The following is a 57,671-nucleotide window of genomic DNA, read 5'->3' on the forward strand; positions in this document are numbered from 1 at the left end:
CGGTACCGGGTCCGAGCCGGGGGCGCGAACGAAGTTGTTCTCGAAGAGCGTGGCGGCGTTGTCGGCGATCTTGATCACCGAGTAGTCGAGGCCATTGAGGACTGTCTTGTCGAAGTTGCCGTAGCGATCGTCGAAACGATCGCCGACGACCTTGAATGCGATCGAGGAGTAGAGGGTGCCTGCGGCAGGTGCGTCCGTGTCGCAGTGCCCGGCGGAGATGTTCACCGCGCGGCCGGATGCGTCGGTGCCGTTGAAACCGAACGAGCAGAAGCCCTTGCCCCCGTCCTCTTTCTCGGTGCCGTACATGTCGCCACCTAGGACGGCGTCCGCGGCCGGCGGCTTGGGCTTGGTGGTGGTGGGCTTAGTCGTGGTGGTGGCGTCGGCCTTGGCGACGGTGACCTGCGCGGTGGTGGTCGATCCGGTGACGCCGTCACGGCCGGAGAAGGTCGCCCTCATGGTCACCTTGCCTGCGGTCTCGGGCACCCACTCCATGGAGGCGGTGCCGTCGGCGCCGACCTGGACCTCTTCGTAGCTGTTCTTGTCGTCCTCGAACACGACGTTGCCGCCCGCCGCCGCGGGGTTGACCCTCGCGGTGACGGTCGTGACCTTGCCGACCTTCGCGCCGGTCACCGGGCTGAGGGTGATGGTGGAGGCGACGATGGGGCTGTCCGCCTTGGCGACGGTGACCTCTTGGGTGGTCATCGATCCGGTGACGCCGTCACGACCGGAGAAAGTGGCCTTGACGGTCACCGCGCCGGCAGTGTCGGGGTACCACTGCGTGGTGGCGGTGCCGTCGGCGCCGACCGATACGCCGGAGGCGATCGGTTCGGGGTTGGCGCCGTTGACAACCTCCTCGAACAGGACCTCGCCGCCCGCTGCTGCGGGGTTGACCGTCACAGTGAGCGTGATGGCCTTGCCGACCTTCGCGCCGGTAACCGGATTGAGCGCGATGGTGCTCGGTTCCGCGGGCTTGGTCGGTTCGGTTGTCTTGGTCGGCTCGGTTGTCTTGGTCGGCTCAGTGGGCCTGGTCGTTTCGGTGGGCTTGGTGGGCTTGACGGGGTCGGATGAGCCGAGCGAGCCGAGCCCCGGCAGTTCAGACGAGCCGCCCGGTCCCTTCGCCACACGCACGAAGCCCAGGAAGTCAGGCAGTTGCAGGCCCTGGCCCTCGGCGGTGTCCTTGACCTCCAGTGCGATGTCGTTGGCGGCGGGATCGATCGCTGTGCCGTTCACGAGGCCGGCCAGCGGTGCGGGGAGCTGCTGAATCCAGGCGCTGACCTGGCCGAGCAGATCGGACAGGACCTTCTCGCTGCGCGCCTGATCCTTGACCTGATAACCCGCGGCCTCCACCGCGGTGCGAGCGGCGGCCTTGTCGGGTCCGTCGGCCAGGCCGACCAACGGCGCGCCGGCCGCATCGAGCCAGACGCCGGCGAACGCGGTGGGGAACTTACCGCGGAGCGTGTCGGCGAACCTCAGCAGTTCCTGCCCGGTCTCGGCCTGCTCGAGGTACTGGGCCGGACTGAGACCGAGATCGCGCTGGATCGCGGCCACCATGTCCGCGGGCAACGCGGGCGTCGGGGCGGCGGGTTCCGCCTGGGCCAGGGCCACACAGGGCGCGACCAGAAGAACTGCCGCGGCGCCGATCATCACGGCACGGCGGACGCGTGTACTACGCATGGGGACCTTTCGGTATACGGGTAGACCAAGACGTTGGGCCGGGTCGGTCGCGGGAACTGTAGGGGCGATACACGCCGTTGGCTACCGAAAATTGGTGGGATGAATGCACGGGCTCGGCGGCATGCGTCGGCCGCCCGGGCCTTGCGGGTGGGGGCATCGCCCCGGGAACCAGAAAAGGGGCCTTAGGCTGAACCACTCCCTGGAAGTTGGAAAAGGACTCACGCTGGTCAGCTGCTGGGGGTTGTCATCAGCGGCGAGCAGCAGCAACGCCCTGGCTGCCCGGTCGACAGATCAAACACAAGGCATCGTGGTCAGTCGTGACAGTTGGCGCATCAGCTCAGGTTCGGGATAAAGCGTTGTAGCGCCCGACGCCGAGGATCCCCGCGATTTCGGTCTGACTCGTACTGTTATCGCACGAACTCACACCGCGCCGTGCAGATCAGTTCTGCACCGGCTGTTGGGTTTTCGCCTCGTGGATTCTGGCCTGCACCTCACGTGTGAGTTCGAATACCTGCTCAACAATCGAGGGAGGCCGCTGGGCGGCTTCGGCTTTGTGGGCGCGGTGCAGGATCGTGCCCACACCGCCGACCGTCATGCCGACCTGGTCCGCGATCTCCCGCAGTTTGAGGCCCTCGGCGCGCATTTCCAGTACCCGGCGGCGGCGCTCGGCGGCCCGTGCCTCGTACTCGGCCCGAGGCTCGGGCATTCTGTTGCGTACCCGGCGCGGTGAGACACCGGGCTGCTCCGCGGCTTCGCGGGCTGAGCGGGTCCGTCGTGCGGGGGTTTCAGCGCCCACCGGTGGGTTCCTTCCTCATAAGGTCGCGGTCGCTCGCGCGCCGCGTGTTGGTGGCCGCGATCTCTCTCGTGGCGCTGTGTCGGTCACCCGTCGGCCCCACCGGCTGATGCGCCAGCAGACGGGCCCGCTTCGTCGACGGCGAGGCCATCGGCACAGAACGCGGCGCTCCGGCCTACCGGAACAGGCCACTGCGTTCGGTCACCCTCCTCGTGCGCTGACCTCGCGACGGCCGCGCCGGACTACCCACGGGCGGAACGGTAGTACAAATCGGACGGAGCTGAACAGTAATCCCATATGTATTGACAAGGCACAGTTGTCAGTAGGGATCGCGCGTGGATACCGGCGATACCCGCACCGGAGAGTTGTGGCGGCCCGGGTGCGCCCCGCCCCATATTCATCCCACCAATTATCGGTGGCCAGCGGCGGGAATCACCCCTACAGTTCCCGCGACCGACCCGGCCCAACGCCTTGGTCTACCCGTATACCGAAAGGTCCCCATGCGTAGTACACGCGTCCGCCGTGCCGCGATGATCGGCACCGCGGCAGTCCTTCTGGTCGCGCCGTGCGTGGCCCTCGCCCAGGCGGAACCCACTGCCCCGACGCCGGCGTTGCCCGCGGACATGGTGGCCGCGATCCAACGCGACCTCGGTCTCAGCCCCGCCCAGTACCTCGAGCAGGCCGAGACCGGGCAGGAACTGCTGAGGTTCGCCGACACGCTCCGCGGCAAGTTCCCCACCGCGTTCGCCGGCGTGTGGCTCGACGCGGCCGGCGCCCCGTTGGTCGGTCTGGCCGACGGACCGGACAAGGCCGCTGCCCGCACCGCGGTGGAGGCCGCCGGCTATCAGGTCAAGGACCAGTCGCGCAGCGAGCAGACCCTGCACGATCTGCTCGGCCAGGTCAACGGCTGGATTCAGCAGCTCCCCGCACCGCTGGCCGGCCTCATCAACGGCACCAAGATCGATCCCGCCGCCAACGACATCGCACTGGAAGTCAAGGACACCGCAGAGGGACAGGGCCTGCAACTGCCCGACTTCCTGGGCTTCGTGCGTGTGGCGAAGGGACCGGGCGGCTCGTCCGACCTGCCGGGGCTCGGCTCGCTCGGCTCGTCTGACCCCACCAAGCCGACCACCACCAAGCCGACCGAACCGACCACCACCAAGCCGACCGAACCGACCACCACCAAGCCGACCGAGCCGACCACCACCAACCCCGGCGCCTCCACGATCACCCTCAACCCGGTCACCGGCGCGAAGGTCGGCAAGGCCATCACCCTCACCGTGAAGGTCAACCCCGCAGCGGAGGGCGGCGACGTCCTGTTCGAGGAGGTTGTAAACGGCGCCAACCCCGAACCGATCGCCTCCGGCGTAATGGTCGGCGCCGACGGTACCGCCACCACGGAGTGGATGCCCGAGACCGCCGGCAAGGTGACCGTCAAGGCGACCTTCTCCGGCCGCGACGGCGTCACCGGATCCACCACCACCCAAGAGGTCACCGTCGCCAAGGCCGACAGCAACACCGTCGCCTCCACCATCGCCCTCAGCCCGGTTACCGGCGCGAAGGTCGGCAAGCTCGCCACCGTCACTGCGAGGGTCACCCCCGCGGCGGCGGGCGGTAACGTCGTATTCGAGGATGACAAGAACAGCTATGAAGAGGTACCGGTCGGCGCCGACGGCACCGCCACCATGGAGTGGTTGCCCGAGACCGCAGGCAAGGTGACCATGAGGGCCATCTTCTCCGGCCGCAATGGCGTCACTGGATCGACCACCACCGCGCAGGTCACCGTCGCCAAGGCCGACGCCACCACCACGACCAAGCCCACCACCACCACGCCCAAGCCGCCGGCCGACGCCGTTATGGGTGGCCAGCATTACTTCACCGGCGAGACCCGCAACGTCAGCTGCTCGTTCGGTTTCAACGGCACCAACGGCGACGGCGAGGTGGTGAACATCTCCGCCGGACACTGTGACTTCCACCGCGAGAACGTGGGCGGGTTGAACGCCACGAAGGCGGCGATGGGGCAGAACTTCATCGGTGAATTCGATAAGGCAGTAGTCGATGGTGGCGACTACGCGGTGATCAAGATCTACGACGGCGTCGCCAAGCGTTTCCAGAACAACCTCGTTGACACCTACGGCGGGGACCCGCTACGCATCACCGGCACCGCAGATCCCGTGGTCGGGGCGCCGGCGTGCAAGTCCGGCAACACCACCGGCTTTACTTGCGGCAAGATCACCGGCGTCAACGAGTGGATAATCAACTCGATGGTCCGCGTGCCCAACGGCTTCGTCACGACCGCGTGCACGATACCGGGCGACAGCGGTGGAGCCATCGTGACCGGTACCAAAGCGCTGGGCATCACGAGCGCCACCAACGGGGACTGCGACGACAAATCCAAGGGGTTTGGGACGCCGATCAACTCGATCCTCGCGGCCACCCCCGGCCTGAAGGTCCGCACCAACTAGTGGGTTAGCAGATCACGCAGACGCTCGGCTGGGGTATCCCAGTCGAGCGTTTTGCGTGGACGGGTGTTGAGTTGGCGAGCGACGTGTTCGAGGTCTTCGGGACCATGAACACTCAGGTCAGTGCCCTTCGGGAAGTACTGACGCAGAAGACCATTGGTGTTTTCGTTGGTGCCGCGTTGCCAGGGTGAGGCGGGATTGCAGAAGTAGACCGGCATGGCGGTGGCCATCGTGAACTGCTTATGCCGCGCCATCTCGCAGCCCTGGTCCCAGGTCAACGACCCACGCAGGTGCGCGGGCAGCGTCGAGATCGTGGCGATGAGCCCGTCGCGGACGGTCTCGGCGTCGTGACCGGCTGGCAGGTGGACCAGCATCGTGTAGCGGGTCGAGCGTTCAACCAACGTCCCGATCGCGGACCTGTTGCCCGTCCCACAGATCAGGTCCCCTTCCCAATGCCCGGGAACCGCCCGGTCTTCGATCTCGGCGGGCCGGTCGATGATCATGATCATCGGGTCGGCGAAACGGTGAGAGCGCCGGTCCGGACGGCGACGTGGCGCCCGCCGGGTCCGTCCGGTGCACAGAGCCTGGGCGACCTCTCGTTTCAGGCCACCCCTGGCCTGGAGGTAGAGCGCTTGGTAGATCGTTTCGTGGCTCACCCGCATACTCTCGTCGTCGGGGAAGTCCTTGCGTAGTCGGTGTGAGATCTGTTCGGGAGACCGCTGACACGACAGTCCCTCGATCACCGCCGCCCGCAGGGCTCGGTTTGGCCACCAGTTTGGCGTGTTTGGGGCGCTGCCGTGCCGCCGAAGCGTCCCGATTGGCCCGATAGGGCAGATAGCAGCCGCCCACCCGGTGCGCCCGGACCTCCCGCGACACCGTCGATTTGTGCTTGCCGATCCGCGCAGCGATCACCGTCAGCGACTGCCCAGTCACCAGACCGTCGGCGATATCGAGCCGGTTCTGCAACGACAGATACCGATCGCCCGTCGATGCTGGTCCGTCGCTGTCGATCTTGGTCACCGCAGATTTGTATCGAGTGCCGCGTTCCACCACGGTGCCGTCCGAATGGATTCTGCCCGGTCCCGCCCGTCGGACTCCGTCGCGCCAATCCCTGGCAGTCCGCACATTCACACCGACCTCGGCCGCAGCGTCACCCATTGACCAACCATCGGCGACCAACTCCAGGAAACGCCGCCGGGCCTCGGGTTTACCGACCACGATCCGACCTGCCTCGAGCAAGCCCTCCTCGAGCAAGATCCGGCGGGCCACCGAAAAGCTGACCTCAGCAGCCTTGGCCGCATGCGCAACCACACCAGTCTCGGTGAACGTGGCTTTGATCAGTGCCCGGTCCTGAGGCCGAGACGGTCCTCTGGGCTTGCCGACCGGGCGCCCGGCCGCCCGCAGGATCGCATAACACCGATACCGCGAAATACCCAGCGCTACCGCAGCATCGGCCACCGATATCCCCGCCTCGATCAACGAGGCCAACCGGTCACCGAACTCCGCCACATCCCCAGAAAACGACACGGCCGTCGCAACTCCCAAATCGAGAGTGTTGCGACGACCGTGTGAACCCGCCCTCGATTCCCGGGGCCGCCTCGTGCTTCTAGATGGCTCGACTGTCAGGCGCAGGCCGGCGACAGTGAAGGTGCGGCGACGCTCGTCCGCCCTGACCGAACGCCACGTCGATTCACACTTAGGGGCTCAGCTCCGCCGCCGGCGATCGCCCGGAGCGCCTCGTCGTTGGTGGAAGTCCGGGCGCCGCGATCGCCACCTGTGTGATGAGCGCAGGCCCATGCCACGCGCAGATGCTCCGACCGAGCACATAGCCGCGCACGTCTGCCACAAAGCTGGAACGTATCCAAATTGCTGTGTGATTTACGGCCATCCCATCTCCACGGCCGGGGTTGGCCGCGAGGACCGACTTGATCGGCTGCCCCCACACAGTCGTGGAGTGGCCGCACTCCCCGTTGGGGATGTTCGCGGTGCCGTGTGAGATGCCCAGCGCCTTGGTGCCGGTCGCGATGGCTCCACCGCTGTCACCCGGCAGCGTGCACGCGGTCGCTATGAAGGCGTTGTCTACGCTGAGGTCCGGGCGGTATGACCACTGGTCGACGGCGGTGATCTTGCCGCAGGTAAAGCCGGTGGTGTTGCCGGACTTGCACGCCGGTGCCCCGACCACAGGATCTGCGGTGCCGGTGATCGGCAACGGGTCAACATAAGAACTTCCCAATCATTCTCCCGTAAAACTCCCGACATCCCACGCTTCTGCGAGATCGTTCCAAAGACTTGATTTTAGGCTTCGAATTCGTTCTTCTTCCATGTTCCGGGGTTTCAGTGCAGACTCAAGGCCGGCAAGGAAGCTCGAGCGACGAGATAATCCAAAAGTGATGAACAATTCATCGTCGCTGGCCCCACCGAACGGAGCCCATTTGATTGCGAATTCCACAAGAGCATTGCTGCAGTAGGGTAGCGATCTGGCTGCATTGAGGTAGCGGCAGATTCCGAGCGATCGGCGTACCCACTGCGCCTGCCTGTCGGCACTCCATGTGGCACGTAATCGGCCAGCTGCGCCAGTCGTCGGCTTCATTACTGGTGGATGTCATTCATCGGATGGGTAGCGGATCCTGCTTGATTCTGCTGCTTGCGGGCTCCAATCCATGGCTTCGATCCATCTCATATTTGCATGGGCAACTGCGATATCGGCCACCAATCGCCGCACCAGTCCCTCGCGTTGGGTTCTGATCAGACTAATGATGGCAATTAGAGCGTGGACGATGAGGAACAATGCGATCTCCTTGAGATTGACTCGGCGAGAAGAGAGTGAAATTCGTCCACAGGATCAAGCGCGATCCGTGATCGATTCCCATTCGGACGCCGTCGACGTTGTAGATCTCCCACAAGTATTAGGACCAGCGAGGTCAGGAGATGGATGCCCACAGGAGCGATGGCCGTCCCGCACGTCTGGTCCTGGTCACGCCAAGCCAGGCCAGGTCAGGCCAGAGACGACAACACAGGGTCCGCATCTGTCAATGCCGCAAACGGGGCCACCCTCGACAGGCGCCCTTGCGGTACAGGCTACCCAGTTCGCGACCTCCTTCCGCGTAGTTCGATACGTCGGGCGGCGCCCCCGAGAGTGGAGGCCGATGATCCGCGGCCAGACGCGGGACCCGGCAGAACAACCTCATTCCTCGAGTGCTAGTGCTGTTCTGCCGGACTCACGAATGTGCCCTCCTGAAATCAGGCGGAGGATCCGCAGACTTCGAGGACCTCGGTCGCCACGGCCATACCCTGGGTGTCGTGACCACCACTCAGGCCGATCGAGCCGATCGGTCGACCGTCCCGAGTTTGAGCGGCTCGTCGTCCTGAATGATGTCGTTGCCACTGATGTGTCAGGATGTCGAAGGCGATCGAGGCGTAGGACTTGTTCTGTGCAATGTCGATCGTCAACTCGGGTGCCCCGTCCTTCCGGGAGAACGCCAGCAGGTAACCGCCGGCGTCATGGATCGCCACCGAAACGTTGAGCGACTGAGTGGATGCGGTGTGGATTGCTGCATCCAGGACGGCCTGGGCGCTTGCTGTGTGATGGTCGTCAGGTCGCGTGTCATGGGACCGGTCGTCGTTTGGGTCATGTGTCTCTTCTCCATGTCGAGCAGGTGCAGATCCGGGATCAAAGCGATCAAGGATGTTCGGGATCAGTGATCATTCGACGAAAGCTATTGTGGTGAAATATGATTGGCGATTGACCGACATCAACATCGCCTGCATTGATGGCCTGAATGAATGAGCGAACGACCTCCTCCGGGGGGCCGTCATCGTGGGCGTGGTGACATGTTCGTGAGCGGTTTGGCGGCGGGAGTCGTTGCCTATCGGGACTCGTCCCGGGCCCGTCGCCAGAGGCGAACCAGACTGTCGGGACGACTTCTTGGAATCGAGTCCTTCGAGCTGGTCCGGTTGTCGCCCTTCACGCACACGCTGTCCTCCGGCCTCGCCACCGGGCCGAAGAACACCTCTTTGCACGGGACAGCGTTGTCAGGCGATGTCCGGCTGTCGACGTACGGCTCGACCAAGGTCTTCCAGTCGACCTTCACCCCTTCGTCACCGGGCCGGCACTTCACTGTCTGTCCGGATACCGCCACAACACGTTTGACGAGATACGGTCGATTCTGCGGCGCTACAGCAGCGATCTTGGTCCGGCGAAACATCGGCCAGGGACTCCGTCTTTCGGTTGGCGTCGACGCGATTCGATCTCTGTTCGAATCGCCCCGACGGCTACTGCGTTCCGGAGGCCGCATCAGACGACCAGGCTGAGCCCCAGGATGCAGGTGATCGACACGAGCGATGCAATCGTCTCGACGACGGACCAACTCTTGAGTGTCTGTCCGACGGTCATGCCGAAGTACTCTTTGACCATCCAGAATCCGGAGTTGTTGAGGTGCGAGACGAGCAGGGAACCGGAGCCGACGGCCAGGGCGACTAGGGCGAGGTTGACATCGTCCGCCTGGGCGGCGATCGGCACCATGATCCCTGCGGCCGTCACAGTCGCGACGGTGGCCGATCCGGTTGCGCATCGGATCGCCACAGCGATCAGCCACGCGAGAATGAGGGGTGAGATATCCCATGCGGAAGCGGATTTGGCGATGGCGTCGCCGACTCCGCTGTCGAGCAGGATGTCCTTGAATCCGCCGCCGGCGGCGATGATCATGACGATCCCGGCGATGGGTGCGAGTGCTCGGTTGATCAGATCGGAGAATCCGTCCTTCGCGAAGCTAAGGTGACGGCCGAAGGTGACCATCGCGACGAGGACCGCGATCAGCATCGCCACAGTGGGAGTTCCGACGAAGTTGGTGAAGCCGGTGACCGCGGTAGTCCCCGAACCGAGCCCTGTGAGCTCGACGATGGTCTTACTGAGCATCAGTATCAGGGGAAGGAGGAGCGTTCCGAGGGTGGCTGCGAAGCTGGGCCCGGCCTTGATCTCGGCGTCGGTCTTGTCCAGGTCCGGAATGAACTCGGGCGGCGGTGTCGGAGAGATCCGTCGTGCGATGAAGTTGCCGTAGACGGGACCGGCGATGATCGCGGTCGGGACCGCGACGATCAAGCCGTAGAGCAGGGTTTGACCGAGGTCCGCGTTGAGGGAAGCGACCGCAGCCAGGGGACCGGGATGTGGCGGTACCAATGCGTGCAGCACAGACAGTCCCGCGAGAACAGGGACGCCGGTGCGGAGTATCGATCCGCCAGACTTCCTCCACACAGCGAAGATGACCGGCATCATCATCACCAGTCCTACTTCGAAGAACAGCGGGATGCCGATGACGATCGCGACGAGTGTCATCGTCCAGGGGAGCATCCGGGTTCCAGAGGGACCGACCAACGTGGACACGATTCTGTTTGCGCCACCAGATTCAGACAAGAGCACACCGAGGATCGCGCCGAAGCCTATGAGAAGGCCAACATCGCCGAAGGTGGCGCCGGCGCCGTGGAGGAAAGACTTGACCGTCTGCGACGACCCCAGGCCGGCCACAAGTCCTAGCGTCAAGGAGACGATGGTCAATCCGAGCATCGGGTGCAGTTTGAACTTGCTGATCAAGAAGACCAGCAGTGCGATCGATAGCACAGAGTAAGTGATAAGCATGGTGTCGTGCCGAGTCCATGCCTCCACGGGCTCGGCGAGCAGTTCAATTGACATTGGGTCTCCGACTGACAGAGGAAGGACGCACTGCCCGGCATCCGGCAGGTCGCCGTCCTGAGAGGTTGGGTGGGACAAGAACTTCGGAAGCGGTCGGCGCAGCTCACTCAATTGACATGACGTCACCCAGGGCAACGTCACGCCATCAGCGCTCGTTGCGATCGGGCGAAGCGAGGGCTGTCGACCCGAGGTGTCCACTGAAAGCTGCTCCCGCCACGGGCTCGCGGGTCCGTCGGCCTCGCTGCATATTGATTGGAGTCAGAGTGCTCCGGCGTTGACTCCGGCGAGTTCGTCGGTCACAGCGCGGGCCGTTTCACGCACGGCCAGTCCGAGCGCGGTCAGTCTTGGTGCCATGCGGTAGGACGGGCCGGAGATGCTCACCGCGCCGATGGGCCGGCCGGCTGCGTCGACGATGGCACTTCCCGCGCAGGTGACCTCCGGACGGTTCTCTTCGTCTTCGGTTGCATATCCGAGCTCGGCGGCCCGATCGAGCAGGTCGAGCAGGTCCTTGCGCGACAGAGTCGACCTGCGCGCCCCGGTGTTCAGATCGGCCTCGATCACCAGTGCACGACGGTCCTCGGCCGGAACCCGGGAGAGGATGGCGCGTCCCAGGGCCGTTGTATAGATCGGCTCCTGATGTCCCAGTCGCGACTCGAGGCGAATCGACTGCGAGGACTCGACCTTGTCGATGTAGGTGATCTTTTCACCGTCGGTGACGCCGAGGTGCACGGTTTCGTCGACCAGGTCCCGAAGTCTCGTCAGGTGGGGGCGCGCGATCGACCGAAGATCGAGTTGGTCCCTGTAGGTCTCGGAGAACTTCAGCACCTTGCCGGTGAGTCGGTACAGGCGATCGGTGGGATCCTGCCTGATGTAGCCGGCTTCGCGCAGAGTGGCGAGGAGGCGCGAGGTCGTTCCTTTGTCGAGCCCGGTGGCCATCGACAGCGCTGTAACACTGCTGCCTTCGGTGTCCGTCGCGATGCACTCGAGCAGAGCCAGGCCACGCAGCAGCGTCCTCGCTCCTGCGGGCGCCTCGGCCATAGCCATCCTCCTCGATCGATCGTGGTCGGCCTAGCAGGCCGACGGTGGTGGTGCGCTGCAGAATAGTCGAACGTTGCGGACGCTGCAATCGAGTGCCGAATAGCGCAACAGAGCGGTGCAAGTTCAAATCGACTACACAGCAGCGTCTTACGGAATTTCCGATCCGATGTGCGTGACCAGATCGGAGCACGGTTGTCATCGTGAGCCTCCTTTCGCAAGTCGAACGCGTCGCGGCGGCCATGCGCTGCACTTACCTGCAATCCCAGGCGGAAGCGTTCCGGTGCGGGTTGTTTCGAACGTCGACCACGGTGGACGGCACCGTGCTCTGCGTCACAAGCTAACAGCAAAGTTGCAATAGACACAATGGGGTCTCAGATGATGCAACTTGGCAGGAAGGTCGCGTTGGCAGATGCATCACTCCCCACTCAAGGCGAGGAGCGGCGTGATCAGCGGACTGGGCGACGGTTGACATGGTCCGCACGTGCGCCCTACGGTTGCAACCGTGTTGCACATCATGCAACTCGGTTGTGGAATTGATTGATGGCCGGTCGCCTGTCCCGTCGAGTGATCGGTCGAGACCTGTCCGGGCGCCCACTTCGGCCACCCATAGCGATGTTTGAGCAGGCAAGTCCTCGACTTGCCTGAATCCGAGAGGTTTGTGAATGAGTAGATTCGAGGGTCGCCGTGTCGTGGTGACCGGCGCCGGATCCGGGATTGGGTTCGAGATGACGCGCCTGTTCCTGGAAGAAGGGGCGCAGGTTGTCGCTGCCGACCTCAACCCGGCGAGCGCTCCTGAGGGCGCGCACAAGGTGGCGGTCGATGTCAGCTCTTCCACCGATGTTGAACGGATGACGTCCGAGGCCATGGGATTCCTCGGCGGCGTCGACATCCTTTGCAACAACGCTGGCATCGGGTCCACCACCAACGTCGTTGACTCGACTGTCGACGAGTGGGACAAGGTGTTCGCCGTCAATGCGCGCGGCACCTTCTTGTGCATGAAGTACCTCCTGCCCGGCATGCTCGAACGTGGCTCAGGTGTCATCGTCAACACGGCGTCGGCCGCGGCGATGATCGGTCTGCCCGACCGCGCCGCCTACTCTGCGAGCAAGGGCGCAGTCATCAGCCTGACCAAGCAGGTTGCGGTCCAGTGGGCCGACGCGGGCATCCGATGTAACTGCGTTTGCCCGGGAACCGTGGACTCGCCGTGGGTGGGTCGCCTTCTCGACGAGGCCGAGGATCCGGAGGCACGGCGTGCCCAACTGACCGCCCGTCAGCCAATGGGGCGACTCGCCCAACCGATCGAGGTGGCTCGAGCCGCCCTGTACCTGGCCAGCGACGACGCTGCCTTCGTTACCGGAACAGAGCTCGTCATTGACGGCGGGATCCTCGCCGGCTGACGGCGCTTCCTATCCAGAAAACACTAAGGACACTCTCATGCGATTTGCATCAGTCAACGGCCGCGCCAAGATCGTCAAGAACGACAAGGCGGTCGACGTCTACGAAGCCAGTGGTGGAAAGTTCGGGCCGAGCCCGGCAACTGTCTACGACCAGTGGCAGGCCTTCACTGCCTGGGCCGCCGCAGACACCACCGAGGCCGCCGAGCAGTTCGACCCGACAACCGCGAACTCCCCCACCCCCACACCGCGTCAGGTCTTCGGTATTGGCCTGAACTACCAGGCCCACCAGATTGAGTCCGGTCTGCCCAAGCCCGAGGTGCCGCTGGTCTTCACCAAGTTCCCCAGCTCCATCACCGGCGCACACGGAGTCGTTGCACTGCCCACCGACCAGGTCGACTGGGAGGTGGAAATGGCCGTGGTGATCGGGGCTCTCGCTGTGGGTGTCAACGCCGCCGACGCCTGGTCCTACGTGGCAGGTGTGACCGCAGCGCAGGACTTCTCCGCGCGCGATGTGCAGATGCGCCCTGCCGGAACGCCTCAGTTCAGCCTCGGTAAGTCGTTCGCAGGCTTCACTCCGATGGGACCCGTGCTCATCACTCCGGACGAGTTCCCCAACCCGGACGACATCGCCGTCTCGTGCGATCTGAACGAGACCACCATGCAGTCCAGCTCCACCGCGGACCTCATCTTCAGCGTCGGTGAGCTGATCGAGTACTTGTCCGCGATCGTCACGTTGCTGCCCGGCGACGTGATCTTGACCGGCACCCCGTCCGGCGTCGGTCTGGGCCAGACCCCGAATCGTTTTCTCACCAAGGACGACCAGGTCGTCACTCGCGTCGACGACCTGGTGATGAAGCACACGTTCGCGCCCGCGCAGGGTTAGCACCATGCTGACCCACGACAGCGTTGTCGGCTACCTGATAGAGCGGCACGTGCTTGACGCGCCTGGCCCTGGCGTCACAGTCGAAGCACTGACCGGTGGCGTCTCCAACGATGTCTTCGCTGTCACCGACGGACATGTGAACTTGGTTCTGAAACAAGCGATGTCCAAGCTGGCGGTGAAAGAGGAATGGTACGCCGATCCGCTGCGCATCCTCGTCGAGGCGCACGCACTCGAAACTGCCAGTAACCTCACCCCTGAGGCAGTGCCGGCGGTGCTCGACATCGACGAGGATGCGCTGGTGATCTGCATTGCGCGTGCTCCCGAACACTGGCGCAACTGGAAGGACGACCTCCTCGCCGGGGACACCCGCGACGAGGTCGCCGGGTTCCTGGGACGGTCCCTGGCTGTTTGGCACTCCGAGACGGCAGGGGACCAGGCGGTGGCGTCTAGGTTCGACGCCAGCTACTTCGAGTCGCTGCGGATCGATCCCTACTACCGGGTCGCCGCCGGCCGTAACCCCGTAGTGGCCGATCAGCTCGAGGCACTGGCGACCGAGTTAGTCACCCAGAAGCTCTCCCTGGTGCACGGGGACTTCTCGCCGAAGAACGTACTCACCGACGGACTCGGTGGATGGGTTCTGGACTGGGAGGTCGCCCATTACGGCCACCCGGTATTCGACGTCGCCTTCCTCCAGACTCATCTACTGCTCAAGTCGATTCGCCGGCCGCAGTCGCTTCAGGGCTACCTTGGTTGCGCGCAGACCTTCACTCGCGAGTACACCACGCGCCTGTCGAACCTCGATGAGAGTCAGTACAGCAACCTTGCCCGCCACATCGGCGCATTGCTGCTGGCCCGCATCGACGGCAAGTCGCCGGTTGACTACCTCACCGTGCCCCAAAGGTCACTGACACGGTCGATTGCACTCACAGCGCTACAGGACCCCGCCGTCACTGTCGAGACCCTGTGGTCGATGCTGCCGAACCACGTCGCATAGTCCCCCACGTCGGTAGGGCCTAAGCCACACGGCTTGGGCCCTACCGGCATGAGGAGCCGCGCGACGAGCGGACGCCGGTCGGATCGCGTCGTTTCTTTACCTGTCGAGAACGCTGACGCACCGGAGCTCGCGGGACTCATCGACCCGGAACCGCCGCCGCCCTATGCCTTCAACGGCGGCACAGACGAAGGCAGGGGTGCCGCGGTTCGTCAACCGCGACACCCCTACGCGCAGGTACGTGCTGAATTACTGTGCTGCAAACGGCAGATCGCAAGCTTTCACAGCGGTTGCCAGGCTCGGAGCCAACGGCAGCCGGGGAATGAGAGTTGCCTGCACCGCGTGATAGAGATCGGGCTTGCCCGTCCACACGCTGGCCGAGGCAAGGCCTTCGGGCGTACGTTCGTGATGCCAGGATCCTTGTTTACGGTCGATGAAGGTGGCCTCGGCGTAGGCCCAGAATGTCTCGGACCAGGTCGTGTACCAGCTCGCTCCGGTCGCGATAGCGAGTGCTGCTGCAGCGGACGCCGCTTCGCACACCACCCAGTGCAGACGGGTCGGAACGATGACCGCCCCGTCCCAGCCGACTGTGTAAACGAAGCCTGGATGTCCGTCTGCTTCCCACCCGAAACGGATCGCCGTGTCGAACAGGGCGATTGCGTCCTCGGTCAGCCATGCCGGTGCCTCCTCGCCCAGGGAGGCGGCAAGATTGAGGCACAGTCGGGACCACTCGAGAAGGTGTCCGATCGTGACGCCGTACGGCCGGAACGGGTCGTCCGGTAGGTCACCGTTGTATTCGAGATCGGGCTGCCAGTCGGCGTCGAAGTGTTCGGGCATCAGCCACCGGTTGGTTCGGGTGAACTCGTGCACGATGCGCGCGGTGATGCGGAGGGCGCGTTGATGATGAATGGGATCGCCGGTGACGTCACCGACGGCCAGGAGTGCTTCGACGGTGTGCATGTTGGCATTCGCCCCGCGGTAGGCGTCGCAGGAGCCCCAGTCGTGAGACCAGCGGTCGCGTGTCAGCCCCTCTATTTCATCCCACCAGTACTTCTCCCAGATTCGGAGCGCGGACGCCAGCAGTGCTCGCGCCCCGGGGGCTTCGGCGACGACGGCGCTCGAGGCTGCGAGCAGAACGAAGGCGTGGTCGTATGCATCCTTCGTCGACGCCGCGGGGGTGCCGTTGGCGGTCACCGAGGGATACCAGCCTCCCGATTGGTTGTCGTGCAGTGTCGTCATGAGCGCTTCGACTCCGTCGCGCATCGCGTCGTCGGCCCCCGGATATCCGAGTAGATGACCGAGTGCGTACACGTGCGTCATACGGCAATTCACCCAGGTGAATCTCTCACGGTCTTGGTCGACCGCTCCGTCATCGGTGAGCCATCCGAATCCCTTTCTCCGGTCAGATGAATCGATACCGAAGGACAGGAGTCGGTGTGTTTCAGCCTCGAGCCAGCGCTCATCGTGCCTGGTGGTCAGCTGCTCCGCGGGTTGTGTGCCTGTCATGTGAGTGTCCTCGTGCGGGTTGTGTTCAGTGGCGGGCGGGTGACAGCGGTGCCCGGACGTCGGGCCGTTCGGCCGTTCCGGAGAGTTCGGCATCGATCTCTTCGAGAGTGCGGTTCTTCGTCTCGGGGAGGAAGCGGAACAGATAGACGAAGCCGATGATTCCGAATACACCGAATATCCAGAACAAGCCGGACGGGGTCAGGAGCTGGAACAGCGACAGTGCGGTCATCGCGATCACGAAGTCCAGAACCCAGTGCGTCAGCGATCCGAGGCTCGCGGCCTTGCCGCGGATCGACGTCGGGAAGATTTCACTGTTGATGAGCCAGATACCCAGTCCGAGGCTGGCCGAGAAGGCGGCGATGTACACGATCAGCCCGGCGACCAGCAGTGCTCCGGTGAGTCCGGAGTGTCCAGGAATCAGGTACACGCAGCCTATGAAGATCAGGCTGACGACGATGGCAGCGATGCCACCGAGCAGCAGTGGCCGTCGGCCGACCTTGTCGATGCACAGCAGCGCGATCGCGGTGAAGACGACAATGGCCACGCCGATGCCCACAGAGGACAGCAGTGATGCCGAGGCCCCGAGGCCAGCCTCGATGAGAAGGGTAGGGGCGTAGTAGATGACTGCATTGACGCCGACTAGCTGATTCGTCGCAGCGACGACGACGCCGATGGTCACTGCGCGGCGGAAGCGAGGCTTGGACAGGGTGCGGAACGTGGTGGACGAGTCCCCGGTCGGGATGTTCTTGATGTCGTTGACCATCGTCTCGACGGCGGAGACGGGATAGATTCGTGACAGGGCGGCCCTAGCGGCGTCGTCGCGACCCTTCGTCAGCAGCCAGCGGGGGCTCTCCGGCAGGCGGAGAACACCGATCATCATGATGATCGACGGGACCGCGGCGAGCCCGAGCATCCAACGCCAGTGCTCGCCGTCGGACAGTGCGTATCCGACGAGGTAGGAGACGAAGATCCCGATGCCGATGAGCAGCTGGTACATCGAGACCAAGCGCCCCCGGGAGGTCGCGGGCGCGAGTTCGGCGATGTAGACCGGCACCGCGACCGACGACGCGCCAACCGCTAGCCCGAGGAAGAATCTCGCCACCATCAGAACGGTGACATTGGGTGCTACGGCACAGGCCAGGGCTGCGACCGTGAACACGGACGCCACGACGAGCAGCGCTCTCTTTCGTCCGATGCGCTCGAGCACGGAGCCGGTGACCATGACGCCCAGAATGGCGCCCACCAGCAGCGCCGACACGGTCGCCTGCTGTCCGAAGGTACCGAGATCGAAGTCCTCGCGGATGTAAAGCAGCGCCGCCGAGACGATGCCAGTGTCGAAACCGAACAGGAACCCGCCCAAGGCGGCGGTGCCGGCCACGAAGGCGATGATCCCGCTCGAGTGGGGTGTCGGCGTGGGTTCGTGTACCGGTACCGGTGTACCTGCCGAGGAGGAGTGGATGTCGTGTTGCATGGTTGGTCCTAAGTGACGAGGTGACTGCCCCTAAGGGCGAGGTCAGCGACAGAAGGGCGATACCGGTGCTCCTGTGACGGCGAGGCCGTGGATCGCGAGAATCGAGCCATCGATGCCGCCGGATGGTTGACCGGCACGTGCGGAGGTGACAGCGAGGGTCTCGAGGCCGGCGCCGATGAAGGCGCACGACGTGGGTTGCGGGATGGGTACTTCGAGATGTTCGAGGATCTGTCCGTCGGGAGAGATTTGCACCAGGGTGCCGCCGCCCCACAGAGCTATCCACAGGCATCCTGCTGAGTCGATCGCCAGGCCGTCGGGCACGCCGTCGGCCTGCTCGAGGTTGATCAGGGTGCGCCTGCGCGAGATCGTTGCGCTCGGTAGGTGAAAGTCAAAAGCGGACACGTCCTGGGTGACGCTGTCGACGAGGTAGAACGTCTGGTTGTCGGGGCTCCAGCCGAGTCCGTTCGGCTGGGTCAGGCCGTCAAGGACGGTGCGACAGGTCAGGGTTTCGTCGAGAACGTGAAGTGCACCGAGCCCGTCGGTGAAGTCGTATGCGGTACTGCCGGACCACAACCTTCCCGCCGCGTCGCATTTTCCGTCATTCATGCGGATCATGGGATGCAAGAAGCTGTCAATGGGGTGAAGGCGGCCGTCGAGGTCGATGTGGGCGAATCCGTCCGCGGTGCCTGCGACGAACCCGCCGGAGGGACGCGGCACAGCCGATCCGACATCGGTGCCAACCGACACCGACCGCGTCCTCTCAGTCGCCAGCTCGAAACTGTGGATTGTTCCCGCAGGGATGTCCACCCAGTGCACGGTTGCTGAGTCGGGCGCCCAGAAGGGACCTTCACCAACTTCGGCATCCGACGCGACGATGATCTCGATGCGGGAGTAGTCGGGCATGGTCAGTCCTGAATGGCCACGGCGACGCTGGACAACAGCCCTCCGTCGACCGGCATCGAGATACCGGTGACAAAGCTGGCTCGATCGCTTGCGAGGAAGGCAATCACCTCGCCGATCTCGGACGGGCGGGCTACACGGCCGACCGGATGCATTGCACCCCACTGCTCGACCACGGCCTGCTCACCAGCGTCGGTTCCGTCCGAGAACTGACGTGCGCTTGCCCGGAGCATCGGAGTGTCCACCGAGGCCGGGCACACGGCGTTCGCGCGGACGCCGTGTGGCGCCTCGTCGATCGCCAGTGCTCGGACAAACGCGTTAAGGGCGCCCTTGCTCGCGGAGTACGCTGAAACGCTGGACTGGCTCACGAACGCCTGCACCGACGAGACCAGTACCACGGCTCCGCGCCTGAGCCGGATGTGAGGCAGCGCGGCCTTGACAGCTAGGTAGGAGCCGGTGAGGTTTACCGCCAGGGTTCGGTTCCACAGATCCAGGTCGATGTCGGCGGCGGATCCGTAGGTTTGGATACCGGCCGCGGTGACCGCGATGTCCAGGCCGCCGAAGTGCCGGGCGGCGGAGTCTGCGAACGACCGCATTGCCGACTCGCTCGTGACGTCGGCAGTGACCGCCAGGACGCGCGACTCGCCGTACCCACTTTTCAGGCGTTGCTCGACTTCGCCGGTCTGGTCGGGATCGATGCCGCAAAGCGCCACCGACGCCCCATGCGCCAGTAGGGATTCCACTGCCCCGAGACCGATACCGCTGGTCCCGCCTGTGACGAGCGCGACCTTCGTGATGAGTTCTGACATGACTTGAATACTTGCATACAAGATGTGATCTGTGCAACTATCAACCCATGATCGTAAGCACGAACACACGCACCGACCGCGCTCGCGCAGGGCTCGGCCTGACGCCGATCTCCCGCACGCGAACGGGACGCCGGGCATCGGACCTCGTCTTCGAGGAATTGCAGTCCGCGATACGAGATCTGAGGCTCGAGCCCGGACTCCAGTTGTCGGAGAGCGTGCTGACCGACGAGTTTTCGGTCAGTCGCACACCAGTGCGTGAGGCATTGACTCGACTGGCTGAGGCCGGTCTGGTCAACGTCGTCCCGCAGGTCGGCACCCAGGTCTCTCGGATCAAGGTGACCGATATCGTCCAGGCGCAGTTCGTGCGCGAGAACCTCGAATGCGGCGCATTCGAGACCGCCTGCGCCCAAGAGAATCTCCGGACGGATGCGCTGCGCGATCTGCTCGAAGAGCAGAAGGACGCCTACCGCAGCGAGGACGAGGAACTGTTCTTCGCTGCCGACGAAGCAATGCACCGGGCCATCTTCACCATGGCGGGGTATCCCGGCGCCTGGGACGTCGTGCAGGGAACAAAACTGCACATGGATCGTTTGCGCAGGCTGACACTGCCTGAGCACCGCACCACCGAAGAGCTCATCGACGAGCACACCCGGATCGTTGACGCGCTCGACGCCCGGGACCTCGCCGGCGGACGACAGCTCATCCAGACGCACTCCCGGCGCGCCCTGATCCATCTGCCCCGACTCCGGGACGAGCACCCGCACTACTTCTCCGACTGACCCGGCCTCAGAAGCGACTTCATTCACACCTTCCAACACCACCCATCTCGTAGTAGGAGGACCCTCCCACATGCCGATCAGGATCGCCCTCGGCCACATCGACGAACACGACGAACAAGTCGCGCAGTTCGCGCATCAGCTCGGGCTCAAGTCCGTGCAGTTCCACACCCCGAGCAACCTGCCGGGAGAGAAGGGATACTGGGGCGTCGAGGAACTCGCAGCCCTGCGTGCGGACTGCGACCGACAGGGACTGGTCATCGAGGGCCTGGAAAACGTTCCCCTGAAGCACTTCTGGAAGATTCAACGCGGCCTGCCCGGGCGTGACGAGCAGATCGAGAACTTCCACACGACGCTGCGCAACATGGCTGAGACCGGCTACACCCTGCTCGGCTACAACTTCCTGCCAACCTACGTCTGGCGCACCGACATGGATGCCAAGGGCCGAGGCGGTGCCGCCGTGTCCGCCTTCGACGCCGCCGAGGCGCACAAGGGCAACGCACTGGCGTCCTACAAGCTCACTCCCGACGTGCCGGACGAACGCCGCATCCTCGACCGCGAGCAGATGTGGAAGAACTACCAGTACTTCATTGACGCGGTCTTGCCGGTCGCCGAGGAAGTAGGAGTTCGGCTCGCCCTGCACCCGGACGATCCGCCGGTTACCGACGCGCTCGGCGGCGTCGAGCGGCTGTTCGTCTCCCCCGAGGGCATCGCTGAGGCATACCGGCGCGCCAAGGGAAGCCCGGCATGGGGTTTGAACTTCTGCATGGGCACCGTATCCGAAATGGGCGGTGAAGAAGCAGTCAACGAGGTGATCGACCTGCTCGCACCGGAGGGGCGCATCTTCTACGTTCACTTCCGGGACGTTCGCGGCACGGTGCCAGTCTTCGAGGAGTGCTTCCTCGGTGAGGGCAACTTCGACCCCGCCCGAGTCATCCGACGCCTGCACGACCGCGGATTCGACGGCTTCCTCATCGACGACCACGTTCCGGCCATGCTGGGCGATATCGCAACCTGGGGCGACACCTCGCCCCAGGCGTACTGCAGCCGCGGCCGCGCCTACGCCATCGGCTACATGCAGGGTGTCCTGAACGGGCTCAAGCTCGACCAGTAGCCCCCACTACCCCGACGGTATCCGCTCGCCGTCGGGCCGGAGGATCCCTTGTGCGTGTCCCCCTCCCTCGCACAAGGGATCCTGCCCGGTTTCCCCCTCACCGCTTCGGGGAGGAACAGACTTCCGCGATGAAGGACGCACACCGTGAGTCGGCCCACCGGGCGCCTACCACCTTCTGGAACCGGCAGATCGACGCGCTGTGCAGAAACATGAGCCAAGATCTGTTCTTCGAACACGACGGAGTGCAACACGGCCCGAGACTGCGCCACGAACATGCCGTCAAGCAGGTCTGCGCTCGGCGCCCTGTACAACGTGCATACCGCAACTTCGCCGTCGAATCCGACCAGCGATTCGGGATATGGGGTGGAACCAGCGACCTGGACCGGCGCAAACAACGTCGCACCGCATGAGGACGCCTGCCTGCCTCCCGGGCAGCGCACGATATCCTCGATCCCCTCCGTGAACGGACCGATCTCGCCGATGCCGGCCCGCGGTAACGGAACATATGATGGCACCGAGAGTGTGCCTGTGCGATCGGTAGCATCCATGCCACCGTCGCCAGGGGAGGATGCCAAAACAGTGATCACGACCAAAGACATCGCACAGCGGCTCGAACTGTCGGTCTCCACCGTCGGTCGCGCTCTCACCGACGACGCCCGCATCAGCGAGCGAACCAAACTCCGCGTCCGGAAGGCAGCCGAGGAGATGGGATACGTCTCCAATCGTGCAGCACGAATGATGCGCGGCATCTCGAGCAATGTCGTCGCGCTGGTCATCCCCGACGTCCGCAACAGCTTCTACTCGACCATCGCCCATGAGCTTTCGAAGAATCTCCAGGCCGAGGGATTCCAGCTAATGCTCTCCGAGACCGATGACGAACCCGACGCTGAACTGCAACACCTGCGCGAGCTGTCGGCCTCGCGGATCGCCGGCGTGATCATTGTCCCTACCGCCCGGCCACGTCCCGAGACGGTATCACTGCTTAACGGTCTCCCCCATATTCAGATGCTGCGCCGACATCGCTCCCTCGGTCCGGACTGGTGCGGTATTGACGATCATCGTGCACTCAAGATGGCCACCGCTCACCTCGTTGACCTCGGTCACCGCCGGATCGGCTACATCGGAGGCCCCGTCGCACTACCCACCGGGAAACAACGGCTGAAGGGCTTCCGCGACGCCCTTCGCGCCGGAGGACTCGAGTCCCACGTCCACCTGGTCGAACACATCTCGCCCGCCGCCGAGGACAACGGCCGTCAAGCACTGCGACGACTGCTCGACACGCCCACGCCACCGACCGCGATCGTCGTCGGATCAGTGAGGCTGACGACCGGTGTTCTCGACGAGCTCTTCCGGTCCGGGACCACGATCCCGGACGAGCTGTCGGTGACCGGATTCGGTGACGAACCGGGTTTCTCGTGGTGGGGACCAGGATTGACCACACTCCGTCTACCCATCGGTGACATGGCCACCGCCTGCGGTCTCCGGCTTCTCGAGCGCCTCACCGATCGCGCATCCGACCCCGACACCACGTTCTCCTCGAAACAGCTGGGAGAGCTGGTTTTTCGAGGAAGCACTGCGCCGCCGACAGGTCCCGGCATCGGGGCCGTCTAACGCCCCATCCTCCGAGGAGGAGTCAGGTCGAGGCTCACGACTTGCCCAATGCTATCGATAGCATTACCCTGATGATGCCAGCGCAGATCGCGCACGCAGTGCACTCAGCCGAGACGGAGTCGAACATGAACGACGATCGACCCGGCACTGCACTGCTCACGGATCGACCCTGGCCGAACGATCACATCGAACGCGAGGTGATCGAGACGGCCGGTTTCCGCTTGGTCACCGGACCGGCCGTCGCCGGATCGAGTTCCGAGATCGAGGCGTTGGCCGCCCAGCACCGCCCCTGTGCGATCCTCACCTGTTGGGCGCCGGTATCGGCGGAAGCCATTGCGAAGACCGGTGACCTGCGGGTGATCACTCGCCTCGGCGTCGGTCTGGACAACATCGCAGTCGAAGCTGCCGCCGACCGTGGGGTCCAGGTCACCAACGTGCCCGACTACTGCGTCGAAGAAGTTTCCGACCACGCTGTTGCCCTGCTCGTTTCGTGGGCACGCAAAATCGTCGAAGCTGACCGACACGTCCGCTCCGACGGTTGGTCCGCAGGCGGGCTGTACCCGCGCCGGATCTCGGCGCTGACCTGCGGGGTGATCGGGTTCGGCCGGACCGGGCGCGTCACGACGCGCACGCTGAAGGCGTTGGGCGCGAAGGTCATTGTTCACACCCCCCGCCCCCCGTCCGACCACGACGACGTCGATTTCCTCGAACTCGACGAGTTGCTGCGCCGCAGTGATGTGGTGATTCTGCACGCTCCGCTCACCGATACCACCCGGCATCTGATCGGAACCGCAGAACTGCAGAAGATGCCCCGGGGTTCTTACCTGATCAATGTCAGTCGTGGCGGGCTGGTCGACACAAAGGCACTCGTCGCAGCACTCACATCCGGCCATCTCGCCGGTGCAGGCCTCGACGTACTCGAGAGCGAACCCGACATCCATGCCGCGCTACTCGACCATCAAGGCGTGACCCTCACGCCGCACATCGGCTTCTCCTCGGAGGTGGCGGTAACCGAACTGCGTCGACGAGCTGCAGAAGACGTCGTCCGGGTACTGCGTGGCCAGAGCCCCCTCAATCCCTGCAACCATCCCACTCCCCCATCGAATGGAGTTGCTCCATGAGCACAATCGAGACCATCTACGGGCGACAGATTCTCGACTCCCGTGGACGCCCGACGGTCGAGGTCGAGATCGGCCTGGCGAACGGAATCGTAACCCGAGCCGCTGTACCCTCCGGAGCCTCGACCGGCACACACGAGGCGCACGAACTGCGCGACGGCGACGTGGACTACTACGACGGCCTCGGTGTTCTGACCGCAGTCGAGAACGTCAACACCAAGATCGCAGCAGCCCTGCGCCAGTTCGACGTTTTCGACCAGCGCGGCTGTGACACCGTTCTGCGGGAACTCGACGGCACTGACTCCCTATCTCGTCTCGGGGCCAACGCGGTCTTGGGCACCTCCTTGGCCGTGTGCCGAGCATCCGCGCTCGCCGGTGGTGAGCCGCTGTACCGGCGGATCGCGAAACTGGCCGAAGCCCCCGCCCCTACCCTGCCGATGCCCATGGTTAATGTCCTTTCCGGCGGTCTGCACGCCGGCCGCGGCATGGATGTCCAGGACTTCCTCGCCATCCCCATCGGCGCCACCTCGATGCTCGATGCCATCCGCATGAACGTGAAGGTCCGCAATGCCGCCACCACGGTCGCAGCAGAGCGCGGACTGCCCACGCTGCTTGCCGACGAAGGTGGCATCAGCCCAGGCTGCGCAACCGGTAGCGAGGCACTCGAACTTCTCGTCGCCTCCATCGAGCGCGCCGGGTTCACCCCTGGAAGCGATGTCGCGATCGCAATCGACGTTGCCGCCACCAGCCTCTTCGACGCAGAGACCGGCGACTACCACCTCCGCCGCGAGGGTCGTCGGGCCTCCACCACCGACATGATCGACATGGTCGAATCTTGGGTCAACGACTTCCCCATCGCCTCCATTGAGGACGCCCTCAACGAGGACGACTGGAGTGGCTGGCGAGAACTGACAACCCGTCTCGGCCACCGAGTCCGCCTCATCGGTGACGACCTGTTCACCACGAACTCCCAGCGACTCGCCCGCGGCATCGAGGAGAATGCCGCCAACGGTGTGCTCGTCAAAGTGAATCAGAACGGGACCCTCACGGGTACCCTCGACGTCATGGCACAGGCCGGCGCGGCCTCGTACGTAACGGTCGTGTCCGCCCGATCCGGCGAGACCGAGGACGACTTCCTTTCAGATCTCGCGGTAGGTACAGCCGCCGGGCAGATCAAGATCGGATCCACCAAGTCGTCCGAACGCCTGGCCAAGTACAACCAGCTGGCCCGGATCGCCGAGGATGCCACCCTGCCCTTCGCGCCGCTGTCGCTGATTTCGTCGACAGGCGCATGATCAGCACCTGACATCGTAAACCATGTCGGTCACCGAAATCGGAAGCCTCGCAATGCCGGTCGATGGAAGCCGACAACAAGACTCACCGGTCACACGATGGTGATCCCCAGTGACGTGACCGGTGTAGACGGAGCCCACGGACCCGCACTTGTATTCAGCATGCGGCTCTCGTGAACCGACACTCGGAATCCGCTTCCAAGGCGGTCCGTGGGTTCCAGCATCATGATGAAACCGGGGACATCGAATTGGGCGACCGCCTACTCTGATCGCTCCATCCGAGGGCGCCCGAAAACGAATTCCGCCGCGCGGACAGCGTCCGTCCCGATCTGCTGACTGCCCTGACCGGGTGTCCTCCCTAGGACAGTCAGCATGATGGACGAAGGTCCCACAGGATCATGCAATGCCAACTCCCTGGGGCATTGCAGAGTCGGGCCTTCGTCCATCCCTCGCGTCTCTCTCAGTGTTCTGACGGCGTTCTTTCCGCCGGACCAGGCAACGACATCGGCCAGCTTGTTGAAGTCGGTGGCCGGATCGTGGTCGGCAAACCCGAAGCCCGGCGGCGCTTCATAGACCTGATCGCCGATGATTGGTCAACAGGTGACGCCGCCGCCGAGGTCGGTGTGAACGTGCGGACGGCCAGGGACTGGCGCGACGGAATCCGACGCGCGGGCCCGGGCAGAATCCACTCGGACGGCGCCGTGGTGGACTACGTGCGCGGCACTCGATACAAATCTGCGGTGACCAAGATCGACAGCGACGGAACAGCATCGACCGGCGATCGGTAGCTGTCGTGCAGGGGTCGCTGACCTGGGACCAGGGCTGCGAGATGGCGCGGCACAAGCAATTCACGATGGCCACCGACATGCCCGTCTACTTCTGCAACCCCGCCTCACCCTGGCAACGCGGCACCAAAGAAAACACCAACGGCCTGCTACGCCAGTACTTCCCGAAGGGCACCGACCTGAGTGTTCATGGTCCCGAAGACCTCGAACACGTCGCTCGCCAACTCAACACCCGTCCACGCAAAACGCTCGACTGGGATACCCCAGCCGAGCGTCTGCGTGATCTGCAAACCCGCTAGGTGTACCCGGCCAGGACATTGGTAGCGGGCGTGTCGGCTTGATGTGAAGAGAACCTCCGGTTGGGGTGTGGCTTGTCGAAGGCCCACTTCCCGCCGGAGGTTCTCGTGTCCCACGGTAGTGCCCGCACCACGTATCTCGGGAGAATGCTCATCGTCGAACGCCACCGGGCCGGCTGGCCCAAGGCCCATATTGCCAGCGCGATGGGGGTTTCCCGCAAATGCGTGTCCACTTGGGTGCACCGCTACGTGGCCGAGGGTGAGGCGGGATTGCATGATCGGTCCTCACGCCCGCACATGATGCCGACCCGAACCGCGGCCACAGTCGAGACGCGGATCGTCGAACTACGCATGCGTGAACGACGCGGACCGGACTGGCTCGCAGCGGAGCTCGAGGTGCCGGCCCGCACCGTCTCCCGAGTCCTGCGACGACACCAGGTGCCGTACCTGGCCGACTGCGACCCGTTGACCGGTGAGATGATCCGCTCTTCGAAGACCACCGCGGTGCGCTACGAACGTCAGCGACCCGGCGAGCTGGTGCACATGGACGTCAAGAAGCAGGCAGCGACTTGGTGGCCACTGCGTCGCAGGTGGGCGGTCATCTTGCGGCGCCCGTACAGCCCCTGTGCGGTGTCGACTGTGCCGAGCAGCGCGTTCGTGACGTGGGCATCGGAGATGGTTCGCTCCGACGAGGAGCACTTTTCCAGTTTCGGTACGTGCGTGGGGCGACCTGCACTCCTTGTGCAGTGAGCACTCGGCAGATCGACTCGACCCTGAATTTCTGTGCACGCATCTGATCGATGAACTGGCAGATCAACGGCGGCGAGGGTCGAGCTCCCCCGCGAAGAAAATCGAGGCAGCCTTCAGGATCTCGTTGGCGTCCTTAAGATCTCGAACCTCTCGTTCGAGAGCCTTGATCCGCTGATGCTCCTCGGAGGTGGCTCCTGGCAGCTGGGCAGTGTCGATCTGGGCCTGCTTGGTCCAGGTCCGCAGCGATTCCGGGCCGATACCGAGCTTCGGCCCGATGGCCTGGCAGGCCGCGTTCAGGGATCGGTATTCATCGAGGTGGTCGAGGACCATCTTCACCGCGCGTTCACGCTGCTCGGCGGGGTAACGCTTGGGCATGGTTTGCTTCCTTCACAAGAAAGGAAGCGGCATCAATCCCGTGACGGTTCACCTATTCGCGCCCGTTGTGTTCTCCTATTGGACCTGCGGACGGTTTTCGGACGCCGATTCTCTATCGATTTGGCCTCGCTGGCCCGACTCGGCGCATCTCCGACCTGATTGCAGCGCGATTCGCCTGCGGACTTAGTCGAGTTTCGTTCCCTCGGCGCCTACGGGCGGTTGCTGCCGCGATGTGGCCGAGGTCGAGCCGCGGAATCCGTGGATTTCGCTGCCGGGGCGGGGTCGCTATCTGCCGATCGCGCGGTCGACGAGGGCGCAGCCCGGCGGCTACTGGAGACGAAGTGGTGTCGCCTCCTGCGGGGCATGCGCTCTGGTTCTAGCTCGCCGAGGAGTCTTCCCAATTCGTCGAGAATCCCACGTTTGCAGGCTCAGTCGTGCAGGTTGAGTAGGTTCAGCGCGGCTGAGGGTGAACCCGATGAGCAAGGTATAGCGGCGGATTCCGAAGCCACGAAACTACCCGCGGTGCACCGTCAGCCGGTTCTTGTCCAGACGTCTGGACAAGACCTCGCTGCCAGGCCCACTCGGCCCTTTGCGGACATAACGGTCCGAAGCGGACACTATGGTCGCATGGGCATGCATCACACCTCCCCAACTCGCGTCGTGGTCGGCTTTGCCGTGGCGGCCCTCACTGCCACGACCCTGCTCGTACCCGCGCCGAGCCGAGCCGCCACTCCGGTTGCTTCGACCTCCAGTCCCAGCCAGCAGGCGTCCTCCGCCGCGGCATTCGTCGAATCGATCGGCGTCAATATCCACCTGCACTACACCGACACCATCTACGACCGATACGACGACATCATCAAGCCCAGACTGCTCGAACTGGGGGTGAAAAACCTTCGTGACGGGATCTACACCTATCCGGCAGCTAACGCTAGTTCGACCTACTATCAGCGCCTGCGCGACCTCGCTCAGTCCGGCATGAAGTTCAACCTCCTTTCCTCCATGCAGACACCCTGGGGCCAAGCCACCGACTTCAACAAGCTGGCCGATGTCGTTGCGTGGTCCGGCGGAAAGAACGCCGTCAGAACACTCGAAGGCGTCAACGAACCAGATGCACAAAATGTCTCAGACTGGGCGGCAAGGACGCGCACCGTTCAGGAGCGACTGGCCTCAACGGTGCGATCTACCTCGACCCTCAATGGCATCGGAATCATCGGGCCCTCGTTGACCAAGACCGAATCCACACGGGCCCTAGGCGATCTGAGCAGCCTTACCGACTACGGCAACATTCACTACTACCCGTCCGACAGAAACCCAGAGACGCACGGATGGGGCCCGAACGGCTATGGGAGCCTACTCTGGAACCTCCACTACATCGCACAACCCGTCACAACACAGCAGCCGGTGATAAGCACCGAGACCGGTTACTACAACAGCCCCACATCTGACTCAGGCGTGAGTCGAACAGCTGCGGCCACCTATATCCCGCGACTCCTTCTCGGCAGCTACCACGCGGGGATCAGGCGGGCCTTCTTGTACGAGTTGGTCGACCAGAAGGCCAATCCCAACGACAAGGAGGCGAACTTCGGGCTACTCGACTCCACGGGTAAGCCGAAGGAGTCCTTCAAGGCTCTTCAGGGCCTGATTCGCCTTCTGTCCGACCCACAGGGGGCGAACTTCCAGCCGGGCCGGCTCGACTACTCGCTCGCAACTCAAGCGCGCGACATCCAGACCTCGCTGCTACAAAAGTCTGACGGCACGTTCTTCTTGACCGTCTGGCGCGCTGCACCCGTGTGGGACGTCAACGCTGATCGCGAGCTGCAGGTGCCGGCTGCACCCCTGCAGGTGACTCTGCCGGAATGGTCGAGGGCGCGCGCCGTTCATGAGCTAGGACAAGACGGGCTCATCAGAACCCGCTCCCTGTCCGGTCGTCAGGCCGATCTACAGGTAGGACCGACCGTGCAGCTCGTCGAGATCGGGACGTCCGCACCTCAGCTCACAACCCCGACGCCCCGGACCTCGCCCAGTTCGTCCTCCCCAACCGGTGCTGCGAGCAACTGAGATTGGAAACCTTCCAGATTGGTGTGATCTGGAGCCATCACCAAGTGCGATCACCAACTGGTCAACCTATCCAATCCGCATGCAGCTCCGACCGAACCGGCATAGGTGAACACCCCTCCATCCACCCATCCACCCACCCACGACCACGTCGTTCCATTCCATCCAGCCATGGCCGCGCAGCGCATCCCCCAGCACTTGGCCGATGAGTCTCTCGGCCGCAAGGTCCGTTCGTTCGACGTCGCCGGTGATCAAACGATCGGACAACAGCCCCCGAAATCCCGCCGAGATCACGTCGCGTCCGCTGTTGCCGTGCCCACTGTCCGTCCCGGCGCACCATTGCGGCCGCAAGTGCCCCGATAACGGTGTCGGGCGCCCTCTCGGCGAACTCCGCAAAGGGCCCGGGCTGGGCGGGCGCTATGGCCAATGACCTGCAGCAGGATTCGGGTGCTGACCGCGTCGCCGCCGACCGTCATGGCCGTCCACGACTCACGCAGCCGGGATTCAAGCCCGGCGACATCCGGCACGTCGGTGAAGAACGCGTCGAAGTCGGGCCGCTGGGTCACCAGTGCCTGTACTAGGAGTTCTAGGCCGTCAGCTCGCCCCGATCACCGCGATCTGGGTTCGCGCTCGTTCGCTGCCCAGGAGGTCGGGCTCTGGCCGAACTTGCGTTTGAACCAGCGGGAGAAGCCGCTCAGGTTCGAGAATCCCAGCTCACCTGCGATGCCGGTCAGGGTTCGTCCGTCACGCGCGATGTAGCGCGTCGCGAGATCCGCACGCACCGCATCGACCACCGACGAATAGGTCTCGTCCGCTTGCGCCAGATACCGGTGCAGTGTTCGCCGGTCCATACCCAGGCCCCGTGCTACCCGGGTGGCAGAACAGCGTCCGCCGGGGAGTAGCGCCTCGACCACGTCCCGGACGCGTCCCACCGTGGAGGTGTCCTCGGGTGGCGCGAGCAGATCGAGGTACTGCCGTGCATAGGGTCGCAGGAGTGGATCTGCGAGTGGATTCACCGAATCCAGATCGCTCGCATAGAGCACGAGGCCGTGGAAGTCGCGATTGAACGTGACCTCGCTGCCCAGGACTCGGTGATGGATGTCGAGGTCTGCCGGAGGCTCGTGGGTGAAGCAGGTGGAAAGCGGGCGCCAGCCGTCTGGAAGGAAGTTCCCCAGGATTCGGGAGATCGACGCCACCGTCAGTTCGATCGACTGGCGCCCCAGTGTCAGGCCGGGTGCGGACTCGACGTGGATCGTGGCCATCCCGTTCATTTCGACCAGCCGCGTGTGGATGGCCTCGTTGTACAACCTCATGTGCCGCAGCACGATCTCGAGCGCACTGCGGACGTCGGGTTCCTCCCTCGCGACCATTCCCACGGGCCCCAGGTTGGAGACCCTCCGGTCTGCGGCCATCCGCACCCCGAAGTCCTCGCACCCCGTGGCGGTAGCCGTGCGCTCGAGTAGGTCGTTCACGGACTGCGCCGCAATCCACGCGTCCGGGGTCGCGAAGTTCGCCGGATCGATTCCGGCCTCGTGCATCACCGGGCGCGGGTCCAACCCGAGCGACTGGGCCAACTCCACGTACTCGTTGAGAACCGAGATCCGAACCTTCAGTACTTTCACCATCTCCCCAGCTCGTCTCAAAATGGCAAGGAACCTGTCCCAATGAGGGAAGGCGCCGTGACCCGTTCGGTATAGCGTGACATGAATCACCGCGCTTGTCGCGTACGTCCCGCACCGCCAGGAGCTGCGCCGAGACGGACGCGTTCCGCTCTGGGCAACCCCCGGACCGGAATCCGACAAGGGGCCTGAGGCACGCCCTTCTGTGAGAGACAGCCGTCTCGCGTCACGTCACCATCGAGCCGCCACACCACACCGGCTCGGGACCACCGCCCAGGGCAGTCCCGAGGAGGTGTCACAACGGAGAAGCGTTGCCCCCGCAACGCAGCTCCAAGGATAGGAGCACACATGGAGCTTGGAACCAAGGCGCCGGCCGATCTCGCGGCGGCCGCCGACAGCGCGACCAGATCGAGGATCTTCCCGTGGGCAGTGTTCGCATTGATCTTCGGACTGATGATGTCGGACTACATGTCCCGACAGGTCCTCAGTTCCGTGTTCCCGGTTCTGAAAGCTGAGTGGCAACTGTCGGATTCGCAGCTCGCAGCACTGACCAGTGTCGTCGCCCTGATGGTCGGAGTGCTGTCGCTGCCGCTGTCGCTCCTCGCCGACCGCTGGGGGCGGGTCAGGAGCGTGACCCTGATGGCGGTCATGTGGAGCGTCGCGACCGTCCTGTGCGCCGCAGCCGGCAACTACACCCAACTGCTCGGTGCGCGGTTCCTTCTCGGGTTCGGCGAGGCCGCCTACGCGAGCGTCGGCATGGCAATCATGCTCAGTGTCTTCGCCCCGCGACTGCACGCCTCACTCAGCGGTTCCTTCCTGGCCGCGGTGTTCTTCGGTTCCGTCATCGGAGTCGCCTTGGGTGGCGTCCTCGCAGACCACCTCGGTTGGCGCGCAGCGTTTCTGCTGATGGCCATCTTCGGCGGCATCCTCATCGTGCTGTTCCGGATCGTCGTCACCGAGAGCCGGCTGAGGCAGCACGCAACCGAGCAGTCGGCCACCGGGAATCCCGCGCCCGCCGGCGCGCGAGCGCCCCTCTCCAGCCTGGTCACCAATCCCTCGCTGATGTGCGTGTACATCGGCGCCGGCATCCAGATCTTCGTCTCCGGTGTGCTGCTCGCCTGGCTGCCCAGCTACTTCAACCGCTACCACGACATGGACGCGTCCAGCGCCGGCATCGCGGCCTCCGTGTTCGTCCTGTTGATCGGCTCGGGAATGGCTGCCTGCGGCATCGCAGCCGACCGCATCAGCCGCCGACGGCCGGAGCTGAAGTGGACGGTGGCAATCGCCATTGCCGCGCTGTCGATGGTGTTCCTCATGGTCGGTTTCCAGCTCGGCAACGGTCCGTTGCAGATGGTCCTCATCGGAGTCGGCGCCTTCTTCTGCGCCGGTTCCTCCGGTGCCACCACGGCAATCGTCGCGAGCCTGTCCCATCCCTCGATCCGCGCGTCGGCATTCGGTGCCGGCACCTTTGCGAACAACATCTTCGGAATGGCGTTGGGCCCCTTCGTCGTCGGCATGCTCTCCGATCGCCTCGGCTTGCTCGGCGCACTGCAGTGGGTTCCCCTCGCTTTCGTTGCATCGATCGCCGTCCTCGTGGCCGGAATGAAGCTCTACCCCGCTGGGCTCAGCAAGCTCGCTGCCCTGGAACTGAAGACCGCGAAGGCGCCCGCCGACGCCTCGGGCGATCAGCGCCCGCCCGTCCCGGCCCGGTAGTTCCCCACCAGATTTCCCCTCACGATCCGCGCCGGTACTCCGGTGCCGGTGCGGATCTCGCATATCCATGATTAGGAGCAGTGCAATGCAGCTACTCGACAAAGTCGCGGTCGTGACCGGAGCAGCACAGGGGCTGGGCAGGTCGATCGCCCTGGCCATGGCGCAGGAGGGCGCGGACCTCGTCCTGTGCGACCTGCAGGAGGACAAGCTGGCCGAGGTCTCCGCCGAGATCGAGGCCCTGGGACGGAAGAGCCTGGCCCTGCGCTGCGACGTGTCCTCCAAGGAGCAGGTCGCCGAGATGTTCGCCCGGGCCGCCGAGCAGTTCGGCACCGTCCACATCCTGGTCAACAACGCGGCCCGGGTGCCGAACTCGCCGGCCGACGAGGTGCGCCGCAGCCGGCACTACGCCTATGTGACCACCCCGATGGAGCGTCAGTCCATGGGTATCACCAGCAGCCTGACCGACGACGACTGGCTCAAGTGGTGGGATGTCAACGTGCACGGTGTCTTCTACTGCACCCGTGAGGCGCTGAAGTTCATGGAGCCGCAGGGCTACGGCCGCATCATCAACATCGCGTCGATCGCCGGCACCTCCGCCGCGAGCGCGCACAGCCCCGGCTACTCGGCCGCGAAGGCCGCCGTCGCGAGCATGACCAAGACGGTCGCCCTCGACGTCGCGGGCGCCGGCGTCTACGTCAACGCCATCGCGTGCGGCGGCGTCCTCACCCCTCCATTCCAGGCGTACCTCGACCAGGCCACCGAGGAGGAGAAGGGCAACCTCTACCAGATGGTCCCGGTCGGCCGCCTGGGCAGGCCCGAGGAGTACGCCTCGCTCGCCGTCTACCTCGCCGGCGAGAACCACTACTGCGTCGGCCAGGTCATCAGCCCCAACGGCGGCGTCATCATCTGAGTCCGGCCCGCACGAACTCTTCGAATACTTCCCGATTCCTCGACAGGAGCAGTTACCCATGAACTTTCACGACGACGCATTCTTCCCAGAGAACCAGGACAAGCTGGTCATCACCGTTGCGCCGTACGGCCCGGAGTGGGCGGTCGAGGATTTCCCCGAGGACCTGCCCCTGACGATGGACGAGCACGTCCAGCAGGCCGTCGACTGCTTCGAGGCCGGCGCCACCGTGCTGCACATCCACGTCCGCGAGGAGGACGGCAAGGGCTCCAAGCGCCTATCGAAGTTCAACGAGCTGCTCGGCCGCCTCCGCGAGGCAGTGCCGGAGATGATCTTGCAGGTCGGCGGGTCGATCTCCTTCGCCCCCGAGGGCGACGGCGCTGACGCCAAGTGGCTCTCCGACGATGTGCGCCACATGCTCGCCGAGCTGGACCCGAAGCCGGACCAGGTCACCATCGCGATCAACACCAGCCAGATGAACATCATGGACCTGATGACCCCGGGCGACATCAAGGGCACCTCCCTGGAGAACGCCGAGCTCGCACACACCTACCGCGAGATGACCGTCCCCGCGGGCCCGGAGTGGGTCGAGGAGCACCTGCGTCGCCTGCAGGCCGCAGGCATCCAGCCGCACTTCCAGCTCTCGTCCATCCCGCAGCTCGAGACGGTGGAGCGGCTGATCCGCCGCGGCTTCTACACCGGCCCGCTGAACCTGACCTGGGTCGCCATCGGCGGCGGCTTCGACGGCCCCAACCCGTACAACATGATGCAGTTCATCAACCGGGTCCCGGACGGCGCCTGCCTGACGCTGGAGACGCTGATGCGCAGCGTGCTGCCGGTGAACACGATGGCCATCGCGATGGGCCTGCACCCGCGTTGCGGCAACGAGGACAACCTGTGGGCGCCGAGCGGCGAGGTCAAGATCACCTCCGCCGAGCAGGTCCGCCAGCTGGTGCGCGTCGCCAACGAGCTCGGCCGCGAGGTCGCCACCGCCAAGGAGGCCCGCGACATCTACCGGATCGGCGAGACCTACGCCGATGCCGACGAGACCCTCGCCAAGCTCGGCTACGCGCCGAACCGTGAGCCCGGCCAGGTCGGCTTCACCCAGCACGCCTGATCGCCCCCGGCCCGAGCGTCAAGCGCCCTCTTGACGGAGTGGGGACACCGGTCGTCCTGGTGTTCCCGCTCCGCCCGGCTCAACCTGTGTGAAGGAAATGTAATGAGCAGCAACGAATCCCCGACAGTTGTGATCGTCCCCGGGCTCCGAGGCCATGTCGAGGACCACTGGCAGACTCTGTTGGCCGCCGGTCTCGACAAGGTCCGCATCGTCCCTTCGCTCGAGCAGGACAAGTTCAGCCTCGAGGCCCGTGTCGCGGCGTTGGACGGGGTCCTGGCCGACATCGACGGGCCCGTCGTGCTCGTCGCGCACAGTGCCGGGGTGATGATCACGGTGCACTGGGCCGCCAGTCACGACCGCCCGGTCGCGGGTGCGATCCTGGCCACCCCGCCCGACTTCTCCACGCCACTGCCCGAGGGCTATCCAACCCAGCCGGACCTCGACGCGAACGGCTGGATCCCGTTCCCGCGCAGCTCGCTGCCGTTCCCGAGCATCGTGGCCGCCAGCACCAACGATCCCCTTGCTTCATACGACACCGTCGTCGGTCTCGCGCAGGCGTGGGGCAGCCGACTCGTCGACCTCGGCGAGGTCGGACACCTCAACCCTGCCGCCGGATACGGCGAATGGCCCCGCGCCACCGAACTTCTCGACGAAATCCTCACTACCGTGGAAGAAGCGCGACGATGACAACCGACGCCGGCAACCTCACCGACTTCGTCGACGGATTGAAGGCGAATGGAATTTGGAACCCATTGTGGGACAGCCTTCTCGAGTTCGATCCAGAATGGACCGAGCACTATATGAGGGCGGCTGCGCAAACGTACGACAGCAAGCACCTCTCGCCCCAGGTGGTCCAACTCGTCTGCCTCGCCATCGACGTCTCCTGCACCCATCTCTACGCGCCCGGTGTCCGTCGACACATCCAGGACGCGCTGAAGCTCGGGGTGACGCCCCACGAGATCTTCGAGGTGTTGAAGCTGGCGACCACGGTCGGCCTCCACTCCGTGAACATCGGCCTCCCCCTTCTCCTGGCGGAAATGCCTGAACAGGCCTCCGATCGGGCCCAGACAACGGCCTCCTCGTGACGAGCGGTGGCCCGGCGGGTCGGTCGCGCGGCGTGAGGAGAACGGCGTCTGGAGGTGGAGCTGACCCCGCAGGGCACGCTCGCGGAGCGGCTGCGGGCCGGCGGCGCCGGCATCCCCGCGTTCTTCACCCCGATGGGTGATGATCCGTTGCACCACAACGGCTCCGCGGGAGGCAAGCAAGTTTGCCACCCGGTTGGCCTGTACGTCCAGTTCGGCGTATGTCAACAGCTAACGCATCGGCGACGGTGACAACGAAGCTGCCGAGTTCTCCCGGAATCCGGTTTCCACAACCGTTGTCGCAGAAGGCTACTGCGCGCCGAAGAGTGCGCGGTGGATCTCCTCGCCGGTCTTGCACTCCGGTCCAGGGAGGGTGGTTGCGGGGCCGGTGATTTCTCGTGCGGGGTTGCTTCGTGTGCGGCGACGGCTACTCGCAGGTGAGCTCAGATGTGGAATTTCGCGGCTGGGCCCAGAATTGGCGGAGTGCGGCAGCTACCTGCACCGGCTGCTCCAGGGCTGGAATCACGCGCGTGTCCGTGATCGTGACCTCTGTCGCGCATGACATCTGCGCCACCACGGCGCGTGCCTGTTCGGGTGTCCATTCGCCTCGGTCGTCGGTAGTGACGAACAGGGTGGGGCACCGAAGCGCACGTGCTGCCCACAGTAGGTCGGTGCGATTCAGGATGGCCGACCGGATCGCAGTGATGGTCGCGCCGCTCCCCGACTTTGCGAGACACTCGTCGATCAAAGCGACTGCCTCCAGATCATCCTTTCGGGTGGCGTCGGTCAAAATGGTCGACATAATCGCCGATCGGACCGGGCCGTGCGGGCCGAAAGCGCGGTAGAGCGGTAGCAGCAGACCTACCTTCAGCCGCAACGCAAAGCCGATGGGAAATGTCGGCGCGCTGATCGCGACAAGGCTGCGGATCATGTCGGGATGGATTGCTGCGAGTTCCATGCCAACGTGCCCGCCCCAGGCGTTGCCGAGCCAGTCGATCGGTTGTCCGCCCAGTTCGGCGGCGAGCGCCGTTATGACTTGCGCCGCCGCACGCGCACAGGCACTGATGTCCACTGGCTCGGTGAGCGCATCGCTGGCGCCACATGATGGAGCATCGATCAAGAAGAAGCGTCGACCAGGTAGGTGCGGCACCAGGCGGGACCAACTCGACGAGTCGACGAACATGCTGTGCCAGGCCACGACCGGGCACCCCTCGCCCACGATGTGTACCGCGAGATTGCCGAGGTCGGTGGGGATTAGTGCGGTCTTCCACTCAGCGGTTGTCATGGATCTGATGCCTCCCGGGAATTCTGCATTACTCAGAGTAAACTGAAATTAAGTTTCAACGTACACCACGTAAGGTGAATCTCGGTAGGCTGTCAATGTGGTGCGTGAGTACAGGTCGAAACTTCGGGAGCAGCTGGCCCTGGCCAACCGTGAAGCCGTGGTGGTGGTGGCAACGGAGATGTTCACGGCCCGCGGATGGGTGGCCACGACAATGGCCGACGTCGCCGACGCCGCTCGCCTAACCAGGCAAACGGTCTACCAGCAGTTCAATGGAAAACTCGCACTCCTCGACGCCTGTATTGCGCACGCCCTCGCTGGTGGAGACGGTTTGCGCGTGCGCGATCAACCGACATTTCAGGCGATGGGTGTCGGCGACCAGGCGACTCGCATTCGCGCCGGCGGGCACTGGTTGCGAGGTGCGCACGAGCGATCGGCGGCCATCCAGTATGTCCTCGATCAAGCGGCGGTGACCGACGGCGACGCGGCAGCCCGATTGGCCGTGAGGGAATCGGCCCGTTGGAACGAGGTCGCACACGCGTCGACCCTGATTGTTGGGCATCGACCGCATGATGACGTCATCGATGCAATGTGGGTACTGGCCAATCGTCGGTGGTGGTTGTTGCTGGTCGGCGAACGAGGCTGGAATGGCGATCGCTGGGAGCGATGGTTCGAGGACGCCGCCACCGCCACCTTCACGATGTGAAGCTCGGTCGGTCGGATCAAGCACGCCCGGCACCATGCTCGCTGACGCCGTGGCTGGCAACCCCCGGATGAGCGGACCTGAGGACCGCGGCCGGAGAGGGCGCCGCCACGAGTAAAGAGATCCGCAACGCCCCGACCGCAAACGACCGTGGCGACCGTGGCGACCTATCGGGGGCGCTGGTGTGGTCGCAGACCGTCCTCGTATTTGGCTTCCTGTACTGGGAACTCGACGGCGGAGGACCCGTGACCAGGCATTTGCAGCCCCCGACCCACCCAGATCTGGCGTTCCCCCAGCAGCTTGGCCCCCGCCTCGCGGCACCAGGATGGCGGCCGATGTTCGTCGACTACTTATATCTGGCCCTGACCAACGCGACCGCATTCAGCCCCACCGACGTCATGCGCTCCCGCGGTGGGCGAAGCTCACCATGTCCGTCCAATCGATCCTGTCGATCACCATCCTCAGCCCGGTCGTCGCCAACGCGGTCAACATCCTCGGCTGACACCGATTCACCCGCACCCGCTTGCCACACCGACTGCGAGCAACCTGGAACTCATCCCGATTCTGGGCGATCAGGAGCCTCCGTCAATTGCGATCGCCGACTGGTCAACCTATCCAATCCGCATGCAGCCCAGCACGAACCGGCATTGGTTAACACCCCTCCACCTATCCATTCGTCCATCTCCATATCGCCGGTCCACAGCCAGCCGCCAGCCAGTGCCACGCCACGCGCCGCCTTCATCCTGCGCCGCGGTGGCAGCGAGTGTTTGGCCGGGATTTCGGTCGCTGAAGTCACGGGAACCCAGAAGCCGCCGTGGCGTTCGAGCCCGACGGTCTTTTACCGCGTGGTCACCGATCGCAGCACGTTGTCGACGCTGTCCCCGAAGTTCGTCGTCACCGGTCAGCGGCGCATGCGACGACCAGCACTCCCCTCGATAGGATTGCGTGGACGCGACAACGAGGAAGGAGCGGTGACGTGGCCCGTACCTTGGGAGCCGATCAAGCTGGCCGTGAGACCCGCGCGCGGATCCTGAGCGCGGCCCTCCGACTGTTCTCCGAGCGTGGCTACGCCGGAACCTCGATCACCGCCATCGCCAGGACAGCCGGACTTTCCGCACCCGGTGTCCTGCACCACTTCCCGGACAAACAGACGCTGCTGCTGGCGGTACTGGAAGATCGAGGCCGACTCGTCGCAGACGAGCAAGACATCAGTTACGAAGACCTCACCCTGACTGACGCGCTCGAACTCATGGTGCGCACAGTTGAGGAAAACTTGCACGACCGCGAGGTCATTCGTTTGGAGCACCTGTGCGCGCTCGCTCCGGGCGACAGCTCGGAGTTGGCCCGGCAATGGTCGCGCTTGCGGCTGGACCGACTGCGCAGCGCTTCGGAGGTAGCGGCTGAGCGTGCATTGCGCAGTGGCGAGGTATCGGCAGTCGAGAGAAACGACATCACGAGAATGGCTGATCTGATTATCGCCACCCTCGTCGGGCTCGAACACCTGTGGCTATTGGACGAGAACTTCGACATGGTCGCGGGCATACGAACACTCACCAGCCTGCTCGCCAATCAATTCGATCTTCCCATGCCACAGGCTTGAACCACAAGCATACTTAACGATAATTAAGCTAGCTTTGCGTCCCATCATCACCTGTGCCACACTCGTGCGGATCTTGTTGCGAGAACAGGCGGGAATGGGACGTGGGATTCGAGCGAGTTCGGATTACGAAAGCTCTGACGGCGGTTGCAGTGTCTGTGTTCGCATTGGCGACGCTTTCACCGGGAAGTGCTGCTGCAGCCGCCCCAGTCGATGCGCACGCTGAGCCTAGGGATGTCACTGTCACACCGCTGTGGTTCGACGTCGCCACCGGACCCGACGGCGCCCACAGATGCACGATCGAGGGCGATCTGTACCGTCCGTCCGGTGCGTCGGCCGCCACGCCGGTCCCCGCGATTCTCTCGACGAACGGGTTCGGCACTTCCAAGGACGTCCTGGCTGGGACCGGGGCGATGCTCGCCGAACAGGGGTACGCGGCTCTGATGTATTCGGGTCTTGGATTCGGAGGCTCGACATGCAAAGTCAGTCTTGACAATCCCGAGTGGGACGGTCGTGCCGCACAGCAATTGGTGAGCTTCCTCGGCGGTGCGACCGGGATCGCGTATACCGATCCGGCGCTGAAGATCCCGGCCGCTCCCGTCGACTTCATCCAAGCCGACCACCGGGGGGCCTCGGGCCAACGACTCGATCACGATCCGCGGGTGGGGATGCTGGGCGGCTCGTACGGCGGCGCCGTGCAGTTCGCCGCGGCCGCGACCGATCCACGGATCGACACCATCGTGCCCATGATCACCTGGAACGATCTGAGCTACTCGCTCTCGCCCGACGGCGCCGTCGGCCCGGCAGGACGAAGCACAGGCGGCACCGGCGCCACCAAATCCACGTGGGCCGCGGCCTTTGCCGCCATGGGCGGGCTCTCGCCCGGCGTGAAGGGCTACCTCGCTGACCCGTCCCGAGCGCTCCCCTGCCCCAACCTCGCCGACGTGGCGTGTCCCGCGCTCGGCACCTCGCTGGCCCAAGGGTTCGCCGGAGTCGAAGAGGCCGCTTTTCTCCAATCGACCTCGGTCGCCGACTACATCGACAGGGTGCGCGTTCCCGTTCTGCTCATGCAAGCACAACGCGACACCCTGTTCGACCTTCAAGAAGCCACCGCCACCTACCGCGGGCTGAAGGAACGCGGCGTCGAGGTGAGCATGGTGTGGCATTACCGCGGGCATGCTGGTGGCGATCCGCGGCCGGGCGAGTTCGACGAGAAGGCACCCGATCGTGAAACCCAGTACCTGGTCTCCCGGTACATGGACTGGTTCGACCGGCACCTCAAGGGTGAGCCCGCCCCGTCGGCTCCCGAGTTCTCCTGGTACCGCGATTGGGTCTTCTACACCGGCAGCTCCGAACCCGCGTACGGCACCGCCCGCAGTCTCGACGACGCGGCCAGCCTCACCTCGTTCCCACTCAATCCCGGCGCCCAGCCGCTACATTCAGGCCCCGACGCGTCACCGCAGAAGGCCGTGACCTGGACCAGCGAGCCGCTCACCGGCCACCTTGAGCAGGTAGGGGCGCCGCAGGTCACCCTAAACGTCTCGGGGGCCTCAGCGGCAACCGCCGCCGACGGCGCCGTACTGTTCGTGACCATGCATGACGTCGCACCCGACGGCACCGCAACACGCGTCGGGAACACCGTTCCCACGCGCGTCACCTCCGACACCACCGTCGACGTGACGGTGCCCGGCGCCGTGCACCGTTTCGAATCGGGACACCGCCTACAGGTCACCGTGGCCGGGGCAGCCGAGGGCTTCCGTAGCGGATTGGTTCCCCGGGATGTGTCCGTCGCCGTCGCCAACCTCGAACTGCCAGTTGCTGGTGGCGCGACATGAACAACCCATGGGGACACGCGAGTCCTACCTCGCCGACCCCGACGGATGCACGGCTCACGCCTGATCACCACCCCTGCGCAAGCTCGAATGCCGCTGGTTGGATCGGTCCTGAAGTCTCAACCTCCCCGGGCCGCACACAGAATGGCAGCCCGGGGAGATAACGTCCACGGCAACGGGATTCGCGGGCACTACGCGAGATTTACACAGCTCGCGTGACACTCACCCGACGTGCCGGTAGCGCGCACTTCGCGCAAGGTTGAGGTCGACCGCGGGGTCTGGACTAGGAACTGTGCCATCGCCCATGAACTGTAGTAACAGTCGTCCCTCACCTCGGATCTCGTCAGCCAGATAGGCGCTCTACTGGCTGATCATGTCGGGGTGGGCCTCCACGATGATGCTGCACCGAGCGAAACCTGGCCGTTTCGGACCAACGTGCCGTTCTGGTCGCGGTTCGTTGAATCAGCGAACCACGCTGATTCCATCTGATCGATCGATGTCGCGGACTCAGCAGCAGCTGCCCAACCGCAGCATCTGGAACTCATCCAGATTTGTGTGACTAGGAGCCCCCGCTAAGTGTGATCACCAACTGGTCAACCTATCCAATTCGTATGCAGCCCTGAATGAACCGCCATAGGTGAACGCCCTTCCATCCATGTCGTCTCCCGTTCGTTCGTCGAGGGTGTTCACCCATCAACGCCCGTTGAGTTCACCAATTGGACCCGCTGCCGGGTCTCCGAGGCCGATTCCCCCTCAACTGGACCTCGCTGGCCCGATTCAGCGGACCTCCGACCCGACTACGGCGCGATTCGCATCCAGACTGGGCCGAGCGCTGCTCCCGAAAATAGCTACGGACGACCGCTTCCGCGATGTGGTCGAGGTCGAGCCGCGGAATCCGTGGATTTCGCTACCGGGGCGGGTCCCTATCTACCGGAGCGAGCGGCCGCCGACAACTCCTCATGCGGCACGAAGGCGAAGTTACGCCGTCGACGGGGGGCTGCGGCGCACAATCCAGCCGGGGAGAGCCGTGCCGGTCAACGCTCCGCTGATCGCCGCTCGTCAGAAGAAATCCGGGATCGGATCATTGTCACCATCCACGCTGGAGCAAGGACCAACACCAGTGTCCAGCCAGCGATTGCCATACCCGGCACATCAACGAAGGCGGCGCACAACACGCACAGCGTGATCATCGCGCCAAACAGTGGCGACAAGCGTCGACCATCCAATGACATCCTGCAAGGATGTCACAGCGTCGGTAGCGCCCTCCCCCGCATTCTGGCTCTTTCAATCTTCTCTATTCCGGAATCTGAACCAGATCCACAGCGACGATGCCGCGCCGATCAGACCGACGCTGGCGAGTGCTGATGGGCCCCATTCGATGACGAGAGTCGAGGCGTGAGTGCCCGTAGAGGGGAAGGTCAGTTCACAGCGCGACGCGACGATGACGACCCAGGCTTTCTGGAAGTTCGCTGGGGAAGCCACAACTGGATCGCCACCGGCCAGCATCGATGGCGGGATGATCGGCTGCGAGATGCACACTTCGATTGGGGCACTGACGGAGAACGCAGCGATGTAGACGACGAGGCTGACCGTGACGCCGAGCAATGCTAGCGCTTTGCGCATCTAGCGGCGTCCACTCGCGATTGGGGACGACCTACTCACCGCCGCTGGTGGGCGTCGGGTCGGCCCGGCGGCGGCGAACCACGTTCACACATTGCCAGCTCGTACCGATCACGACGAACACCCACAGCCCCAGCTGAATCCAGTTCCACCTCGATGCCTCCGTCGCGACGTCACCTATGAACTGTCTACCCAGAAACAGCCAGAGCGCCAACATGGCGAACGGAGCTCACTTACCGCTGAAGGTCACAGCCACTCCCCTGCTTCGATTCGTGTCCGGGAAACGACCGATTGTGGACCGCGAGCGTAGGACCGGCGTCAGTCACACTATGAACATGAGACATAGTGCTACGCGTCGAGATGGAATGCTGCGGGCCGTCGTGGCCTCGTGTATCGGCGCCGCGGTTGCCGTGCCTCTTCTTGCAGGGTGTTCCGACGCAGGTGACGAACATGCCAGCCCACCCGCGGTGACGGCCACCCCAGAGGAGGTCGTTCGCTCGTTTATCCAGGCCATCAATGCAGGCGATGCGGATGCCGGCCAACACTTGGTGGCCGACGACCGATGGAGCAGATTACAGCCATGGTTTCGCACGTCACTGACCGGCCGCCACCCTCATATCGATGACCTCACGATCCGCAATGTCAGCGCAATCACCACCGCGGGTACTGCCGCCGAGGGCTATCAACAGGGGATGTCTGTGCCTGTCACGTTCACCCTCAGCAACGCTGACGAATCCATGCATGACGGCCGAACCACCTGGGGCTATGTCCTTGGCCGCAACAGCGACGACGACAGCTGGCGAATTCTCGACAACGGAGTCTGATCGCCACTTTTCTCCCATACGCACCGATACACACCTGCTGCCCCAGCATCCGCAGCCCATCCGCAGCAACTGAAACTCATCCAGATTTGTGTGATCTGGAGCCTCTCCTAAGTGCGATTGCCGACCGGTCAACCTATCCAATCCGCATACAGCCCAGGAGTGAACTGACATTGGTGAACACCCCTCTCTATCCAGAGCCAGCCAGCCGCCAGGCCATCCACAGCCGCAATCCGTCCAGCGTTCCTCCATCCAACGCAAGCCCATGCCGAGCCAGCCAGCCGGCCATAGCTCGACCCTCGTGACGACGATGCCAGTCACAGTCGGTGGGACAGGATGTGTTCATGACGCGCAACAAGGATCCGCGACGTAGCGGAATGTGCGGGATTGTCGGACAGGTCCTCCAGGCAATCGCTGAGGGTGACCGCTGGTCGATGGCGCGGCGCACAACCGGCCGATTCCTCGAACAACTACTGGCAGCCGGGGAATCCGGCGACTCGCATCCGTGCCCACGCCTCCACGACGCACCCCGACTGCACATGTCCGAACACCCTCTTGCGGTCGTCGACGACGACGTTGCTGTGGTGATCGGCACCCTCACCGCACCGACCGAGCGCGACCCAATCCCCTTCGTTGCAGTCCTGATCGCCTCGACTGCCGACCCCCTGTGGTGGCGCGTTGAAGCACTCGACACCACCGCCGAGATCGACAGGGACATCCGCGTAGCGACTGTCCGTGGCGAATCCACGGAATCGGATGACACCGCGATCATCGCCCAACACAGCCCCCTCGACCCGAAGGCGGCTGCGATCGACTGGAACGACCCCACCGTAGTGCTCCGCACCCATACCAACGGCGTGTACACCGTCGCGGATGCCCTCACTGATCTCGCCAACTTCGATCGGTCCGCGTGGCCGTGGCTCGCTGACGAAGGCGTGACATTTATGGGTTGGTATCTTCGCGCCCGCCATCCCGGACTGGTCCGCGAACGCTGAACTCAGGACCAAGCACTCGACCACAACGGCAAATGGAACTCATCCAGATTGTGTGTGATCAGGAGCCCTCGCAAAGTGTGATTACCGAGTGGTCAACCTATCCAATCCGCATGCAGCCCAAAACGACCCGCCATAGGTGAACACCCCTCAGATGAAAGCCCCGGCCAGATCGTTTCTGGTCGGGGCTTTCGTAGTTCTCGGGTTGCCTGTACCTCCGTGGTACCTCAGACAGATCAACCACGGTGACGGAATCACATAGATGTCATTCCGTCGTGGGATACTGACGACCAACGCGGTAACCGGTGGAGAAGTTGTCAGGCACAAGGAGAAGACGTGGGCGAGACCGGGGCTGAGCGACCCAGCGACTACAAGTACGACCTAGCCGTTTCCTTCGCTGGCGAACAGCGCACGTTCGTGGAGGCGGTTGTGCGTGGGGTCAATGTGCCCGAAGGGCGTGTGTTCTACGACGCGGACTTCCAAGCCGAGTTGTGGGGCGAGGAACTCACCGAGGTCTTCACGGACATCTACTCCAAAAGCACTCGGTATGTTGTCATGTTCATCTCAAAGGAGTACGCCGACAAGGAGTGGACACGCCTTGAACGCCGAGCCGCTTTGGCCAAGCGCCTGAGCACTCAGGGCGCGTACATTCTGCCGGTACTGCTGGACACCACCCAACTTGACGAAGTCGCCGGGCTCCTCAAGAGCATCGGCTACTTGGACGGGCTCATGCTTGGCGCGCCTGGTGTCATCGATTGCCTCAACAAGAAGCTTGAGAAGGCCTGGGACGCCGAGCGAGTGGCCTACGATCGCACGCCTGCATCCGAGGATGAAGGCGGCGATGACGAACTACCGGTTTTCGGCACGGTTGTTGATGATCAAGAGGGCCTGACCAAGCTCATACAGGAGCGCCCCCACTCGTGGCAGTGGGCGGCTTTCGCATCCGTGATGGTTCAGCGGCGCAACGCACTTAAGGCTGCGATTCGCGACCTTGAGCTTGGCTACGCACAGCCCAACAGCATACGAATTTCGACCGCTACCGAACTAAGAGACTTCGTTGGCAATGCGATGAACGATGTCGAGCAGCTAGGGACTCAGGTCTCCAATCTTGTTCTGACCGACGCATTCAAGGCAGCCTTCGGCGAACCGAATGACCTATCCGATGACCCAGAAGCGCTCGTTCATGCAGCTAACAGGCTCATGGATCTATACGAGCGGTTCATCGAGCTCGCTCAGCGCGCGCAGGGTGCTTCCGCGAAGTCCGCGTACATGAACGTTCTCAATACCTGTGCAAGATTCTCGGACAGCCCGCGACAGGGGCTTGACGAGCTAATTGACAACTACGTCACAACGGTCCACGAGCTGCCGAAACGTCTTGTCGAAGCCCGTGGCGAGAACGTCATAGTCCCACTTGAGCTAAAACTTCACATGGACAACGACCTGCTTGAGCAGGCAATTCGTCAACTGCGGGAAGTCTTCGAGGACGAGGAATCCTAACTACGCCCGCGAAACGGCACCACGTTGTCGGCCTGCCGGGGCGGTGTGGCTGGCTGCCCCATCGCCCCGAGCGCGGCCATCGCGTCGGCGTGGTCGTCCTCGAAGAGGTGCGCGTAGACCGACAGCGTGGTGGTGACCTTGGCGTGCCCCATGAACCGGGCCAGCTCCAACGGCGGGATTCCCGCCGCCACGCAGAGCGAGGCGTAGGTGTGCCGGAGCGCGTGGAACTTGAGTCCGGGCGGGAGCTTTGCGGTGCCCTGCTCGGCGGCAATCAGGTTCGCCCGCAACGCCGCTGGCCGATAGATGGCCTTGTAGAACGTCTGATGCCGGAGTGGCGCGTCCCAGTCCAGGGTCAGCCGTGCCTCGGCCTCGCCCACGGCCAGTGCAGCCAAGGCGTCTTCGGCCTTGGGCACGATCCGCCGCCCGTGGGCGTCGTTAGCCCGTAGGCCAGTGGGCTTCTGCGCGACCAAGCACATCGCCGGGAACAGCGGTGCCGACGGGTCGTCGCTGCGGGGATGCCGCGCCAGGTAGTCCCGCAGCAGCTCCACCGTCGCGGGGGTGAGCCGGACTCGTCGCCGGCTCCCCCGCGTCTTCGGGGTGTCGTACACCAGCGCGCCATCCACCGTGATGATGGTCCGCTCCACCCGCAGCGTGCCGGGCTTGGGCCGGGCGTTGGGGTTGAGCGTCCGCGCGGGTAGTTCTACGTCGCCCACCTGTAGCCCGGCCAGCTCTGCAGCACGCAGGCCCGCCCACGCCGCCACATGCACATGCACATGCACATGCACGTTGTACGGCCAGGGCGTCACAGCCAAGAGCGCGGAAACCTGTTCCGCCGTGAGGAACTGGTCGGGATCGTCCACCACCCCCGGCGCTCCCCCATTGGTGCTGTGCTCGCTGGGAAGCTTCACGTAGTCGGCGGGGTTCTCGGTCAGCCGGGACCGCAGACGCGATCAACCCGATTGCCGTGGTCGTCTCGCTCGTCGGCGTGTACGGGTGCGTTGAGGTCGAGTTCGGTGTCCTGGCCGCCCGGCGTCGTGCGCGTTCGCGCGATATCACTGTCCCCCGCCGACACTCGGACCCTGCGCTGTGATCGAACGAGGCGTCAACCGCTTCTGGTCGGACCCGTCGAGATTCATCGAGGCCAGCTCCGCACGGGTCGAGGTCGAACTGTCGGTCACCAGCTCCCCCGACTGCGTCGTCGCCCTGGTGTACAGAATGCGTGAGCCGTCGGGGGTGAACTCCGGATGAACCGCATACGTGTCGGTCAACGGCGTGATCACTCCCCCACCGGCAGGCATGGAGTAGATCTCGGAGCCGTTGTTGCCGCCGCGGTTGCTCGAGAAGACCAGAGTGGAGCCGTCTGGCGAGTACTCGGGGTCCGCGTTCCAGAACTGGTCGCGCAGAAGCACCTTCGATTCTCCACCCGCCGTAGGCACCTCGACAATGTATCCGCTGGCGGTGAAGACCACCCGCGACCCGTCCGGCGAGAACGTCGCCACGGATCCGGACTCCTCCGGAGCGATAACGTGCACATCGGAACCGTCGGGGTTCATGATGCTGATACTGCCGTCGCTCTTCGAGAACGCGATAGAGGACCCGTCCGGCGAGAAGACGGGCTGATAGCCGCCCTCATGAACAGTCCTCACTTCACCCGATTCGAGATCCACGACCTCGATGAACCGACCTCCGCGGGTATAGGCCAACAGCGCGCCGTCCGGTGACAGCGCGGCGTAGTTGCCGTATCGACCATCGGACATGTCGTCAGCCACTGTCGGAGTGACCTGTCGCAATCCGCTTCCGTCGACGTTCGCGACGAAGACCTGACCCCACCCATCGTCGAAGGACACGATCACCGGCGATGGAGGTGCGTCGTTCGCACACCCCGCGAGGACGGATGCGGCGGCGAGAATGGGCAACAACCGGGAGCGACGCATCACGTGATCATCGCAGTAGTCGAACGTACGGGCGGGAAACCTGCACCAGATGGCGCCCTTTTCGTCCAGGAGTATCTCCGAGTAGCGAGCCTGAAATGGTCCTGCTCCATGCCGGAGGGCAGCAATAAGACGAGCAGCGGGCTTTCCTGTCCCGTTTGCTCACCTGTCGATGTGTAGACGTTGCGCCCACGTTCTTCACATTTCTGCAGCCAGCGCTCTCTACCCACCTGGACCGCTAGTGTTCGGCACACGACGGTTCGCCAGGTCGCGAAATGGCTCTGTGCTGCGACGCTTCTCATGGTCGGGGCGTCTGGATGTGGGGCTCATTCCCCTCCTTCCGAAGCTCATTCCCCTCCTTCCGAACCAGCTCCGGATCAGGTCAGGATCGGCACTGCGTACGAGTACCGGATGTACACGCATTGCGGCGCGGAGGAGGCACTGTTCGCCGGTCAATACTGGGAAGCCGTCAGGGCCGATCCCCACCACGAAGGTTCTCCCTTCGGGTGGGCCGACCCCTACCAGAAGGGCACCATGAAGCGCGTGTCGGAGACCTCCGCCGCATTCGAGGCCAGAGGGCACGAGAAGCGCTACCAACTGCGCCCAGGAGCCACATCGTTCCTTCAGATCTGCGTCTGAGCAGCTCCGGATCGGGCGAGTGCGATCCGGAAGTGGCTGACCCGTTCGAAGAACAGCCCGGTTTGCTATTTGACCAGTCAGCTAGCCAGTTGCCTTAGCCAACTGAGATATCTGTGTGTTGCCAACCCCGGGATCAGAACGCCGACCATGCGGCTGATGCGGGCCGACAAGGGAGCGTCGCCCCGCACCAGTTCTCCTGGCGCTATGAGTGTTTCGCCGAACTTCGGGACATCCGCCAGTACCTTCAGGGCCATGAGTGTCGAAGCGAACTGGGCCCGGATCATCAGATGGTGCGAGCAGAACGCCCCCCCGACTCCAACGAGGTTGCTTCCGCCGGCCTACTTGCGAGCCGTGCGCGCGGCCGAGTCGGCGATGGGCCAGACCTGGCCTGAGCAGCTGCACCGGTGGTTCGCGTTGCACGACGGCGGCTACCGCGACTACCCGGTCCCGCTGGTTCTTCCCAGCAACGAGCCGCTTTCTGTTGCCGATGCCGTCGAGACCCACGACCGGCTGACCCGGCTGTGGGCGGACTACGCCGATGATCTCGGCGGTGTCGAGCCTCTGATGGCGGAAGCGGCGGGAAGTGAGATCGAGACCTACCTGCCTGCCTTCATCCCGATCGGCGACACTGGCCGCGGAGACTATCTCGCGGTCGACACCCGTGGCGGAGACCGCAGTGGCTGCGTCGTCGAGTTCTTCAACGAAGGGGGTGCCACCTTCCGGTGGGACTCGATCGAGGCCATGCTCGACTGCACTGCTTCGGCGCTCGAGCAAGGAACGGACTGTGCGGGTTGGGTCGCCGTTGTCGAGGATGGTGTGCTCCGCTGGGACTTTCCCTGACAGCGTGGAGACGAAACGGCCGCGGTCTTGCCCCAGCTGGCCGGGAATGGGCTTCGTCATTGCGGGGTTAGCCCGCGTGGGCAGCTCACGCGCCCCGGACGGCAAATGAGCAGGTCCACCCCGCAAGGCATTTCGCTCATCAACCAAAGCTAAACCGACCACCCACCGCATTCCAGAACCTGCACACTGCCGAACCGAGCACCGGCATCGGCTGATCACGGCGGTAGCGGCGTCAGCTCAAACCAAGGTGCCCGCGTATTGGAGTCTCGCTGAACCAATCGAGGCGACTGCTCGACGACCGGGCACGAAAATCCGGAACACGAGCAACGCCTCCGCGGTCCGAACGAGCACCGCGGCGGCATCGGTAGGCTGCCGAGGATGACGGTCACGCAGGAGTGGACAGCCTTGATCACGCTTCTGCGCGACGTCGCACCGGCGACCGCCAAGTCGTTCCGCCTCCCGCTGCCGGCCACCGAGGTTACAGCCGCCGCGGCGTCCATCGCGGCCGACTGGCCCAGCCAGCTTCGCGAGTTCCTTTCCCTGCACGACGGCCAGCACCAGGAAGTGGACGGTTCCACCATGCTCGGTGGACTGCTTCCGATGCAGGATCTCCTCGGAGTGAACGAGATCGTCGCGGCCTATCGAATGTTGATCGAGATCTGGGAACAGATCGCCGACGAGAACGCAGACGTCTACGACGGTGGATACGCAGGTGTCATCGACGAGTACCGCGAAGCGGGCACGGTCACCGGCACTTTCCTGCCGTCCTACATTCCGATCTCCGGTCTCGACTCGTACTACTACTTCGTCGACACCCGCCCCGGGCCGCACCACGGATGTGTCCGCGCCTACGACAAATACGAGGCGGATGCCGGCGGCCCGATCTGGGCGTCCCTCACCGAGATGCTCGCGGCGATCCGCGGCGCGGTCTCCGCAGGCACATGCATAGACTGGTGGCCGCCGACGATCACGAGTGGAGCCCTCACATGGGCCGTGGACGACGATGACGATGCAGACCGTGAGCCCGCCCCACCACCGCTCGTGGTGTCCACCGGCTACGACGTCCCGACGGTCTCGCTCGCCGATATTCCAGAAGGCGCGGTCGGCGTGGACCGCAATGCTGTGCAACGGGCGGTCCTTGCCGCAGCCGCCGCCACCTACGGCGCCTACCAGGTGTCCGGCGGCTACCCCGTGCTGCAGTTCGTGCCGCGGGCACCCGGATTCAACATCGGCTGCAGCGTCGCCGTCGCTGGCAACCACGTGTTCTACGTGGCCACGGTCACCGACGTCGACGACGAGTTCATCGTCACCGAGGTGCCCCCGGAGGGCGTTCACTTCACGCGCTGACCGGCCCCGAAGGAGTGCACCCTGTCGGCCAGGCCCGGCGCCCTATCTAAAGGAGGCCGTCACCAGGTCACCGTGGAAGGTGCATCCGACCGGCGGATGCGCATCGGATCCCGTGGGTTATAGCAGTGAACTCCGCGACGCGTGCTACTACTGGCTGGAGCCAGTGCGCCGCGGCACCGACTCCAATAGCCCAACGGACCTCAACGCAGCCTCGACCTCTCCAGCTGTAGATGTTTGCTCCGCTCGAATGCCCAGAGCGCGAGCACTATCGATGTTCTGCGCCTTGTCGTCGACGAAGAAGACCTCTGCAGCTGACGCGTTCAACTGGCCAGCCAGGAAGAATCGCTCACATCAGCTTTCGACACCCGCAGATGATCAAATGCCGGTCTGACAGCGCATCGGATACCGCTGGAGAAATTCTGGTCAGCGGATCTGCTTGACCTCCGACGGCACCAGATCTTCCGGGGTCATCGGTGTCTCGTCGCCGGCGGTGATCGCACGCGGCGCGAGTCCGGTGTCAGTGATGAAGCGCATCAGCCGGGTGAGCGAGTCCTTCACCTCACGCAGCATGGCCAGTCGCGGCGACTTGTGGTCGTCGAATGCCTCGTGCCTGTTGATCTGGACAGCGACGTTCGTCTCCGCATCGGCGAGCTGATACCAGAGGTTGTGGTCGAACGGCAGGTCCAGCAGCTTGCGGGCATGCTCGACCGTCACTCCGAGCACGAGCCTCTTGAGGTCAAGCGCCGGACGCTGCTCCTCGCCTCCTCCGGCGGCCGCACCGGCGGCGAGCGCCCCACCTGCGCCAGCTAGCCCTCCGAGCATCGCCAGTCCGCCGACCATCCCGCCGGGACCGAACCCGGCGAGACCGCCCACGATCGCCGCTGCGCCGGCGGCACCGGCCGGCGCCGCTGCGATCAACCCGACCGGACCCGCTGCCAACAAGGCGATCCCGGCGGCTGCCCCCAGCACCCGACCCCATGGCACGCCGCCTCGACGGTCGAGGGCCTTTTGAACGTCTTCGATTGCACGGATGACCTTCTCGCCTACATCGGTGCTGAATCCGAGGGTGACGGCGATCTCCGGGATCGCCCGCATCGGCGCTCGCTCGACGTCGATCTCGTACGGGTCGACTGCGTTGGTCAGCGCGAGAACGACCAGTTCGCCGACGGCCTCGTGCAGTTCCCACCGGTGGGGAACCGGCGGCAGGTCCCCGTCGACCAGTTGATGCAACTCTGCGGCCATCGGCTGCTGACCGACGGTGGCAAGGTTCTCGATCTCGGAGACCACCTGATCCTGGCGCAGCCGAAGCGCGCCGGCATACCGTGCGGCCGTTTCCTGACTCTTGATGTGCCGGGCCACGGCATGTCCGTAGTGGAGCAGGAGCAGGATCGACGCCTGCGCATCGGTCAGCCGCACCGCGATTCCCGGCCTGGCCAGCACAACGCTCTTATTCGGCTGGACGATCTGGGCGACAAGGCCGGCCACCGCGGGGTTTCCCAGATACGCGCTCGCCCCGTGCTCGAGGAGTCCGATGCCGACGGCGAAGTCCTGGGCGGCTGGAAAGGTCGCGGCCAGGCCGCGGCCGCCGGTCACCACGTCGCCGGGGTTGAAGACGTTGGACCAGTCGTCCACCCGGGCGTAGGGGAACTTCTTCAACAGGCGCTCGCTGCCCTCGTGGAGGGAGGGTGCGGCCGCGGGGCTGCCGATCGTGATGAACCGACGTACATGGACATGTTCGGGGAGGTGGTCGAGCAGGTCGATCGCGATGACGCTGCCGAGGCTGTGCCCGATCAAGACGATCTCGTCGCCGAAGTCCTGGTCCAGGATGTGGCGCAGGACTGCTCCGCGAAGTGGTTCGTTGCGCACGTACCGCCGCACCTGGGTGAGGTCGTAGGCAGAGATGCGCTCGACGGCGAAGCCCTGCAATGCATTCAACGGCGCCTCGGGCACGAGATGCGCACCCATTCCCGACGGCACCGACCCCAATCCCAGGTTTCGCTGGATGCGAGCCTGACGACGGGCGAACTCGAATCGCGCCGCAGCGTCGTCCTTGACGCGGTAGGTCACCGGCGGCATCTTCGCCCCGATCCCCTCGGTAGAGAGGATCGAGCTGTAGCGGGGAACGAGGGTGTCCGCGCGGTCGATTGGGTCACGGCCGGCCTGCGCCAGCCCACGATTGAGTCCTTCCAGCCACCCGGCACGCGGATCACCGTCTCCGATGCCGTGCAGGAAGACAACCTTGACCGCCACCATCCACCCCTTTGTCCACCAGTCGTCGCGACCAGCAAGAAACTACTGCATGCCTGCGACATCGAAGGGTGGCTCGCCGCGTGTGTCTCGGCTGTGACTTGCCCAATATTGGAGGGCCAGTAACACCCGATATGACATCTCCCCTGGTGGCGGCAGACCGGATGCTGGTCGTGGGTGCCCGGGTGGGGCCCACGTTCCTCCGCGTTCAACCGGCCGATCATCTAACGGCTTGCACAGGGGAAACCCCACCCCGGTGAGCCGACGGTACGCGCTACGGGTGGCGCACCGCACCCGGATTTCCGGGCCGACCTCGCGCACGCGAGTGCCGTGCGCGACGTCGCCGGGTCAGCGCGACCCAGGTCAGGGTGACAAGGCTACGAGCCAAAGATGCTGCTTCCGTTGTCGGCTGTACCGGAGTCGGGCTCGGCTCGCGAGATGGCCAACGAATGCCATTCACCGGCTGCAATGGCGGCGTACTTCATTCCGGCGGGAAGGGCCGGCACACCGGTTTGCCCCTCGTAGTTGTTGCCGAATCCGACCACCTGGCCGTCGGTCCGCAAAGCCAGGGAGTGACGGTCGCTGACCGCGATCTCGGTGTACTTCACCCTGGCGGGAAGAGCCGGCACATCGATCTGGTAGTCGTCATTGTTGCCGAATCCGACCACCTGGCCGTCGGACCGCAACGCCAGAGAGTGCCGACCTCCGGCCGCGACCGCGGTGTACTTCACCCCCGGGGGAAGAGCCGGCACTTCGATCTGTCCGTCGAAGTTGTAGCCGAAGCCAACCACCTGACCATCGGACCGCAATGCCAGGGAATGCAAACTGCCTGCCGCGATCGCGGTGTACGTGACCCCCTCAGGCAGCGACTGGACGTCGGTCTGCCCGCGGAAGTTGTAGCCGAAGGCGACCACCTGACCGTCGGAGCGCAGCGCCAGGTTGTGGAAGTGCCCCGTGGAGATCGCGGTATACGTCAGACCCGCGGGCAAGGCGGGGACATCCGTTTGCCCCTCGGAGTTGTCTCCGAAGGAGACCAACTGGCCGTCGGAGCGTAGGGCGAGGGAATGAATGGCCCCGGCGGAGACCGCGGTGTAGCTAACCCCCTCGGGAAGCGGCGAGACTGTGGTCTGCCCGTTCCTGTTGTCGCCGCCGAAAGCGACCATCTGCCCGTCGGAACGCAGGGCCAGAGAATGTGCAAGGCCTGCCGAGATCGCGGTGTACGTGACCCCCTCAGGCAGCGGCGGAACGGTAGTCTGCCCGTTCCTGTTGTCGCCGAAGGCGACAATGGTTCCGCCGGGGGCGACAGGCGCGCCTTCCGGGGCTGCGGCGGCGGGACCCGCCACACCCATCAGCACGGCACATGCTGCGGGGATGATGGCCAGTCGGCGCAATCGAGTGGCCCGACGCCTCGCGGTGGCGTGCAAACGCATGATGTTCTCGGTCCTGTCCTGTTGTGGTTGGTGGAACGCATGGCCGGTCTGATGGCGTAGCTCTCGTTGCCGCCTTGGCGATTTCGACCCATTGCTGGTCGTGCTGGCGGCTCTGCAGTTCAACCGGAGAACTATCGCACCTCCCCGCCCGCGTCATTCGAACCGACGACATACGAAACCTGCCGCGGGCCGGCTGCGGTGAGGGTTCGGCACCAGGGCGACCTCCTTCCGCGGCGACGCGGCGTGTCTCCTCGGGGCCAGCAGCCGGTGGGGATGCGCAGTTCGGACATCACCGCGACGCTGTCGTTCGTCATCCGCAACTTCCACCCCCACCTGTGGGTGCCGGGGTCGCGGACAGCGACCCATTTCGGGGCGGATAGTGCTCCGCACCGATGCGACCGGCGCGTACACCGTCGCGGACGCGCTAAATGAGCTCGCCGAGTTCGATCGGTCCGCGTGGCCGTGGCTCGCCAACGAAGGCGCGATTCTCTACGGTTGGTATCTTCGCGCCCGCCATTCCGAGCTTGTCCGCGACCACTGAATTCAGGACCAAAGCGCTCGACCACAACAGCAACTGGAACTCATCCAGATTTGTGTGATCCGGAGCCCTCCTTAAGTGTGATTACCGACCGGTCAACCTATCCAAACCGTGTGCAGCCCGGCGAAAACCGCCATTGGTGAACACCCCTCCATCCATCCATCCACCTCTCCATCTCTCTCCTCTCCACGCATCCACGCGCCGCGCAGGGGTGTTCACCCATGAAGTCCGTTTGGGTTGGCCAATGCGGTACGGCGGGTCAGACGGCCACGCTGATGTCGCTCTCTTCTTATCCGTGAGACGGCCATGCGGGATCAAGCAATGCGTGAGTACGCCGACGCCCGCGCATACCGCGAGGCGCGACGCGAATGCCGCCCACCACGAACTGAACAAGCCAGACCGAAAAGCTCGAGCGGGTTCCTAATCGACACTGCGAACGATTTCCTCACGCTGAGTTCGGCTCGCCCAGGGACTTTCTTGGTCGGTCGGCGGTCATGGCAATCCTGCCGACCGCGTGTGACTTCAACCTTCGCCGGACCGATCACACCCCACACCGTGTGTGAACCCGTGGGCCGACTCCACCAGCCCATCGAGCGCCTTCTGAAGCTTGTGACGGGCAGCGAAGCATTGGTCCACCGGCGGTGACACCCCCATTCGCCGGGAACCACCAGGAACTACAGGCCCCGCCTCGTCTGCCCATCAGATAGCGCGAAGGCATGTCAGTTGCCCGGCATATCCTCTGCCCATGCCACCGACGCCCAACACACTCATCGCTGACTGGCAACCCGCCCCTGGCGTCGCGCTCTGGGCGAAAAATCGCGGCTACGGCGAGCCCAACGCGATGACAGACGAAAACTTGCGCACCCTGGCACGAGCACACGGCGGTCATCCCGTTGGTCTGTACATCTGGGAGGGAGCGAATCACGAAATCTACATTGGTATCTCCGAGGATTCAGTCACCAAGCGTCTGCGCACCCACCTGAAGAACTACGACTTTGCCAACATCCAGAGTTTTCGGTTCCTCGAGCACCGTGGCAGCAAGTCAGAGCTGCGCGACATCGAGCGCCGGTTCATCTGGGAGGCAATCTGGGCGGACCTCACAGTCTTCAATAGCGAGCACGCTTCGTCGATCTTCGGGGATTCGGAGTTCGACGAGACCATCCCGGTTGACGGTCAGCTCGCCTGGTTCAACGATCCGGCCACGACCAACCTCAGGGCTGATCACACGTTCCACGATGTCGACAAGCGAGAACACGCGCGGTCGATGAAGCAGTACCCCAAGTTCTCGCGCAGGATGGACGCGGATCAGATCGTCGACGCCATCTCGCTATACCTCCGTGCCTGCACGCCGTACCCATTCCAGACGCAGGTCGGCTACTGGGGTGTTTCGTGCCTCCCCGGCAGCCACATCGGACCTGGTTACAAACGCCTCTCCACCGTGAACATGGGTGTCCTCGAGATGCTGTGGATCACCCACACGCCGTCTGGCGAAACCATAGTCAGGATGGGTACCGACTACCAGTTCCTCCCGCCCGGCGACACAGCGGCTGAACTACGCAAGATCGATGTCGAGATGGCCGGCATCGTCCACCCCAAGGGCGGCGCCAACGAGGAGGTCCTCATGTTCCCCTCGATCGAGACGTTTGTTCACGCTCTGCAGCATTCGTCGCCGATCCGCATCGCCGCCGCACGATTCGCACTGGATCGGATGCGCATGGGCAAGCTGACGCGGCACCGGGACGCGCACAACTACCTCCTTGCCGAAGAAGCGCTCCGCCGCATCGACAAGTGGGATATCCCCAGCGAGCCACTGGACGCACTAACCGACATGGCGCGTCCCTTGTGACACAAGGAGCATCGGTGAATCCATTTCGTCGGCATGATCGGCGCCACGGGCCCTCGTGTGGAGATGCGAGTGCGTTCGTGAGAGTCGTGATCGGACGCGGCGATCCGCGCGAAGCTTGCCGAGCCGGGATACCGAGGATCATGCGCAAAGGAGCCGGGCGGTGACCGATAGTCAGGAGCCCACCACGCGGGACGTCGTCGCGACCCACATCACCAAGGCTGATCGTGGTGCCACCCGATATCTGGTGGCGGAGGTGTTTCCCGGCGTGTACGTGTGCGACGACTTCGGC

The 57,671-nt window shown here is 64.3% G+C and carries 47 protein-coding genes and 5 pseudogenes (1 of these 52 running past the window's edge); 32 read left to right on the forward strand and 20 right to left on the reverse strand.

What is annotated here, in order from left to right; all coding sequences use genetic code 11:
- Together ACWFRB_RS08560 and ACWFRB_RS08565 are read right to left on the reverse strand one after the other, a co-directional pair.
- Positions 1-1,674: pseudogene (locus tag ACWFRB_RS08560) on the reverse strand (hypothetical protein); the annotation flags it as partial.
- Positions 1,675-2,113: 439 nt separating this feature from the next.
- Positions 2,114-2,470 (reverse strand): sigma factor-like helix-turn-helix DNA-binding protein, encoded by a 357-nt coding sequence (locus ACWFRB_RS08565; protein ID WP_452640273.1) that lies wholly within the window; start codon positions 2,468-2,470, stop codon positions 2,114-2,116.
- 497 nt (positions 2,471-2,967) lie between these two features.
- Between ACWFRB_RS08565 and ACWFRB_RS08570 the strand changes: the two genes are divergently transcribed.
- Positions 2,968-4,932 carry an Ig-like domain repeat protein gene (locus tag ACWFRB_RS08570; RefSeq protein ID WP_452640275.1) on the forward strand — a complete coding sequence of 655 codons (1,965 nt, stop codon included), beginning with the start codon at positions 2,968-2,970 and terminating at the stop codon, positions 4,930-4,932.
- Here the strand turns inward: ACWFRB_RS08570 and ACWFRB_RS08575 are convergent.
- The 6 genes and pseudogenes from ACWFRB_RS08575 to ACWFRB_RS08600 all read right to left on the reverse strand — a co-directional run bounded on the left by ACWFRB_RS08575 (position 4,929) and on the right by ACWFRB_RS08600 (position 11,653).
- Positions 4,929-6,087 (reverse strand): annotated as a pseudogene (locus ACWFRB_RS08575) (IS30 family transposase). The gene ACWFRB_RS08570 and the pseudogene ACWFRB_RS08575 overlap by 4 nt on opposite strands.
- Positions 6,088-6,625: 538 nt before the next feature.
- Positions 6,626-7,138, reverse strand: coding sequence for a S1 family peptidase (locus ACWFRB_RS08580; RefSeq protein ID WP_452640277.1), 513 nt, complete (start codon positions 7,136-7,138; stop codon positions 6,626-6,628).
- Between the two features lie 1,031 nt (positions 7,139-8,169).
- Positions 8,170-8,628, reverse strand: a complete 459-nt coding sequence (locus ACWFRB_RS08585; RefSeq protein ID WP_452640402.1) for a GlcG/HbpS family heme-binding protein — start codon at positions 8,626-8,628, stop codon at positions 8,170-8,172.
- A 167-nt stretch (positions 8,629-8,795) separates the two neighbouring features.
- Positions 8,796-9,224 (reverse strand): S26 family signal peptidase, encoded by a 429-nt coding sequence (locus ACWFRB_RS08590; RefSeq protein WP_452640279.1) that lies wholly within the window; start codon positions 9,222-9,224, stop codon positions 8,796-8,798.
- Positions 9,224-10,615 carry a GntT/GntP/DsdX family permease gene (locus ACWFRB_RS08595; RefSeq protein WP_452640281.1) on the reverse strand — a complete coding sequence of 464 codons (1,392 nt, stop codon included), beginning with the start codon at positions 10,613-10,615 and terminating at the stop codon, positions 9,224-9,226. Before ACWFRB_RS08595 ends, ACWFRB_RS08590 begins: the two co-directional genes overlap by 1 nt.
- A 258-nt stretch (positions 10,616-10,873) precedes the next feature.
- Positions 10,874-11,653 carry an IclR family transcriptional regulator gene (locus tag ACWFRB_RS08600; protein WP_452640283.1) on the reverse strand — a complete coding sequence of 260 codons (780 nt, stop codon included), beginning with the start codon at positions 11,651-11,653 and terminating at the stop codon, positions 10,874-10,876.
- 662 nt (positions 11,654-12,315) lie between these two features.
- Here ACWFRB_RS08600 and ACWFRB_RS08605 point away from each other — a divergent pair.
- Genes ACWFRB_RS08605 through ACWFRB_RS08615 form a run of 3 tightly spaced genes read left to right on the forward strand, consistent with a single transcriptional unit; the run spans position 12,316 to position 14,927 of the window.
- Positions 12,316-13,050, forward strand: a complete 735-nt coding sequence (locus ACWFRB_RS08605) for an SDR family NAD(P)-dependent oxidoreductase (RefSeq protein WP_452640285.1) — start codon at positions 12,316-12,318, stop codon at positions 13,048-13,050.
- Between the two features lie 37 nt (positions 13,051-13,087).
- The gene (locus ACWFRB_RS08610; protein WP_452640287.1) at positions 13,088-13,933 is read left to right on the forward strand and encodes a fumarylacetoacetate hydrolase family protein; all 846 of its coding nucleotides are present in this window, start codon (positions 13,088-13,090) and stop codon (positions 13,931-13,933) included.
- 4 nt (positions 13,934-13,937) lie between these two features.
- Entirely contained in the window at positions 13,938-14,927 is a 990-nt protein-coding gene (locus ACWFRB_RS08615) for a phosphotransferase family protein (RefSeq protein ID WP_452640288.1), read from the forward strand.
- Positions 14,928-15,173: 246 nt separating this feature from the next.
- Here the strand turns inward: ACWFRB_RS08615 and ACWFRB_RS08620 are convergent, their stop codons facing one another.
- Genes ACWFRB_RS08620 through ACWFRB_RS08635 form a run of 4 tightly spaced genes read right to left on the reverse strand, consistent with a single transcriptional unit; the run spans position 15,174 to position 19,610 of the window.
- Positions 15,174-16,430: an AGE family epimerase/isomerase gene (locus tag ACWFRB_RS08620; protein ID WP_452640290.1), complete on the reverse strand. Its 1,257-nt coding sequence runs from the start codon at positions 16,428-16,430 to the stop codon at positions 15,174-15,176.
- Between the two features lie 25 nt (positions 16,431-16,455).
- Complete coding sequence (locus tag ACWFRB_RS08625; protein WP_452640292.1) at positions 16,456-17,901, reverse strand: sugar porter family MFS transporter; 1,446 nt, start codon at positions 17,899-17,901, stop codon at positions 16,456-16,458.
- 42 nt (positions 17,902-17,943) lie between these two features.
- Entirely contained in the window at positions 17,944-18,804 is an 861-nt protein-coding gene (locus ACWFRB_RS08630) for an SMP-30/gluconolactonase/LRE family protein (protein WP_452640294.1), read from the reverse strand.
- 2 nt (positions 18,805-18,806) lie between these two features.
- The gene (locus ACWFRB_RS08635) at positions 18,807-19,610 is read right to left on the reverse strand and encodes an SDR family NAD(P)-dependent oxidoreductase (protein ID WP_452640295.1); all 804 of its coding nucleotides are present in this window, start codon (positions 19,608-19,610) and stop codon (positions 18,807-18,809) included.
- A 47-nt stretch (positions 19,611-19,657) separates the two neighbouring features.
- Between ACWFRB_RS08635 and ACWFRB_RS08640 the strand changes: the two genes are divergently transcribed.
- The 9 genes and pseudogenes from ACWFRB_RS08640 to ACWFRB_RS08680 form a co-directional block, all read left to right on the forward strand.
- Positions 19,658-20,389, forward strand: a complete 732-nt coding sequence (locus ACWFRB_RS08640; protein WP_452640296.1) for a GntR family transcriptional regulator — start codon at positions 19,658-19,660, stop codon at positions 20,387-20,389.
- A 70-nt stretch (positions 20,390-20,459) separates the two neighbouring features.
- On the forward strand, positions 20,460-21,500 hold the full coding sequence (locus ACWFRB_RS08645) for a mannonate dehydratase (protein ID WP_452640298.1): 1,041 nt from the start codon (positions 20,460-20,462) through the stop codon (positions 21,498-21,500).
- A gap of 128 nt (positions 21,501-21,628) precedes the next feature.
- Complete coding sequence (locus ACWFRB_RS08650) at positions 21,629-21,910, forward strand: WhiB family transcriptional regulator (RefSeq protein WP_452640300.1); 282 nt, start codon at positions 21,629-21,631, stop codon at positions 21,908-21,910.
- A gap of 49 nt (positions 21,911-21,959) precedes the next feature.
- Positions 21,960-23,111 carry a LacI family DNA-binding transcriptional regulator gene (locus ACWFRB_RS08655; protein ID WP_452640302.1) on the forward strand — a complete coding sequence of 384 codons (1,152 nt, stop codon included), beginning with the start codon at positions 21,960-21,962 and terminating at the stop codon, positions 23,109-23,111.
- A 71-nt stretch (positions 23,112-23,182) separates the two neighbouring features.
- The gene (locus ACWFRB_RS08660; RefSeq protein ID WP_452640304.1) at positions 23,183-24,232 is read left to right on the forward strand and encodes a C-terminal binding protein; all 1,050 of its coding nucleotides are present in this window, start codon (positions 23,183-23,185) and stop codon (positions 24,230-24,232) included.
- The gene (eno, locus tag ACWFRB_RS08665) at positions 24,229-25,524 is read left to right on the forward strand and encodes a phosphopyruvate hydratase (RefSeq protein ID WP_452640305.1); all 1,296 of its coding nucleotides are present in this window, start codon (positions 24,229-24,231) and stop codon (positions 25,522-25,524) included. Before ACWFRB_RS08660 ends, eno begins: the two co-directional genes overlap by 4 nt.
- 395 nt (positions 25,525-25,919) lie before the next feature.
- Positions 25,920-26,309: a helix-turn-helix domain-containing protein gene (locus ACWFRB_RS08670; RefSeq protein ID WP_452640306.1), complete on the forward strand. Its 390-nt coding sequence runs from the start codon at positions 25,920-25,922 to the stop codon at positions 26,307-26,309.
- Positions 26,310-26,323: 14 nt separating this feature from the next.
- Positions 26,324-26,605: pseudogene (locus ACWFRB_RS08675) on the forward strand (IS30 family transposase); the annotation flags it as partial.
- A 105-nt stretch (positions 26,606-26,710) separates the two neighbouring features.
- Positions 26,711-27,160: pseudogene (locus ACWFRB_RS08680) on the forward strand (helix-turn-helix domain-containing protein); the annotation flags it as partial.
- A 255-nt stretch (positions 27,161-27,415) separates the two neighbouring features.
- On the opposite strand, the gene ACWFRB_RS08685 reads toward ACWFRB_RS08680, so the two are convergent.
- Positions 27,416-27,727: a transposase gene (locus ACWFRB_RS08685; protein WP_452640308.1), complete on the reverse strand. Its 312-nt coding sequence runs from the start codon at positions 27,725-27,727 to the stop codon at positions 27,416-27,418.
- Positions 27,728-28,354: 627 nt separating this feature from the next.
- Here ACWFRB_RS08685 and ACWFRB_RS08690 point away from each other — a divergent pair.
- Together ACWFRB_RS08690 and ACWFRB_RS08695 are read left to right on the forward strand one after the other, a co-directional pair.
- Entirely contained in the window at positions 28,355-29,785 is a 1,431-nt protein-coding gene (locus tag ACWFRB_RS08690) for a hypothetical protein (RefSeq protein WP_452640310.1), read from the forward strand.
- A gap of 416 nt (positions 29,786-30,201) precedes the next feature.
- On the forward strand, positions 30,202-30,363 hold the full coding sequence (locus ACWFRB_RS08695; protein WP_452640311.1) for a hypothetical protein: 162 nt from the start codon (positions 30,202-30,204) through the stop codon (positions 30,361-30,363).
- A gap of 27 nt (positions 30,364-30,390) precedes the next feature.
- On the opposite strand, the gene ACWFRB_RS08700 is transcribed toward ACWFRB_RS08695, so the two are convergent.
- Entirely contained in the window at positions 30,391-31,407 is a 1,017-nt protein-coding gene (locus ACWFRB_RS08700) for an AraC family transcriptional regulator (RefSeq protein WP_452640313.1), read from the reverse strand.
- Positions 31,408-31,749: 342 nt separating this feature from the next.
- Between ACWFRB_RS08700 and ACWFRB_RS08705 the strand changes: the two genes are divergently transcribed.
- From ACWFRB_RS08705 to ACWFRB_RS08730, 6 genes and pseudogenes are all read left to right on the forward strand, one after another.
- Positions 31,750-33,114, forward strand: coding sequence for an MFS transporter (locus ACWFRB_RS08705; protein WP_452640314.1), 1,365 nt, complete (start codon positions 31,750-31,752; stop codon positions 33,112-33,114).
- 112 nt (positions 33,115-33,226) lie between these two features.
- Positions 33,227-34,024 (forward strand): SDR family NAD(P)-dependent oxidoreductase, encoded by a 798-nt coding sequence (locus ACWFRB_RS08710; protein WP_452640315.1) that lies wholly within the window; start codon positions 33,227-33,229, stop codon positions 34,022-34,024.
- A gap of 58 nt (positions 34,025-34,082) precedes the next feature.
- On the forward strand, positions 34,083-35,138 hold the full coding sequence (locus ACWFRB_RS08715; RefSeq protein ID WP_452640316.1) for a 3-keto-5-aminohexanoate cleavage protein: 1,056 nt from the start codon (positions 34,083-34,085) through the stop codon (positions 35,136-35,138).
- A gap of 102 nt (positions 35,139-35,240) precedes the next feature.
- Positions 35,241-35,825 carry an RBBP9/YdeN family alpha/beta hydrolase gene (locus tag ACWFRB_RS08720; RefSeq protein WP_452640318.1) on the forward strand — a complete coding sequence of 195 codons (585 nt, stop codon included), beginning with the start codon at positions 35,241-35,243 and terminating at the stop codon, positions 35,823-35,825.
- On the forward strand, positions 35,822-36,223 hold the full coding sequence (locus ACWFRB_RS08725; protein WP_452640320.1) for a carboxymuconolactone decarboxylase family protein: 402 nt from the start codon (positions 35,822-35,824) through the stop codon (positions 36,221-36,223). The genes ACWFRB_RS08720 and ACWFRB_RS08725 overlap by 4 nt, the downstream gene beginning before the upstream one ends.
- A 48-nt stretch (positions 36,224-36,271) precedes the next feature.
- Positions 36,272-36,394 (forward strand): annotated as a pseudogene (locus ACWFRB_RS08730) (CoA-transferase); the annotation flags it as partial.
- Between the two features lie 253 nt (positions 36,395-36,647).
- Here ACWFRB_RS08730 and ACWFRB_RS08735 read toward each other — a convergent pair.
- Positions 36,648-37,505, reverse strand: a complete 858-nt coding sequence (locus tag ACWFRB_RS08735) for an alpha/beta fold hydrolase (RefSeq protein WP_452640321.1) — start codon at positions 37,503-37,505, stop codon at positions 36,648-36,650.
- Between the two features lie 97 nt (positions 37,506-37,602).
- On the opposite strand from ACWFRB_RS08735, the gene ACWFRB_RS08740 reads away from it, so the two are divergent.
- The 3 genes from ACWFRB_RS08740 (at position 37,603) to ACWFRB_RS08750 (ending at position 41,637) form a co-directional block, all read left to right on the forward strand.
- Entirely contained in the window at positions 37,603-38,208 is a 606-nt protein-coding gene (locus ACWFRB_RS08740) for a TetR/AcrR family transcriptional regulator (protein WP_452640322.1), read from the forward strand.
- Between the two features lie 973 nt (positions 38,209-39,181).
- On the forward strand, positions 39,182-39,805 hold the full coding sequence (locus tag ACWFRB_RS08745) for a TetR/AcrR family transcriptional regulator (protein WP_452640323.1): 624 nt from the start codon (positions 39,182-39,184) through the stop codon (positions 39,803-39,805).
- A 155-nt stretch (positions 39,806-39,960) separates the two neighbouring features.
- The gene (locus tag ACWFRB_RS08750) at positions 39,961-41,637 is read left to right on the forward strand and encodes a CocE/NonD family hydrolase (protein WP_452640404.1); all 1,677 of its coding nucleotides are present in this window, start codon (positions 39,961-39,963) and stop codon (positions 41,635-41,637) included.
- 1,281 nt (positions 41,638-42,918) lie between these two features.
- Here the strand turns inward: ACWFRB_RS08750 and ACWFRB_RS08755 are convergent.
- A complete protein-coding gene (locus ACWFRB_RS08755) occupies positions 42,919-43,257 on the reverse strand; it encodes a hypothetical protein (protein WP_452640325.1) in 339 nt (112 codons plus the stop codon).
- A 362-nt stretch (positions 43,258-43,619) separates the two neighbouring features.
- On the opposite strand from ACWFRB_RS08755, the gene ACWFRB_RS08760 reads away from it, so the two are divergent.
- The 3 genes from ACWFRB_RS08760 to ACWFRB_RS08770 all read left to right on the forward strand — a co-directional run bounded on the left by ACWFRB_RS08760 (position 43,620) and on the right by ACWFRB_RS08770 (position 46,564).
- Positions 43,620-44,078 (forward strand): hypothetical protein, encoded by a 459-nt coding sequence (locus tag ACWFRB_RS08760; protein ID WP_452640326.1) that lies wholly within the window; start codon positions 43,620-43,622, stop codon positions 44,076-44,078.
- A 581-nt stretch (positions 44,079-44,659) separates the two neighbouring features.
- A complete protein-coding gene (locus ACWFRB_RS08765) occupies positions 44,660-45,070 on the forward strand; it encodes a hypothetical protein (protein ID WP_452640328.1) in 411 nt (136 codons plus the stop codon).
- A gap of 333 nt (positions 45,071-45,403) precedes the next feature.
- Entirely contained in the window at positions 45,404-46,564 is a 1,161-nt protein-coding gene (locus ACWFRB_RS08770) for a TIR domain-containing protein (protein WP_452640329.1), read from the forward strand.
- On the opposite strand, the gene ACWFRB_RS08775 is transcribed toward ACWFRB_RS08770, so the two are convergent.
- A complete protein-coding gene (locus ACWFRB_RS08775) occupies positions 46,561-47,424 on the reverse strand; it encodes a tyrosine-type recombinase/integrase (RefSeq protein ID WP_452640330.1) in 864 nt (287 codons plus the stop codon). The genes ACWFRB_RS08770 and ACWFRB_RS08775 overlap by 4 nt on opposite strands.
- Before the next feature lie 192 nt (positions 47,425-47,616).
- On the reverse strand, positions 47,617-48,321 hold the full coding sequence (locus tag ACWFRB_RS08780; RefSeq protein ID WP_452640332.1) for a TolB family protein: 705 nt from the start codon (positions 48,319-48,321) through the stop codon (positions 47,617-47,619).
- Positions 48,322-49,290: 969 nt separating this feature from the next.
- On the opposite strand from ACWFRB_RS08780, the gene ACWFRB_RS08785 reads away from it, so the two are divergent.
- Both ACWFRB_RS08785 and ACWFRB_RS08790 read left to right on the forward strand, forming a co-directional pair.
- On the forward strand, positions 49,291-49,974 hold the full coding sequence (locus ACWFRB_RS08785; RefSeq protein WP_452640334.1) for an SMI1/KNR4 family protein: 684 nt from the start codon (positions 49,291-49,293) through the stop codon (positions 49,972-49,974).
- A gap of 378 nt (positions 49,975-50,352) precedes the next feature.
- Positions 50,353-51,321: an SMI1/KNR4 family protein gene (locus ACWFRB_RS08790; protein ID WP_452640336.1), complete on the forward strand. Its 969-nt coding sequence runs from the start codon at positions 50,353-50,355 to the stop codon at positions 51,319-51,321.
- 423 nt (positions 51,322-51,744) lie between these two features.
- Here ACWFRB_RS08790 and ACWFRB_RS08795 read toward each other — a convergent pair whose 3' ends face one another.
- The gene (locus tag ACWFRB_RS08795; RefSeq protein ID WP_452640338.1) at positions 51,745-53,571 is read right to left on the reverse strand and encodes a hypothetical protein; all 1,827 of its coding nucleotides are present in this window, start codon (positions 53,569-53,571) and stop codon (positions 51,745-51,747) included.
- A 374-nt stretch (positions 53,572-53,945) separates the two neighbouring features.
- Positions 53,946-54,917 carry an RCC1 domain-containing protein gene (locus tag ACWFRB_RS08800; RefSeq protein WP_452640406.1) on the reverse strand — a complete coding sequence of 324 codons (972 nt, stop codon included), beginning with the start codon at positions 54,915-54,917 and terminating at the stop codon, positions 53,946-53,948.
- 460 nt (positions 54,918-55,377) lie between these two features.
- On the opposite strand from ACWFRB_RS08800, the gene ACWFRB_RS08805 reads away from it, so the two are divergent.
- The 3 genes from ACWFRB_RS08805 to ACWFRB_RS08815 all read left to right on the forward strand — a co-directional run.
- Positions 55,378-55,539 (forward strand): hypothetical protein, encoded by a 162-nt coding sequence (locus ACWFRB_RS08805; protein WP_452640340.1) that lies wholly within the window; start codon positions 55,378-55,380, stop codon positions 55,537-55,539.
- 742 nt (positions 55,540-56,281) lie between these two features.
- The gene (locus tag ACWFRB_RS08810; protein ID WP_452640342.1) at positions 56,282-57,382 is read left to right on the forward strand and encodes a GIY-YIG nuclease family protein; all 1,101 of its coding nucleotides are present in this window, start codon (positions 56,282-56,284) and stop codon (positions 57,380-57,382) included.
- A 160-nt stretch (positions 57,383-57,542) separates the two neighbouring features.
- Positions 57,543-57,671: the 5' portion of a hypothetical protein gene (locus ACWFRB_RS08815; protein ID WP_452640343.1), read on the forward strand. Its footprint extends 180 nt past the window's final position; the window shows 129 of its 309 coding nt (coding positions 1-129); the start codon lies at positions 57,543-57,545; its stop codon lies beyond the right edge, outside the window.

This window comes from Rhodococcus sp. NPDC055112 (assembly GCF_053607505.1).

Excerpts from the sequence above, each read along its gene's own strand:
- ACWFRB_RS08570 (WP_452640275.1), top strand. The coding sequence starts at position 2,968 with ATGCGTAGTACACGCGTCCGCCGTGCCGCGATGATCGGCACCGCGGCA.
- ACWFRB_RS08590 (WP_452640279.1), bottom strand. The coding sequence starts at position 9,224 with ATGCGGCCTCCGGAACGCAGTAGCCGTCGGGGCGATTCGAACAGAGAT.
- ACWFRB_RS08595 (WP_452640281.1), bottom strand. The coding sequence starts at position 10,615 with ATGTCAATTGAACTGCTCGCCGAGCCCGTGGAGGCATGGACTCGGCAC.
- ACWFRB_RS08600 (WP_452640283.1), bottom strand. The coding sequence starts at position 11,653 with ATGGCCGAGGCGCCCGCAGGAGCGAGGACGCTGCTGCGTGGCCTGGCT.
- ACWFRB_RS08605 (WP_452640285.1), top strand. The coding sequence starts at position 12,316 with ATGAGTAGATTCGAGGGTCGCCGTGTCGTGGTGACCGGCGCCGGATCC.
- ACWFRB_RS08610 (WP_452640287.1), top strand. The coding sequence starts at position 13,088 with ATGCGATTTGCATCAGTCAACGGCCGCGCCAAGATCGTCAAGAACGAC.
- ACWFRB_RS08615 (WP_452640288.1), top strand. The coding sequence starts at position 13,938 with ATGCTGACCCACGACAGCGTTGTCGGCTACCTGATAGAGCGGCACGTG.
- ACWFRB_RS08620 (WP_452640290.1), bottom strand. The coding sequence starts at position 16,430 with ATGACAGGCACACAACCCGCGGAGCAGCTGACCACCAGGCACGATGAG.
- ACWFRB_RS08625 (WP_452640292.1), bottom strand. The coding sequence starts at position 17,901 with ATGCAACACGACATCCACTCCTCCTCGGCAGGTACACCGGTACCGGTA.
- ACWFRB_RS08630 (WP_452640294.1), bottom strand. The coding sequence starts at position 18,804 with ATGCCCGACTACTCCCGCATCGAGATCATCGTCGCGTCGGATGCCGAA.
- ACWFRB_RS08635 (WP_452640295.1), bottom strand. The coding sequence starts at position 19,610 with ATGTCAGAACTCATCACGAAGGTCGCGCTCGTCACAGGCGGGACCAGC.
- ACWFRB_RS08640 (WP_452640296.1), top strand. The coding sequence starts at position 19,658 with ATGATCGTAAGCACGAACACACGCACCGACCGCGCTCGCGCAGGGCTC.
- ACWFRB_RS08645 (WP_452640298.1), top strand. The coding sequence starts at position 20,460 with ATGCCGATCAGGATCGCCCTCGGCCACATCGACGAACACGACGAACAA.
- ACWFRB_RS08650 (WP_452640300.1), top strand. The coding sequence starts at position 21,629 with ATGAAGGACGCACACCGTGAGTCGGCCCACCGGGCGCCTACCACCTTC.
- ACWFRB_RS08660 (WP_452640304.1), top strand. The coding sequence starts at position 23,183 with ATGATGCCAGCGCAGATCGCGCACGCAGTGCACTCAGCCGAGACGGAG.
- eno (WP_452640305.1), top strand. The coding sequence starts at position 24,229 with ATGAGCACAATCGAGACCATCTACGGGCGACAGATTCTCGACTCCCGT.
- ACWFRB_RS08670 (WP_452640306.1), top strand. The coding sequence starts at position 25,920 with ATGCAATGCCAACTCCCTGGGGCATTGCAGAGTCGGGCCTTCGTCCAT.
- ACWFRB_RS08685 (WP_452640308.1), bottom strand. The coding sequence starts at position 27,727 with ATGCCCAAGCGTTACCCCGCCGAGCAGCGTGAACGCGCGGTGAAGATG.
- ACWFRB_RS08690 (WP_452640310.1), top strand. The coding sequence starts at position 28,355 with ATGGGCATGCATCACACCTCCCCAACTCGCGTCGTGGTCGGCTTTGCC.
- ACWFRB_RS08695 (WP_452640311.1), top strand. The coding sequence starts at position 30,202 with ATGGCCAATGACCTGCAGCAGGATTCGGGTGCTGACCGCGTCGCCGCC.
- ACWFRB_RS08700 (WP_452640313.1), bottom strand. The coding sequence starts at position 31,407 with ATGGTGAAAGTACTGAAGGTTCGGATCTCGGTTCTCAACGAGTACGTG.
- ACWFRB_RS08705 (WP_452640314.1), top strand. The coding sequence starts at position 31,750 with ATGGAGCTTGGAACCAAGGCGCCGGCCGATCTCGCGGCGGCCGCCGAC.
- ACWFRB_RS08715 (WP_452640316.1), top strand. The coding sequence starts at position 34,083 with ATGAACTTTCACGACGACGCATTCTTCCCAGAGAACCAGGACAAGCTG.
- ACWFRB_RS08720 (WP_452640318.1), top strand. The coding sequence starts at position 35,241 with ATGAGCAGCAACGAATCCCCGACAGTTGTGATCGTCCCCGGGCTCCGA.
- ACWFRB_RS08725 (WP_452640320.1), top strand. The coding sequence starts at position 35,822 with ATGACAACCGACGCCGGCAACCTCACCGACTTCGTCGACGGATTGAAG.
- ACWFRB_RS08735 (WP_452640321.1), bottom strand. The coding sequence starts at position 37,505 with ATGACAACCGCTGAGTGGAAGACCGCACTAATCCCCACCGACCTCGGC.
- ACWFRB_RS08755 (WP_452640325.1), bottom strand. The coding sequence starts at position 43,257 with ATGCGCAAAGCGCTAGCATTGCTCGGCGTCACGGTCAGCCTCGTCGTC.
- ACWFRB_RS08760 (WP_452640326.1), top strand. The coding sequence starts at position 43,620 with ATGCTGCGGGCCGTCGTGGCCTCGTGTATCGGCGCCGCGGTTGCCGTG.
- ACWFRB_RS08780 (WP_452640332.1), bottom strand. The coding sequence starts at position 48,321 with ATGTCCGATGGTCGATACGGCAACTACGCCGCGCTGTCACCGGACGGC.
- ACWFRB_RS08785 (WP_452640334.1), top strand. The coding sequence starts at position 49,291 with ATGCGGGCCGACAAGGGAGCGTCGCCCCGCACCAGTTCTCCTGGCGCT.
- ACWFRB_RS08790 (WP_452640336.1), top strand. The coding sequence starts at position 50,353 with ATGACGGTCACGCAGGAGTGGACAGCCTTGATCACGCTTCTGCGCGAC.
- ACWFRB_RS08800 (WP_452640406.1), bottom strand. The coding sequence starts at position 54,917 with ATGGGTGTGGCGGGTCCCGCCGCCGCAGCCCCGGAAGGCGCGCCTGTC.
- ACWFRB_RS08810 (WP_452640342.1), top strand. The coding sequence starts at position 56,282 with ATGCCACCGACGCCCAACACACTCATCGCTGACTGGCAACCCGCCCCT.